General features: G+C 47.9%; 50 protein-coding genes (2 of these 50 cut by a window edge). 20 read left to right on the forward strand and 30 right to left on the reverse strand.

Annotated elements, in window-relative coordinates; genetic code table 11:
- Nucleotides 1-166 carry the 3' portion of a hypothetical protein gene (locus AM1_RS23470; RefSeq protein ID WP_012165405.1) on the forward strand. It extends 500 nt beyond the left edge of the window, so the window shows 166 of its 666 coding nt (coding positions 501-666); its start codon lies off the left edge, out of view; its stop codon occupies nucleotides 164-166.
- A gap of 51 nt (nucleotides 167-217) precedes the next feature.
- Here AM1_RS23470 and AM1_RS23475 read toward each other — a convergent pair whose 3' ends face one another.
- The 8 genes from AM1_RS23475 to AM1_RS23510 form a co-directional block, all read right to left on the reverse strand.
- Nucleotides 218-1,207: a metallophosphoesterase gene (locus AM1_RS23475; RefSeq protein WP_238549050.1), complete on the reverse strand. Its 990-nt coding sequence runs from the start codon at nucleotides 1,205-1,207 to the stop codon at nucleotides 218-220.
- Nucleotides 1,208-1,243: 36 nt separating this feature from the next.
- Nucleotides 1,244-2,311 carry an S-methyl-5-thioribose-1-phosphate isomerase gene (gene mtnA / locus AM1_RS23480; protein WP_012165408.1) on the reverse strand — a complete coding sequence of 356 codons (1,068 nt, stop codon included), beginning with the start codon at nucleotides 2,309-2,311 and terminating at the stop codon, nucleotides 1,244-1,246.
- A 34-nt stretch (nucleotides 2,312-2,345) separates the two neighbouring features.
- Nucleotides 2,346-4,253 carry a 1-deoxy-D-xylulose-5-phosphate synthase gene (dxs, locus tag AM1_RS23485; RefSeq protein WP_012165409.1) on the reverse strand — a complete coding sequence of 636 codons (1,908 nt, stop codon included), beginning with the start codon at nucleotides 4,251-4,253 and terminating at the stop codon, nucleotides 2,346-2,348.
- Nucleotides 4,254-4,415: 162 nt separating this feature from the next.
- Nucleotides 4,416-4,973, reverse strand: a complete 558-nt coding sequence (gene mreD / locus AM1_RS23490) for a rod shape-determining protein MreD (protein WP_012165410.1) — start codon at nucleotides 4,971-4,973, stop codon at nucleotides 4,416-4,418.
- A complete protein-coding gene (gene mreC / locus AM1_RS23495) occupies nucleotides 4,927-5,703 on the reverse strand; it encodes a rod shape-determining protein MreC (protein WP_012165411.1) in 777 nt (258 codons plus the stop codon). The genes mreD and mreC overlap by 47 nt, the downstream gene beginning before the upstream one ends.
- 210 nt (nucleotides 5,704-5,913) lie before the next feature.
- Complete coding sequence (locus AM1_RS23500; protein WP_012165412.1) at nucleotides 5,914-6,951, reverse strand: rod shape-determining protein; 1,038 nt, start codon at nucleotides 6,949-6,951, stop codon at nucleotides 5,914-5,916.
- Between the two features lie 138 nt (nucleotides 6,952-7,089).
- On the reverse strand, nucleotides 7,090-8,016 hold the full coding sequence (locus AM1_RS23505; protein ID WP_012165413.1) for a carbohydrate ABC transporter permease: 927 nt from the start codon (nucleotides 8,014-8,016) through the stop codon (nucleotides 7,090-7,092).
- A gap of 81 nt (nucleotides 8,017-8,097) precedes the next feature.
- The gene (locus AM1_RS23510) at nucleotides 8,098-8,490 is read right to left on the reverse strand and encodes a hypothetical protein (RefSeq protein WP_012165414.1); all 393 of its coding nucleotides are present in this window, start codon (nucleotides 8,488-8,490) and stop codon (nucleotides 8,098-8,100) included.
- Nucleotides 8,491-8,782: 292 nt separating this feature from the next.
- Between AM1_RS23510 and AM1_RS23515 the strand changes: the two genes are divergently transcribed.
- From AM1_RS23515 to AM1_RS23525, 3 genes are read left to right on the forward strand one after another with little or no spacing between them, the layout of a single operon-like run.
- Nucleotides 8,783-9,733 (forward strand): FHA domain-containing protein, encoded by a 951-nt coding sequence (locus AM1_RS23515; protein ID WP_012165415.1) that lies wholly within the window; start codon nucleotides 8,783-8,785, stop codon nucleotides 9,731-9,733.
- Between the two features lie 40 nt (nucleotides 9,734-9,773).
- On the forward strand, nucleotides 9,774-10,931 hold the full coding sequence (carA, locus tag AM1_RS23520; RefSeq protein ID WP_012165416.1) for a glutamine-hydrolyzing carbamoyl-phosphate synthase small subunit: 1,158 nt from the start codon (nucleotides 9,774-9,776) through the stop codon (nucleotides 10,929-10,931).
- A 15-nt stretch (nucleotides 10,932-10,946) separates the two neighbouring features.
- The gene (locus AM1_RS23525) at nucleotides 10,947-11,801 is read left to right on the forward strand and encodes an alpha/beta fold hydrolase (protein ID WP_012165417.1); all 855 of its coding nucleotides are present in this window, start codon (nucleotides 10,947-10,949) and stop codon (nucleotides 11,799-11,801) included.
- On the opposite strand, the gene AM1_RS23530 is transcribed toward AM1_RS23525, so the two are convergent.
- The 5 genes from AM1_RS23530 to AM1_RS23550 form a co-directional block, all read right to left on the reverse strand.
- Nucleotides 11,782-12,087, reverse strand: coding sequence for a DUF1816 domain-containing protein (locus AM1_RS23530; RefSeq protein WP_012165418.1), 306 nt, complete (start codon nucleotides 12,085-12,087; stop codon nucleotides 11,782-11,784). The two genes, AM1_RS23525 and AM1_RS23530, sit on opposite strands and share 20 nt — an antisense overlap.
- A gap of 101 nt (nucleotides 12,088-12,188) precedes the next feature.
- On the reverse strand, nucleotides 12,189-13,118 hold the full coding sequence (gene rlmB / locus AM1_RS23535) for a 23S rRNA (guanosine(2251)-2'-O)-methyltransferase RlmB (RefSeq protein WP_012165419.1): 930 nt from the start codon (nucleotides 13,116-13,118) through the stop codon (nucleotides 12,189-12,191).
- Nucleotides 13,119-13,183: 65 nt separating this feature from the next.
- Nucleotides 13,184-13,615, reverse strand: coding sequence for a Mini-ribonuclease 3 (locus tag AM1_RS23540; protein ID WP_012165420.1), 432 nt, complete (start codon nucleotides 13,613-13,615; stop codon nucleotides 13,184-13,186).
- Nucleotides 13,616-13,722: 107 nt separating this feature from the next.
- Nucleotides 13,723-14,088, reverse strand: a complete 366-nt coding sequence (locus tag AM1_RS23545) for an STAS domain-containing protein (RefSeq protein ID WP_071819965.1) — start codon at nucleotides 14,086-14,088, stop codon at nucleotides 13,723-13,725.
- 249 nt (nucleotides 14,089-14,337) lie between these two features.
- The gene (locus tag AM1_RS23550) at nucleotides 14,338-15,075 is read right to left on the reverse strand and encodes a hypothetical protein (RefSeq protein ID WP_012165422.1); all 738 of its coding nucleotides are present in this window, start codon (nucleotides 15,073-15,075) and stop codon (nucleotides 14,338-14,340) included.
- Nucleotides 15,076-15,312: 237 nt separating this feature from the next.
- Here AM1_RS23550 and AM1_RS23555 point away from each other — a divergent pair, with 237 nt between their 5' ends.
- The 3 genes from AM1_RS23555 to AM1_RS23565 all read left to right on the forward strand — a co-directional run bounded on the left by AM1_RS23555 (nucleotide 15,313) and on the right by AM1_RS23565 (nucleotide 17,388).
- The gene (locus AM1_RS23555; RefSeq protein ID WP_012165423.1) at nucleotides 15,313-16,440 is read left to right on the forward strand and encodes a Gfo/Idh/MocA family protein; all 1,128 of its coding nucleotides are present in this window, start codon (nucleotides 15,313-15,315) and stop codon (nucleotides 16,438-16,440) included.
- A 131-nt stretch (nucleotides 16,441-16,571) separates the two neighbouring features.
- The gene (locus AM1_RS23560) at nucleotides 16,572-16,835 is read left to right on the forward strand and encodes a ParB N-terminal domain-containing protein (protein WP_012165424.1); all 264 of its coding nucleotides are present in this window, start codon (nucleotides 16,572-16,574) and stop codon (nucleotides 16,833-16,835) included.
- A gap of 76 nt (nucleotides 16,836-16,911) precedes the next feature.
- Nucleotides 16,912-17,388, forward strand: coding sequence for a Dps family protein (locus AM1_RS23565; protein ID WP_012165425.1), 477 nt, complete (start codon nucleotides 16,912-16,914; stop codon nucleotides 17,386-17,388).
- 424 nt (nucleotides 17,389-17,812) lie between these two features.
- Here AM1_RS23565 and AM1_RS23570 read toward each other — a convergent pair whose 3' ends face one another.
- Both AM1_RS23570 and AM1_RS23575 read right to left on the reverse strand, forming a co-directional pair.
- Nucleotides 17,813-18,391: a DUF2808 domain-containing protein gene (locus AM1_RS23570; RefSeq protein ID WP_012165426.1), complete on the reverse strand. Its 579-nt coding sequence runs from the start codon at nucleotides 18,389-18,391 to the stop codon at nucleotides 17,813-17,815.
- 94 nt (nucleotides 18,392-18,485) lie between these two features.
- On the reverse strand, nucleotides 18,486-18,857 hold the full coding sequence (locus AM1_RS23575) for a hypothetical protein (RefSeq protein ID WP_238549051.1): 372 nt from the start codon (nucleotides 18,855-18,857) through the stop codon (nucleotides 18,486-18,488).
- Between the two features lie 181 nt (nucleotides 18,858-19,038).
- On the opposite strand from AM1_RS23575, the gene AM1_RS23580 reads away from it, so the two are divergent.
- Nucleotides 19,039-19,584 (forward strand): phosphoribosyltransferase, encoded by a 546-nt coding sequence (locus AM1_RS23580; RefSeq protein WP_012165428.1) that lies wholly within the window; start codon nucleotides 19,039-19,041, stop codon nucleotides 19,582-19,584.
- Nucleotides 19,585-19,688: 104 nt separating this feature from the next.
- The gene (locus AM1_RS23585) at nucleotides 19,689-20,366 is read left to right on the forward strand and encodes a hypothetical protein (RefSeq protein WP_041660290.1); all 678 of its coding nucleotides are present in this window, start codon (nucleotides 19,689-19,691) and stop codon (nucleotides 20,364-20,366) included.
- A gap of 91 nt (nucleotides 20,367-20,457) precedes the next feature.
- Here the strand turns inward: AM1_RS23585 and AM1_RS23590 are convergent, their stop codons facing one another.
- A complete protein-coding gene (locus AM1_RS23590) occupies nucleotides 20,458-22,143 on the reverse strand; it encodes an ATP-binding protein (RefSeq protein ID WP_012165430.1) in 1,686 nt (561 codons plus the stop codon).
- A 366-nt stretch (nucleotides 22,144-22,509) separates the two neighbouring features.
- Here AM1_RS23590 and AM1_RS23595 point away from each other — a divergent pair, with 366 nt between their 5' ends.
- Nucleotides 22,510-24,177, forward strand: coding sequence for a serine/threonine-protein kinase (locus AM1_RS23595; protein WP_012165431.1), 1,668 nt, complete (start codon nucleotides 22,510-22,512; stop codon nucleotides 24,175-24,177).
- 34 nt (nucleotides 24,178-24,211) lie between these two features.
- On the opposite strand, the gene AM1_RS23600 is transcribed toward AM1_RS23595, so the two are convergent.
- Nucleotides 24,212-24,682: a hypothetical protein gene (locus AM1_RS23600; RefSeq protein ID WP_012165432.1), complete on the reverse strand. Its 471-nt coding sequence runs from the start codon at nucleotides 24,680-24,682 to the stop codon at nucleotides 24,212-24,214.
- 286 nt (nucleotides 24,683-24,968) lie between these two features.
- On the opposite strand from AM1_RS23600, the gene AM1_RS23605 reads away from it, so the two are divergent.
- Nucleotides 24,969-26,447 (forward strand): cellulose synthase family protein, encoded by a 1,479-nt coding sequence (locus tag AM1_RS23605; protein ID WP_012165433.1) that lies wholly within the window; start codon nucleotides 24,969-24,971, stop codon nucleotides 26,445-26,447.
- An 80-nt stretch (nucleotides 26,448-26,527) separates the two neighbouring features.
- On the opposite strand, the gene AM1_RS23610 is transcribed toward AM1_RS23605, so the two are convergent.
- The 3 genes from AM1_RS23610 to AM1_RS23620 form a co-directional block, all read right to left on the reverse strand.
- Nucleotides 26,528-28,438, reverse strand: coding sequence for a two-component system response regulator (locus AM1_RS23610; RefSeq protein WP_012165434.1), 1,911 nt, complete (start codon nucleotides 28,436-28,438; stop codon nucleotides 26,528-26,530).
- Nucleotides 28,439-28,765: 327 nt separating this feature from the next.
- Nucleotides 28,766-29,137 (reverse strand): hypothetical protein, encoded by a 372-nt coding sequence (locus AM1_RS23615; protein ID WP_012165435.1) that lies wholly within the window; start codon nucleotides 29,135-29,137, stop codon nucleotides 28,766-28,768.
- Nucleotides 29,138-29,210: 73 nt separating this feature from the next.
- A complete protein-coding gene (locus tag AM1_RS23620; RefSeq protein WP_063710533.1) occupies nucleotides 29,211-33,395 on the reverse strand; it encodes a beta strand repeat-containing protein in 4,185 nt (1,394 codons plus the stop codon).
- A 1,080-nt stretch (nucleotides 33,396-34,475) separates the two neighbouring features.
- Here AM1_RS23620 and AM1_RS23630 point away from each other — a divergent pair.
- Complete coding sequence (locus tag AM1_RS23630; RefSeq protein ID WP_238549052.1) at nucleotides 34,476-36,866, forward strand: DUF7619 domain-containing protein; 2,391 nt, start codon at nucleotides 34,476-34,478, stop codon at nucleotides 36,864-36,866.
- Between the two features lie 48 nt (nucleotides 36,867-36,914).
- On the opposite strand, the gene AM1_RS23635 is transcribed toward AM1_RS23630, so the two are convergent.
- Nucleotides 36,915-38,126, reverse strand: coding sequence for a saccharopine dehydrogenase family protein (locus tag AM1_RS23635; RefSeq protein ID WP_012165441.1), 1,212 nt, complete (start codon nucleotides 38,124-38,126; stop codon nucleotides 36,915-36,917).
- Between the two features lie 144 nt (nucleotides 38,127-38,270).
- On the opposite strand from AM1_RS23635, the gene AM1_RS23640 reads away from it, so the two are divergent.
- The gene (locus AM1_RS23640) at nucleotides 38,271-38,561 is read left to right on the forward strand and encodes a DUF2288 domain-containing protein (RefSeq protein WP_012165442.1); all 291 of its coding nucleotides are present in this window, start codon (nucleotides 38,271-38,273) and stop codon (nucleotides 38,559-38,561) included.
- A 109-nt stretch (nucleotides 38,562-38,670) separates the two neighbouring features.
- On the opposite strand, the gene AM1_RS42290 is transcribed toward AM1_RS23640, so the two are convergent.
- Nucleotides 38,671-38,958: a hypothetical protein gene (locus AM1_RS42290; RefSeq protein WP_187152901.1), complete on the reverse strand. Its 288-nt coding sequence runs from the start codon at nucleotides 38,956-38,958 to the stop codon at nucleotides 38,671-38,673.
- A gap of 244 nt (nucleotides 38,959-39,202) precedes the next feature.
- On the opposite strand from AM1_RS42290, the gene AM1_RS23645 reads away from it, so the two are divergent.
- The 3 genes from AM1_RS23645 (at nucleotide 39,203) to dut (ending at nucleotide 40,427) form a co-directional block, all read left to right on the forward strand.
- Nucleotides 39,203-39,499, forward strand: coding sequence for a type II toxin-antitoxin system RelE/ParE family toxin (locus AM1_RS23645; RefSeq protein WP_012165444.1), 297 nt, complete (start codon nucleotides 39,203-39,205; stop codon nucleotides 39,497-39,499).
- Entirely contained in the window at nucleotides 39,500-39,796 is a 297-nt protein-coding gene (locus tag AM1_RS23650) for an addiction module antidote protein (RefSeq protein WP_012165445.1), read from the forward strand.
- Between the two features lie 199 nt (nucleotides 39,797-39,995).
- The gene (dut, locus tag AM1_RS23655; RefSeq protein WP_012165446.1) at nucleotides 39,996-40,427 is read left to right on the forward strand and encodes a dUTP diphosphatase; all 432 of its coding nucleotides are present in this window, start codon (nucleotides 39,996-39,998) and stop codon (nucleotides 40,425-40,427) included.
- Nucleotides 40,428-40,514: 87 nt separating this feature from the next.
- Here the strand turns inward: dut and AM1_RS23660 are convergent, their stop codons facing one another.
- The 6 genes from AM1_RS23660 to AM1_RS23685 all read right to left on the reverse strand — a co-directional run bounded on the left by AM1_RS23660 (nucleotide 40,515) and on the right by AM1_RS23685 (nucleotide 49,602).
- Complete coding sequence (locus AM1_RS23660; RefSeq protein WP_012165447.1) at nucleotides 40,515-40,787, reverse strand: hypothetical protein; 273 nt, start codon at nucleotides 40,785-40,787, stop codon at nucleotides 40,515-40,517.
- A gap of 306 nt (nucleotides 40,788-41,093) precedes the next feature.
- Nucleotides 41,094-43,571: an ATP-dependent DNA helicase RecG gene (recG, locus tag AM1_RS23665; protein WP_041660301.1), complete on the reverse strand. Its 2,478-nt coding sequence runs from the start codon at nucleotides 43,569-43,571 to the stop codon at nucleotides 41,094-41,096.
- Between the two features lie 34 nt (nucleotides 43,572-43,605).
- Complete coding sequence (locus tag AM1_RS23670) at nucleotides 43,606-44,136, reverse strand: GNAT family N-acetyltransferase (protein ID WP_012165449.1); 531 nt, start codon at nucleotides 44,134-44,136, stop codon at nucleotides 43,606-43,608.
- 41 nt (nucleotides 44,137-44,177) lie between these two features.
- Nucleotides 44,178-46,874: an EAL domain-containing protein gene (locus AM1_RS23675; RefSeq protein ID WP_012165450.1), complete on the reverse strand. Its 2,697-nt coding sequence runs from the start codon at nucleotides 46,872-46,874 to the stop codon at nucleotides 44,178-44,180.
- A 154-nt stretch (nucleotides 46,875-47,028) separates the two neighbouring features.
- Nucleotides 47,029-48,987 carry a mechanosensitive ion channel domain-containing protein gene (locus AM1_RS23680; RefSeq protein ID WP_012165451.1) on the reverse strand — a complete coding sequence of 653 codons (1,959 nt, stop codon included), beginning with the start codon at nucleotides 48,985-48,987 and terminating at the stop codon, nucleotides 47,029-47,031.
- Between the two features lie 120 nt (nucleotides 48,988-49,107).
- On the reverse strand, nucleotides 49,108-49,602 hold the full coding sequence (locus tag AM1_RS23685; RefSeq protein ID WP_012165452.1) for a pentapeptide repeat-containing protein: 495 nt from the start codon (nucleotides 49,600-49,602) through the stop codon (nucleotides 49,108-49,110).
- 81 nt (nucleotides 49,603-49,683) lie between these two features.
- On the opposite strand from AM1_RS23685, the gene AM1_RS39945 reads away from it, so the two are divergent.
- From AM1_RS39945 to AM1_RS23705, 3 genes are all read left to right on the forward strand, one after another.
- Nucleotides 49,684-50,782 (forward strand): IS630-like element ISAcma32 family transposase gene (locus AM1_RS39945; protein ID WP_076611697.1). Its coding sequence is split into 2 segments (ribosomal slippage): nucleotides 49,684-50,187 and nucleotides 50,189-50,782, totalling 1,098 coding nucleotides; the frame shifts between segments, so codons are not numbered across the junction.
- 72 nt (nucleotides 50,783-50,854) lie between these two features.
- Nucleotides 50,855-51,670 carry an alpha/beta hydrolase gene (locus AM1_RS23700; RefSeq protein ID WP_041660306.1) on the forward strand — a complete coding sequence of 272 codons (816 nt, stop codon included), beginning with the start codon at nucleotides 50,855-50,857 and terminating at the stop codon, nucleotides 51,668-51,670.
- Nucleotides 51,671-51,906: 236 nt separating this feature from the next.
- Complete coding sequence (locus tag AM1_RS23705) at nucleotides 51,907-53,091, forward strand: MFS transporter (RefSeq protein WP_012165454.1); 1,185 nt, start codon at nucleotides 51,907-51,909, stop codon at nucleotides 53,089-53,091.
- On the opposite strand, the gene AM1_RS23710 is transcribed toward AM1_RS23705, so the two are convergent.
- Both AM1_RS23710 and AM1_RS23715 read right to left on the reverse strand, forming a co-directional pair.
- A complete protein-coding gene (locus AM1_RS23710; RefSeq protein WP_041660308.1) occupies nucleotides 53,077-54,639 on the reverse strand; it encodes a hypothetical protein in 1,563 nt (520 codons plus the stop codon). The two genes, AM1_RS23705 and AM1_RS23710, sit on opposite strands and share 15 nt — an antisense overlap.
- 326 nt (nucleotides 54,640-54,965) lie before the next feature.
- Nucleotides 54,966-56,696, reverse strand: coding sequence for an AIPR family protein (locus tag AM1_RS23715; RefSeq protein ID WP_012165456.1), 1,731 nt, complete (start codon nucleotides 56,694-56,696; stop codon nucleotides 54,966-54,968).
- Between the two features lie 339 nt (nucleotides 56,697-57,035).
- Between AM1_RS23715 and AM1_RS23720 the strand changes: the two genes are divergently transcribed.
- Nucleotides 57,036-57,671, forward strand: partial view of a PfkB family carbohydrate kinase gene (locus AM1_RS23720; protein WP_012165457.1) — the 5' portion only. 258 nt of this gene lie beyond the right edge of the window; the window shows 636 of its 894 coding nt (coding positions 1-636); it begins with the start codon at nucleotides 57,036-57,038; its stop codon lies beyond the right edge, outside the window.

Here is a 57,671-nt window from a genome sequence, read left to right on the forward strand (position 1 = left end):
CCTTGTCTTTCCGGCCATATTAATCGCAGATGCCAATCGACGGGGTTTATCGATTCAGTCTCCCTTATTTTGGGGAGCTGTGTTAGTCCCATTCCTGGGGCCATTAGTCTATCTATGTCTCCGACCATCTCTTTATGCCAATGCTTTACAGACTACGGAAGGTTAAATCTTGAGACCTGAATAAACCAGCATCGGGGATAGACCAATCTTTCTATCCCTAGGATTGCTGTTCAGCAGGGGCAGATAGCTGAAAAACTGTGATTTCAGGACGACTCCCAAACCGAACACGAGGGCTAACCATACCTATCCCACGGTTGGTGTATTGGATTAAATCTTCAATTTGATATTGACCAATGGGATATCGTTTGCCATGGGGGGGCAACACGGGAGCCCCCACAAATGGAATGGCGACCTGACCGCCATGGGCATGCCCAGACAGTTCTAAATCAAACCGATGGGTGGTGACGGCGGTATCCGCAAAATCAGGTTCATGGGCCAATAAGATCGCGGCTCCTGTTTTGGGCAACTGGGCCATCACCTGATCCAAATCGGCGGCCCCTGCCCACACATCATCAACCCCTGCAATATGCAGTTGAGCCTGGTTTCGATGCACCGTATAGACCTGATTACGGAGAGGTTCCACGTTACTATTCTGCAAAATTTGCTGGACTGCCTCTGGATCAGACCAATAGTCATGATTTCCCAAAACAGCGACGGTCGGAGCTTCAAAGGTTTTAAATGCCGCTTCAATGCGAGATGCATATCGCCGAGGAGACGCGGTAACAATATCTCCTGTAATAACGACCAGATCGGGCTGCTGTCGATTAGTTTGGTCAATGACCTTTTCCAGAAAGGGCTGTGGCATTTGATCGACCACATGCACATCACTGAGCTGCACAATCCGATAACCATCAAACTCTGGCTGCAAATGGGGCAAGACTAGGGGGACCGTCTTTACCTCTAACCAATAGGGTTCAATCTTATAGGCATACACCGGTAATCCTAGAGCCAGGAAAAATAGGATCAATAAGGTCCAAATCCCAAAACTTCGCCTTCTGAAAAGTCGTCTTTTAGGCATCTGCCCCAAATCCTGTCCCATCAATTCCTTGCCATCCTTCCCTTCAGAGTAGCCAGATACTCTCTTTAGATGCGACTTTGCGATCGCATCCCAAAACCAGCACCAATTCCTGTGATAACAAATAGGCATCCCCATTGACCACATCTCTGGGATGACGGAGCAAAGTTAAGCAGAGCGGTGATGGCTGAGCTTCTCTCGGATATCTCCTGGGGCAAACACACCATGCTCCGTAATAATGCCGGTAATCAATTCAGCGGGAGTCACATCAAAGGCAGGGTTATAGAACTCAACCCCTTTTGGACAAATATCCGTTGTCCCAATTTGATAAATTTCCGATGGATGTCGCTCTTCAATCGGAATCCCCCCGCCATCCGCTAGATCAAAATCAATCGTAGAGAGGGGCGCTGCGACGTAAAAAGGCAAATTGTGGGCTTTAGCACAAAGGGCAACGCTATAAGTACCAATTTTGTTGGCCGCATCACCATTCGCGGCAATGCGATCAGCGCCAACCACCACCACATCGATCAGGTTCTGCTGCATACAATGGGCCGCCATGCCATCAGAGATCAGCGTCACAGGAATCTCTTCTTGTACGCATTCCCAAGTGGTTAACTTGGCCCCCTGCAAACGAGGCCGAGTCTCATCTGCATAGACCCTGGCCAATCGACCTGCGGTCCAAGCGGAGCGAACCACCCCCAATGCAGTACCATAGCCTGCCGTCGCTAAGGCTCCAGCATTACAATGGGTCAGAAGACAAAGCTTTTCCGGATCTTTAGGTAAAACACTGAGGCCATGATCGCCAATCGCCTTGCAAGTGCGGACATCATCCGCCCCAATCTCTTGAGCCGTCGTTAACAGCTGGTCTTGAATCTGGGAAATGGGGCCTAAGGTTTGGCGAGCCACTTTCAGCATCCGATCTACTGCCCAAAACAAGTTCACTGCCGTCGGTCGGGTGGCTTTGAGGGTATCACCGACACCAGCCAGTTCACTCAAGAATCCATCCCGATTGTCAGTGGTAACTTCGCAACTTCCTAAGTACATGCCATAGGCAGCAGCCACTCCGATAGCTGGAGCACCCCGAACAATCATGGTTTTGATCGCCGTCGCCATATCTTCTGAGCGGCGGATCTCTACAACGCTAAATTGTTGCGGCAAGCGAGTCTGATCAATCAGTTCAACGTGGTCGCCACGCCAAACAACAGGGTAAACGGGATTGGCAACCGATGCAGTCATCAGAGTTCAATTTTTGGGAATCAGTGGACAAGTATTAGGAAACGTAGCTAGGTGCTGGTTTCTGCTTCAGCAACCCTAACACTCTTTCTGCCACTTGAGCAGGGGTAAGTCCCAGCTCCGCTTTGGATTGATCCGGTGTGGCATGCTCTACCAATTGATCCGGAACGCCAATGCGGGTCACAGGGGCCATCACTTGATGGTCCATCAGGGCTTCTAAGACAGCCGAGCCGAAGCCACCGGGTAAACAGCCTTCCTCAAGGGTGACCACTTGGCCAATCTTCTGAGCCAAAGGAATAATTAACTCTGTATCCAAGGGCTTGGCAAATCGAGCATTCACCACGGTGGCCCGTACACCATGCTCCGTCAGCATATCTGCCACTTGAGACGCCAAGTTCACCATCGTGCCATAGGCCAGCAGCAAGACATCGTCGCCATGGCGCAGGGTTTCCGCTTTACCAATGGGTAACGGTTCCCACCCTTCTTCCATTAGGCCTACCCCCAGGCCACTGCCTCGGGGATAGCGCATGGCAATCGGGCCATCGGTATAGTTGATGCCCGTCACTAACATTTGCTGCAGTTCGGCTTCATCCTTAGGCGCCATCATCACCATATTTGGGAGGCAGCGTAGGTAGGCGATATCGTACATACCTTGGTGGGTGGGTCCATCGGCACCGACGATACCGGCCCGATCTAAGCAGAAAAAGACGGGCAGGTTTTGGATGCAGACATCATGAATAATTTGGTCGTAGCCTCGCTGCAAAAAGGTGGAATAGATAGCGACAACAGGTCGCATCCCTTCACAGGCCATCCCAGCAGCTAGGGTAACGGCATGCTGTTCAGCAATACCGACATCAATATATTGTTTTGGTAGTTTGGCTTGTAATTTGTCTAACCCTGTTCCCGTAGCCATGGCTGCGGTGATGCCCACGACCCGAATGTCGTTTTCCGCCATTTTGATTAGGGTTTCGGCAAACACTTTGGAATAGCTGGGTGGCTTGGGTTTGTTGGATGGCTTCGCTTTACCCGTTTCTAGGTTGAACGGACTTTGGGCATGGTAGCTGACTTGGTCTTGCTCTGCGATCGCATATCCCTTACCCTTCGTGGTGGCCACATGCACCAGCACAGGGCCTTCATGCAAATGGGCTTCCTTAAAGGTTGCCAGCAACTCCTCCAGGCTATGGCCATCTACAGGCCCTATATAGGTAAAGCCCAGCTCTTCAAATACCGCACCAACCTTAGACACCGCCAGGCGCTTCATGCCGCCTTTGAGGCGCTTCAAATCGGGAGCGACCTGCTCTCCAAAAGGGAGCTGCTTGAGCTGTTCTTCAAAGTTATCGGACAAGAACTGAATCGGAGGACTGAGGCGCATCTTATTCAGATAACGAGACATGGCGCCCACATTCGGAGAAATGGACATGTCGTTATCATTTAAAATCACGAGCATCCGAGTATGAGGGAGGTGACCCGCATGGTTAATGGCTTCCAGAGCCATCCCACCCGTCATCGCTCCGTCGCCAATGACTGCGACTGTTTTAAAGTTTTCTCCCTTGGCATCTCGAGCCAAGGCCATCCCTAGGACGGATGAAATACTGGTAGACGCATGTCCTGCACCAAAGTGATCAAACTTGCTTTCCCGACGATTTAAATATCCGGCAACCCCATCTTTTTGGCGTAGGGTATGGAACCGCTCGTATCGTCCCGTAATCAGTTTGTGGGGATAGGCTTGGTGTCCGACATCCCACACCACTTTATCTTGATCTAAATCTAAGGTTTGATAGAGCGCTAGGGTCAGTTCAACAACCCCTAACCCCGGTCCTAAATGGCCACCGCTCGTCGCCACAGTGTCTAAATGCTTCTCACGGATCTGATTGGCAATTTGCTTCAGTTCCGAAATAGATAACCCGTGCAACTGGTTAGGGTGGACAATTTCACTCAGATGCATACCGGAGTCGTCTCCCGTCAATTTGCTTGTTTCGCTATCCTCTACTGTAGTCGATTTCAGGCCGTCGCGTTGATTACATTTTGAGAATTGATCCCCATCCGCTCAATTTACTCGCCAAGGATTAAAGCCTATCTATGGCAATTTTATGTGAGTGTCGGTTAATTATTCGATCCCCAATAACCGATGATATCGAGTCCACCACCGGTTCAACGGGAAATAAACTACCGGAGCCCATAAGCTACTCAGAATCCCAGAACTTAGGGCCGTCTGCCGCAGATGCAGCCACACATCCTCTAGACGATGTGTTCCCCCTAAGCCAAACTGAATCGCAGCCACAGCCTCCACCATCAGGGCCATCCCAAATACGATTAGGGCGATGGAGATAAAGTCTTCCTGGATAAAGCGTTTTTTGTTGATGCGTCCCGTCAGCAACCCCACCAGGGCTAAACCCACCGTATGGGTCGGCTGAGCCGCTGTCAGGCCATCTTGAATCAGCCCCAGACAAATACCCGCCACAATGCCCTGGAGCGAGGAGCGCTTAATACTCCAGGTCACCACCCACACCAGCAGCCAATTCGGCCCCACCCCTGATAGCACCATGACCGGCAACCTGAACAGCAACATCAAGGCACAGATCATCACGGATCCAACCACGATGGCAGCATTCCAAAGATTAAGGGGAAGCGGGGACTGTTTTCTGAAGGAGAGAGGTTTGATCATTCAGGTATACGCTAACCCATTCCAACTTGCTAATCGGGACTGCCAATTCAACAATGGCCTGAGGATTGTAATTTTGCTCTAATTTCAAAGTCTTAATTTTACCGACTGGCAGCCCTGGAGGGAATAGGCGACTGAGGGAAGAGGTGACCACCGCATCCCCCACCTTCACGTCCGGATCCTTATCAAAAAAGGTGATTAGGGCTTCGGTGCCCGACTGGCCTTGAAAGATGCCCATGTGGCGGCTACGGGTAACAATCACCCCAATGCGGCTTGTTGGATCGGTAACTAATAAGACTCGACTGGTATTTTGAGAAACAGCGGTCACTCGCCCTACTAATCCCCCCGGCGCGAATACCACGGAACCCACTTTAATGCCGTGATTCTCGCCTTTGCTCAGGGTTAACTGTTGCCACCAATTATCCCCACTGCGCCCCAGTATTGAAACTGCGATCGCTTGCTTGCTTTTCACACTTTTGTGATCAACCAGCTCCTGGAGGGTCTGATTGCGGGATTCCAGATCAGCCAGTTGCTGACGGAGCTGTTTTGTTTGGGCATCCACCAGCTCTTTTTGCCTAACGGCATCCGGCTGCACCGGTCGATGAGCAAACCGAAAGATTTCCAGCAAGCCCACCCCTTGAGAACGGCTAAATACCCACGCTCCTCCTAGGCATAAAATAGCTAGGATTAACCCTAAACGATACCGTTCCCACCAGCGAAACAGAAAAAGCATTGACGATCAAACTAAAGAACGGATCCCCCGACCGGCCTGAGAACTGAATCAGCCCCCCAACCCAGCACTCAATAACTGGCTTGATTGTATAGAGGCATTAGAGATGAATCAAATCACCTTAACTCATCTGTTATGGGTCTAAATGGGGCAGTGAGGACGTTTCTCCGTTCGAGAGTATCATCCTGAAGGTCTTTAAATCAGCCCAATGACTTAAAGAACAGTCGTTGGGTTAGAAAATACACGAGAAAACTGCTGAAAGTTCTCCAAAACCAGCCCCGTGCCCATCACAACACAACAGAGCGGATCAGACGCAATGTGAACCACAATCCCCGTCTCATGGCTGATCAGCTTATCTAACCCCTTTAGCAAGGCACCTCCCCCCGCCAACATAATGCCGCGATCCACAATATCTGCGGCTAATTCAGGGGGCATCCGCTCTAGGGTCCGCTTCACAGCTTCCACAATCGAAGAGAGGGGCTCCGTCATACTCTCCCGAATCTCAGGTCCCTTGACTAAAACTGTTCGAGGGAGTCCAGATAAGAGGTGAAGTCCTCTAACCTCCATATTGGCATCATCATTATCGTTGGTGGGATAGGCTGAGCCGATGCGGATTTTGATATCTTCAGCAGTCCGTTCACCAATCACCAGGTTATGGACTTTCTTCATGTACTGAGCAATCGACTCGGTCAGTTCATCTCCCGCAACCCGAACCGATTCACTGATCACACTGCCTTGCAAACTCATCACCGCAACTTCAGTGGTGCCCCCCCCGATATCGATGATCATATTTCCAGTCGGTTCATCCACGGGGAGTCCTGCCCCAATGGCGGCAGCCACCGGCTCATCAAGGAGGTGAACTTCTCGAGCACCGGCTTGACTAGCAGCCTCCATAACAGCTCGTCTCTCAACGCCCGTTACCCCACTAGGGATACCCACAACCACACGAGGAGAGACTAGGCTTTTACCCCCGTGAACCCGGCGGATAAAATGCTGGAGCATCAGTTCAGCTTTCTCAAAGTCGGCAATCACACCATCTCGCAGGGGACGAATTGCCGTGACATTACCAGGGGTACGGCCTAACATCATTTTGGCATCAGCCCCTACGGCTAGGGTTTGCTTTGTGACTTGATCGACTGCAACCACTGACGGTTCTTGCAGCACAATCCCCTTACCTGATACATATGCCAGGGTGTTTGCTGTACCAAGGTCAATGCCAATATCCCGAGAGAAGCGACTGAAAAGGCCCACTATTTCCTACCTTTGAAGAATTTATAACTAGGTTATTTTATCTGCACTCAAATTGTGAACGTGCTGGATTCTATTACGTTTTTATCAAATCGTCTAGTTTTGTTGGATATTTATTAGATTTCTCCTTCAGATCACGGATTACCCTCGGAGCTGCCCCAGCTTCAAATTCAAAATGGATAATCCAAAGATCAGCAGGAATAACACGAGCCCCATCGCACAGGCATAGCTATAGCCATTGCCCACTTCAGAAAAAGCCTGTTCATATAAATTAGCCACAATCGTAATCGTACTCCCCAGAACCCCGCCGCCAGGGGTCATGACATAGACTTCTTCAAACACCTTGGCAGCTGAGATGGCTGAAATGACGGACACTAGCATGAGATAAGGCTTCATCAAGGGAATGGTGATATCCCAATGCTTTTGCCAGCCATCTGCCCCATCAATTGCGGCGGCCTCATAGAGATCGGGGGGAATTGCTTGTAACCCCGCTAAATAAATCACCATGTAATATCCCAACCCTTTCCAAACCGTAACCGCCATTACGCAGTAAAGAGCGATATCTGGATTTTGCAGCCAAACGATGGGTTCACCGGTCCAGCCCAACTGACCGAGAATCGTTTCCATTAGTGGGTTCTGGGTAATCAAACTAATGCCTTGATTTAATAAACCACGCTCATCGTATAGCCACTTCCAGGCAATACCCGCCACCACCATAGAAATCACAACCGGGGTGTAATAAGCGGCGCGGAACCAATGAATGCCTTTCAGCTTCTGGTTAACAAGGATCGCTAATCCCAAGGGAAGGATGACCAAGATGGGAACGACACCAATCAGGTAAATCAACGAATTCTTCAAGCTTTGCCAAAAGACATCGTCCGTCCAAAGCCGCTCAAAGTTACCCAGACCAATCCATTCTGGGGTTTGGCCCAGGGTCTCAAACTGCGTAAAACTCAAATAAAACGCTTGTAGCGCTGGCCAAAACACACTCAAGCTGAGAACACAGAGGGCAGGGGCTAAAAAGAGATACGGGGCCGCAGTGGACCAAGACAATTTGCGGAGGGACATGGGGTCTCTTACTGGCAGAGGACTGAATTGAAGAGAAGAGCAAAAACCCTGAGAACGGAACGATATTGAGTCTATATCGATCTACTCGGAAACAGCGTTATATAGCTGAAAAATTTCATGAAAGGTTTGCTTGAGCTTCGCTTGAAATCCTGCAGGAGGAGGGGTGTTACCGAGGAAGGTCCAATCGCCAATGGTTGAGAACCGCCATCGTTGGCTGCCAAACGGACCAAAACAGGAGGCTTCAATGCCAATCAAGCGGTTGTCATGCATTCGCAGTTGAACCAGGGTATGTCCTGCAGGCAAATTAAATCCCATATCGATGGAATAGGGATCCACCCATTCCAAGGTATCGGGGTCATTGGTCCAAGGCTTCAGATTGGCTTTGACATCAGGGAACTGCCGCTTAAATAAGTTAACAATGGCAGCTATTTTAGTGGCCGATTCAGGGTTTGTGACTTGCTCAGCCGCATTCATCTGGACCGCTCCTTGAAATGATCTGAATCCTACTGGGCAGGGTTAAGCCGATTGAGATTGGCTTAACGTCTTTACAATACTTTAACGGGACTCTCAATATTAGCAAGGGTTCAGCCGAACAAAGGAGCTGATCTCAGGGCTTTAAATGACCCTGGCATCCTCACTCCGAGACTCAGGGACGGTTTTTCTGAAGTGGCAGCAACAACCTTGAATTGAACCCACCAGACTGCTGTGCTACCTGCCTTTATGGAAAAATGCTATTGTGTCGCTGTCCCCCGTTGATGCAAGGGTCATGAACCGGCTCTGCCCCTATTGTTTTTATCAAAATGAGCCTGGACAGCAGAGTACCTGTGCTCAATGTCAGCGAGACTTAACTGACATCCCTTGCTGTCAAAATTGTGGCGCGACCCAACTTGAATTTGCGCGATATTGCTATCATTGCGGCCTGAGGCTTTTGCCTGCAAGTCTCATTGCCAAGAATAGTTTTACCTATCTTAAGAACCCCTATCCGGGGCTAAAAGCAGTGAATCTAGGCCCTGAAAGCGAGTTCGTTGAACAATTGGATCCTCATGCAACCCAGTTTCAGCAAGAGTCTCTTCGCCTCCTGCATGTTCAATCCGGAACCCTATTGGCCTTGCCAGCTCAGATCAATCCTATTTTGATTGGGAAGGCTGGGGCAGGGCGTTATCCTCATATTGACGTACTTGATTTTCCAAATTCTGAGGTGGTCTCGCGGCAACAGGCATGTTTACATATGGTGCGGGACCAATGTGCGATCGCAGATTTAGACAGCACTAACGGCACCTATGTTAATGAGGTGCCGTTGCCCACCGGTCACCAACACCCCCTACAGTTTGGCGATCGGATCAACTTTGGCCCCTCTGATAAATTCACTTTGCTGTTTATTCGGGAGTTACCCATCAACTTGAAACATCTTCAAACGGTTTCAGGTGGAGATGGAGAATTTGAGCATGAAATTTTAGAAACCTATGGGCAACGGGCTCAGCAAAGCCTAGAGCAAATGAAAGCGGCCTACGCAGAACAGGATCAAGAACGGTTGGTCTCCACAGCTGAAGACTTAACCCTTGCTAGCCATAACGTTGGCGCTCAAGTGGTTCATTTACTCGCTTCTCAATTTCAAACGGCCCCTCAAGGCAATGCTGCCCATTTTCATCGTCAACTCTTGAAGGTGATTGAAGAGGCACTCCAGAAAGTGAGATTCTTTACTAAGGTTTACTATTAGCCTGCCTTTTAAACACTCGATATTCGCCCCATCCATCCCTATGCTCAATGTTGATTCCCAACCCGCCCTCCTGGTTCTAGCTGATGGCAGTTCCTATCGCGGGTGGTCCTTTGGCGCACCTGGCACTGCAGTGGGAGAAGTCGTCTTTAATACTGGCATGACCGGCTATCAAGAAGTGCTCACAGATCCCAGCTATTGTGGACAGCTTGTCACCTTTACCTATCCTGAACTCGGCAACACGGGCGTCAATATTGAAGATGAAGAATCAGACCGTCCTCAAGTCAAAGGGGCTATTGCCCGCAATCTTTGTCACCAACCCAGCAATTGGCGGTCCAACCACACCCTATCCAGCTACCTGCAACAACACCACATCCCTGGAATTTACGGCATTGATACACGAGCCCTAACTCGCAAAATCCGTTCCGCTGGTGCTATGAATGGTGCCATATCCACCGAAATATTAGATTCGAACGCTTTGCTAGAAACAGTGTTGCAAGCCCCCTCCATGGAAGGGTTGAATTTGGCAGAGCGGGTCACTACCCATACCCCTTACGAATGGGTCGACCCAACCCCTGCAGCTTGGGAATTTAGCGAGTCCACTCCCCCTGCAGACTCAACTCAATCCCCTCTGACCGTCGTCGCCATCGACTTTGGGATCAAGCGAAATATCCTGCGACGCTTAGCAAGCTATGGATGTCGAATCATTGTAGTTCCAGCTCATACCTCTGCCGCTGATATTCTCAGCCATCAGCCAGACGGTATTTTCCTATCCAACGGCCCTGGGGATCCAGCCGCTGTCACGGTAGGTATTGAAACAGCCAAAACCCTGATGGCCGAACAAAAGCCCATGTTTGGCATCTGCTTGGGACACCAGTTATTGGGATTATCGCTGGGGGTCGATACATTCAAGCTCAAATTTGGCCATCGAGGGCTGAATCAACCGGCAGGACTACAGCAGCAGGTCGAAATCACCAGTCAGAACCATGGCTTTGCCTTGAGTGCTGAATCCATGACCCATGCCGAAGTAGAAGTCACCCATCTAAATCTCAACGATCAGACCATCGCTGGCCTAAAACACCAATCCTTACCGGTCTTCTCAGTGCAATATCACCCTGAAGCCAGCCCTGGCCCCCATGATGCGGATTATTTGTTTGAACGGTTTGTGCAGTCCATGCTTGAGCATCGTTCAGGAAGCTAAGCCCCATTACGTACCGTGACCAAAGACCATTTATCTCCCCCTAGCTTAGCTGTTGAGATCTCTGGGGCAGGCTTCCCCATTCTCTGCTTGCACGGCCATCCAGGCTCAGGTCAGTGCATGGGTATTTTTACCCATTTTTTATCGAAAAATTATAAAACTTTATCTCCTGATCTACGGGGGTATGGCCAGAGTCAAACCCATGCGGCCTTTACCATGGAAGATCATCTCCAAGATCTGGTCCTCCTACTCGACCAAAATCATATTCAAACATGTTTGATTCTAGGATGGTCTTTAGGCGGCATTCTGGCGATGGAGTTAGCGGTCCGTTATCCTGAACGCGTCAGCGGGCTCATTCTAGTGGCGACAGCAGCCTATCCTCGCAGTAATCACCCTCCCATTACCTGGCAAGACAATCTCTTTACAGGTCTGGCAGGGATCATCAACTGGCTACGGCCGGGCTGGCGTTGGAATATCAATCTGCTGGGAAAGCGCTCCTTATTTCGCTACTTAATGGTGCAGCAAACCCCGCAGGCTTACGAATACTTAGCTCGCTACGCAGTTCCAGCTTTTATTCGCACTTCTAAATATGCCCAAGCGGCGCTCAATCAAGCTTTACGGCAGGGGTATAACCAAGAGGAGCAACTCAAAAAAATTCAGTGTCCTTGCCTCGTGTTGGCAGGGGCTCAAGATCGCCACATTACGCCAGCCTCTAGTCAAACCACTGCTGAACTGATCCCGAGCAGTGAGTGGATTTGTTATGAACAAACCGCCCATCTGCTGCCCTGGGAAATCCCTGAACAGATAGAGCGAGATCTGCAGATATGGCTAAAGAAGAACCCTAGGGCTACTCTCAATTCAGTTGGGGATTGATTTTAACGGGGATAACGGGCTCAACATCGGGTTCATCACAAACCGTCAATTGGGTCGGTTTGCAGCGTTTGACATCTGTCACAATCGTTTGAGCCTGCTCAGCCTCTAAGTCCTCAATATAGCCAGGCAAAGCCTCTTCTGCGTCTTTTTGACTGATGAAAGGGCCAAAAAAATAGATGCAAACCGGCGAAGATGTCTTGATTTCAACCCACCAGGCTAATCCTAAGCGATTATAGAATTCGGCAAAGCGGCTCGACAAATCTGTAGTGTTATCTTTTGTCGTCATGGTGAAAACATTTACCTCTGCAATGCTAGATCCTAATTTCAAACCATCTCGGCTAATAGTTTAGGGTAGAGCCTCTTTATATTCTGTAACATCTGTATACGTCAAGGATGCAAATGGAGGGTTTCTACCCAACGTTGACGATAGACCTCATAAAGGGCCATACCCGTTGCCACAGACGCATTCAAGCTGGCTGTTTTCCCCTGTAATGGGATCGACACCATTTGGTCACAATGATGCTGAGTGGAAACACTCAACCCTGGACCTTCAGCGCCAATCACCAATACAGTGGGCTCTGTAAAGGTCACGGTATGGATAGATTGTGGTGCTGAAGTACTCAACCCATAAATCCAAAATCCAGCTTTTTTAAGCTGCTCAAGTCCCTGGTTAAGGTTAACCACCCGAGCAATCGCCAAAGTTTCTAAGGCCCCAGTCGCTACTTTTGCAACCACTGAGGTGATCCCCGCAGCTCGCCTTTGGGGAATAATCACCCCCTGCGCCCCTAAAGCCTCAGCCGTTCGAATCATAGCTCCTAGATTATGGGGATCAGTAATACTATCAGCAGCAATAATGACGGGTTTAGGGGTAGCAGCGTTAGCTTGCTCTATCAACGTCGAGATATCTAAATATTCATAGGCCGCCACTTGAGCAGCGATCCCTTGGTGGGTTGCTTGCTGGGTCAGTTGATTCAGTCGCCGATGATCCACCTCATCAATAATGGTGCCTTGAGATTTGGCTTGGTTGAGAAGACTATGAAAGCGGGGATCGTAACGGAGACGGGACACAACCCATACCCGATTTAAAGATCGTTGATGCTCCAGGGCTGACAGAACTGAATGGCGTCCATAAATTAAATCTCCCTGCTCCTCTTCAGACTGGGCAGGCTCTTTATCTTTAGAGCGTATTCTAGGTTTCTGAGGTGGCCGTGAGGACGTCGATTGACGATGGGGCTTTTTGGCTGATGAATAAGAGCGCTGAGGTTTGCGCGGCTTACTTTTACCGTGATTATTATGGGATGGCCGCGCTTTGGTCATAGGGATGAAACTCTCGTGCTACGGGACAAATACTACGTCCAGGGCAAAATTAAACCGAAGCTATTTTAAGCAGGATCAGGCGATGAGCGATCAAACTTAATTTGGGCTAGCAGCTCTTCCAATCGAGTGGTATCCGTCAAATAGAGATAACCAATCAAGGCTTCAAAACCCGTTGCATATTGATAAGTCTCTAGATTAATTCTTTTAGGGCCTCCTGCCGCAGCATTTCTACCTTGCTTGAGGATTGCTTGCTCATCATCTGACAGCAGAGGATAAAGGTCTCGAACCATTTCAGCCTGTGTCTCAGCCCGAACATAAGACACGACCTTCTGGTGATAGTCTCGCAACCGAGATGGAGGCAGAAGGCAGTAACGTCTTATATATAGCTCAAAGACAGCATCTCCGATATAGGCCAGTGCTGCTGGCGAAACTGACCGCACTTCTGCAAGAGACAGGGACGCTGGTTGGAGGAATGGAAAGGGGAGACAATATAGCATCGCTGTTGCTCAGGTACTAAGCAACAAGGAGGGACATCAGGAATCTATTTTAGATATGATTTTTAACTGGATTAACTATTACGATAGGTTGAAAACGATAGCTCGAGTTATTTATCAACATTTGCGATCGCAGTATCAACGTTGGGCTGCAATGACAGAAAACTTTCCAATCGAACCAGCTTCACGGTTTGGGTCACTCTTGGATTTGAGACAATTTGGAATGATCCCCCAGCAGTTTGCGCTTTTTTAGCCAACTGCACGAGTACTCCCAAGCCCGAGCTGTCAATAAAGTCAATTTTGGAAAGGTCCAAAATAACGTGAAAGGGGCTGTCATCTAGACACTTGGTCATAACCTTACGAAAAACAGGCTCTGAAAACGCATCTAGTAAGCCTGTGAGGCGAAAAAGTTGGTATTTCTCCCTGATATCTCGTGTGCCTCGTAAGCTTACGGTCAGGGTTAGCTGTTCAGGAATAGTTCCCTCCTAGTACCAAAACGCTAAACAGATGATGAGGGTCCAGTATAGGGTCTTTGAGCAGTTCTTGTCCACTGAACCAAAGGAGAGGAAAAAGTACTCTAGGATGGCTCATTATTCTCTCAAGATCTTAAAAATCGAGATCGGGATCAAGTCTCTGCTGAGCTTCAAATCTGGTGAGTTTATGGGGCAGAAATCAAGAAGATAAAATATCAATAGATATGGCTCACCTTAGCTTGATTTTTAGCACTAATGGGTCGTTCGATTGGAGACTAATCCTACCAACTTCTGGTAATGCTCAGGAACTTCTTGGTTAGGAATAAATTGATCAATTGGGGCTACCTCAGTCTTTTGAGGTATTTTGTCCCATACAGATTTTCCTGAAGGAGCGTTAAAACCCTTCCCTGGCGATGAAGGATGAGAATGGCCAGACGTTAGGGACTTGTTACCAGACACCTCAGCGACAAAACTCCATAGCTTATGACTCATGGGCGTCCTGTCCTCATCTAAGCTTGAGCCCATGTCTGGTTCAGACCTCTGTAAGTTTCGCTCCATCAGAAAATCGGCTTCTGGCTGATTCAATACCTTGTTAACTTCTGTCGCTGCAATCGTTGATTTCAGATGTGGAGTCTGTCTCTTACTCAACACGGGTGGCTGGAGTTTAGTCTGCGAATCAACTGACGTGTCTGCTTGATTAAACTTAATTTGCGGGAATTTGTGACAAATCAGGGCTTCGAATTCTCGGTTGAAGTGATAAAGCGGCTGTCCTTTTCGCTTCCAATCAGCCAGCAGTCCGCCCACAGAGATTGTTTTATATCGCCCACGATACAAGGACTCAATCAAAGCTAGCCGTACCCACTCAGGGGAATAGTCTCCGAGCCAACGGTCCAGTAAAGAGTCTTGGGCTTGACTCTCAGCTTCGTAGCAATAGTACGTCAATAACCCCGTGGTGGTTGTCAGGATGGATTCTGCTGTTGAATCTGTCATTGATGCAATAGGTGAGAAGGACAGAGATAAACAAAATCAAACGGTTCCACAATGTCATCCAATGGATTGAACCGTTTAGTTCGCATATACAGTCTAATCAATTTAAGACGATTGCTGAGTCAGAATCAGGGATAAATCCTAAAGAATCTGGCGAAATCGATTTTATGCATCCAGCTATTCCCTGGCGGTCGGTATGATACGGATTGTGCCAATTTGTTCATTGCACCTATTAAATCTATGTCAGCTGAACACGCTTCTCAATCTGCAATCGGTGTCGCCATCGTCGGTACTGGGTTTGGTCAAAAGGTTCATATCCCCGCTTTTCGAGATTTTCCTGGGACCCAGCTCTTGGCGGTATACAACCGAGATGCCGATAAAGCATCTGCGATCGCATCCGCAAACAACATTCCCTTCGCCTCAAATAACCTAGCTGAAATCCTGGAAAAACCTAATATACAAGGGGTTAGCATCTCAACCCCTCCCTTCCAACACTACGAGATGGCAGAAATGGTGCTCAACTCCGGCAAACATTTATTCCTGGAAAAACCGACCACCCTTAACGCAGGGGACGCTCGCAAACTTTATCACCTGATGCAAAAGCAAAACTTGCAGGCAACCCTCAACTTTGAGTTTCGATTTGTACCCGCCTGGATGCAGCTCAAAACCTTGCTCACCCAAAACTACGTAGGTCAAACACGACTGATCAAGATCGACTGGCTCGTCCCAGGGCGGGCTGATCCGAATCGGCCCTGGAGTTGGCATGCTAGCAAAGAATTAGGGGGTGGCTCTCTCGGTGCATTGGCCTCCCATACTTTCGATTATGTTGCCTGGCTTTTTGGTCCAGTAAAGCGGCTCTGTGCTCGACTGATCACGACAATTCCTGCCCGTCCCGATCCGGACAGTGGCAAAGCAAAGCCCGTGGATGCTGATGATACCTGCGTCTTGATGTTGGAGCTACAAAATGGATGTACTTGCCAGATTAATATTAGTGCGACGACCTATTCCGGTCGCGGACATTGGGTAGAAATCTATGGCGATCGGGGCACCTTAGTTCTCGGTAGCCAAAATCCCAAGGATTATATCCACGGCTTCCAGTTACAAGGGAGTCAGTCTGGTGCCGAGTTACAAGACCTTCCCATCTCCGATTGGCTGCAATTTAAACAAACCTATCCTGACGGTCGGATTGCTCCAACCATGAGAGTCGTCGAGCATTGGGTAGAAATGATTCAAAAAGGTCAAGCCACCGCCCCCTCTCTCAAGGAAGGGATCTATTCACAACTGCTCATGGACTTGGCTCACCAGTCTCACCAGCAAGCAGCCTGGGTGGATGTTCCTGGCATAGATAGCTTCTTAGCAGAGTCCTAGGTCATTTTTCGGCTGTTTATATATAAATGAGCAGGCACCATCCATGGAGAGGTGTTGGGATGTAAGATAAATTACCCATTGCAAAGCGAAGTCATAACGACTATGATTTAACTATTGAATGGCACTCGCTTATGGCTCGTATCCTAGACCTCCCCCTTCAATCAATTCGTCGCCCCCTTTATCGGCAAAATGATCAGCAGCGAGTCGAAGCCTTAATGGCCTCCATTGCAGAAATTGGTCTGCAAAATCCGATTGAAGTTCTAGAAGTTGAAGGTCAATATTACGGGTTCTTAGGATGCCATCGTTTTGAAGCCTGTACTCGGTTGGGACATCAGACCATTCGCTGTTGTGTTCGCCGTGCCCCACGTTCAGTACTTCAGCGACATTTAGCCTAACGTCTGAGTAGAAGCACCCCCTGTATTCCAGTATCTTTAGATGTCCATCCCGTAGTGTTTTTTTGAGGTAATCACCATGCAAGCACCTCCTATCAATATCGGTATTTCAGAAAACGATCGTCAACAAATTGCTGAGGGTTTATCCCGCCTCCTCGCCGATACTTACACCCTCTATCTCAAGACGCATAATTTCCATTGGAACGTTACGGGTCCTATGTTCCAAACCCTTCACTTAATGTTTGAAGCACAATATAACGAGCTATCACTCGCTGTAGACGCTGTTGCTGAACGCATTAGAACCTTGGGATTCCCAGCTCCAGGGACCTACAAAGAATATAGCCAACTGACTTCTATTGAAGAAGCAGAGGGAGTTCCCACTGCTGAAGAGATGATTAAAGAACTCGTCGCAGGCCAAGAGGCAGTCGTTCGTACTGCTCGATCTGTATTTCCACTAGCAGATGCGGCAAATGATGAGCCCACCGCTGATCTGCTCACTCAGCGAATGCAGATTCATGAAAAGACAGCTTGGATGCTACGGAGTTTACTGAACTAGGGGGATTCCAGGTTTACTGAACTAGGGGGATTCCAGTACATCCTTTGCTTACCCATAACAGAACAGGCTCCAGTGCAACACTTCTGTACTGGAGCCTATTTGAATCACCCGAAACTAGGCTGCCATCCGGCATAAATCCAAACTGATATCCCTCCATAGAGAGAAAAGAATGGGTCAGATTTATCACGGATGATACTCCCTGGAATAGGCTACCTAACCGATTTGTTCAGTTTTTAATTTAATTTTTAGGAATTAAATTAAAAACTTTTATTAAACTTGTTGCGTAAGCTACAGCCATCTCTCAACTTTTTGCTTAATATAGGTTCATATACAGAGCTTTTATAGACAAACAAGCCCCCGCCATTTAGCGGGGGTTATATGCTTTAAAGTGATCGATTTCGAACAGTGGTGACCATTCGCCCACTCAATGCCCCCAATAGGAGGGCCATCGAAAGTGATCGTAAAAGTGAAGTCGACCATAGCCTAAAAATTGGCCATAAGCTTGCTCCCCTTGAGGAAAAGCAGTGACCCCAAAGAGATAAACCCCACTCGATCGGGGATTGCGATAGGGGCGCAAACCAATAGTGACGGTCTCTCCCGGAGAGATGGGTGGGTCGAAAAATATCGAGATTGCGCCCTTCTCATCGGTAGAAGCTGCGGCTATGGGCAGGAGTTGTTTCTTTTGCTTATTCCGATAGGCTTGAGTGCGCTTGAGATTAAAAGATATCGAGTCTACCCCTTCTTGCTGATTAAACATCACGCGCTGAAGCGGTTCACCAGCGTCCTCTGGGACATGCAACGTAAAGTAATACGTGGCCCCAAAGACGCGGGCACTGTTGTAGGTGGTCCGAGCATTTTCTAGACGAGGAACATTGGCAAAATATGTTGTTCCATCGGCGAGTTCAATGGCTTGTACTGAAGTCTGCAAAAGACTCCCTAACAACACAGTCGTAGCTAAATTGGCCCCCCAGGCAACGACCTGATTAGAAATGAGCGGTGGCATGTGTTTGGCCCTCCAAAATACCAACTACCCAGTTAGGTGCAGAAGAAAGGTATCCAAATTAACTCCGAGCAATGTCGGGATAAACCCATAATTGTCAGTTGTTGTCTTGGTTACCCATTTGCGTTAATTCCAAACGAATGTTGGCTAACTGGTTTGTCAGGGTTTTGAGTTCTTGTTGGAGAGACGGATCAATGGAGGGGGAAGTTGCCGAAGAAGAGGTGGAACTACCAGAAGACATGGGATTAGTGTTTACTCCATATTGAGTCGCCATGCTATCAATCATTTTGCGAGCTTCTGACTCCGTGATTTCCCCTTTGTCTGCCCAAATCTGAGACAGTTGATCAAAGCCAAGATTGAGTTGAGAAATATTTTCCTCGCGCTTTTGGGAGTCTTGAAGGGATTCCACCACTGAAGTTGTGGCTCCCAGGGTTACATGAAATCCTTTTTTCAGAAATTCGGTCACCATATCAGGATTCATAGCAGGTTGTGTTCCCTCAAAAACAGCTCAGACACCATTAGCCTAATGAAAATTGTCCCTGTCTGACAACTCCAAGGGTGGGATAGAGCAGATTGAGTCTTGTTCATGCGGTCGATATTTTCATGAACGAAGGTAGCATGAACAAATTGAGTCGAAAGAACGAATCAGAATGGCAGATCTCTACGTATCTTGGTCAGAGTATCATCAGCATATTGAAAAACTGGCAGTCCATATCTACCGTTCAGGCTGGTCCTTCAATCAAATTATCTGTTTGGCGCGGGGCGGTTTAAGAGTTGGAGATCTACTTTCTCGCATTTATCAACAGCCGTTAGCCATATTAGCCACCTCGTCCTATGGAGGAGCCACCGGGCAAGATCGTCATCAGCTAACCGTCAGCCAAGCCCTCACAATGACGACAGAGAACCTGGGAAATCGAATTTTGCTCGTTGATGATTTAGTAGATTCTGGTATCACCCTTGAACAAACGTTAATTTGGCTTCAACAGCGGTATGGTGATGGAATTACAGACATAAGGACCGCTGTGTTGTGGTACAAAGCTTGTTCTAGAATCAAGCCCCACTTTTATGTAGATTATTTACCAGAGAATCCGTGGATCCATCAGCCCTTTGAAAGCTATGAGAAGACTGATATAGAAGCATTAAGCCAGGAGTATCCTGCGATAGATTTACCAGCACCAAGGGCATCCTGTAATTAGGACAGTGCTAAGTTGCATTTTGATTAAGTTCATCGCAATTTACTGATCAGATGTATAAGTGTCGCTGATTCTAATCCTTGCTGAAATGATTGGATTTGAGATAAATGAGTGATAATCCTGATCGAATTTTTTATGAAGAATTTTCGAAGAGAGTGTGTTTGAGAATCACCTTTCTTTTATCCATCTCCGCTCTATTTCTGTCTGCCTGTGGTGGGGTTCCTGATTTGCAGGAGGTGGTTGAGGGCGTAGATGTTGACCAGAACCCTCTAAAGGGAATTGATCAAATCTCTAAATTAGAGAAGGATCTTAAAGACATCGAATCAGAACTTAAGAACCTCAAACCGGTTGATCCCCTTAGCTATACCGACTTGATCACCGGTTTACCCGACCAGCCATCTGGTTGGGAGGCCGCAGAAGCCAAGGGCGAATCCACAAACTTTGGCGAGTTTGCCATCAGCCAAGCCAGCCGATCTTATCAACAGGGTAATAAAACCATTAAGGTACAGCTCTTTGACTGGGCCCATCATCGTCAACTCTACGCCCCATTTGTGATCAGCGCCCGATTCAGCAAAGAATCGACCGAGGGCTATAGTAAAGGCTTAAAAATTGGTGATGCTTTTGGACGAGAAGAATATACCAATGCATCCAAGAAAGGGAAACTTAGCCTCCTCGTCGATAAGCGATTTATGGTGGAAGTCGATGGGCGCAACATTGAACCCCAGGAACTGCAAGACTGGTGGAAGCAGGTCAAAATCAAGAATTTACGCGCCAAAGCAAAGTAGGGCCGCCCGGATGGACCAGGCTTCCCTCAGCTTCCCTCGGTTCCCAGACGCCTAATGCTCCTGAATATTTTGGGAATTCCCTTAGATAGCTCTAATCAATCGAAACCCCGCGCACTGTAGCAGCTTGTCGCCGCCCAGCTAGAGGGGCACTGGCGGCAGCTCGTTCCCGTAGACGATGGGATTGGAAATGGGCTTGCCATAGGGAAGGGGCATCTAGGGTTTCTCCACCATGGGCGGTTAAGCGTTGGCGCACTTGGCATAAGACAGGGGTGTTGACACACATACCTGAGATAATCACCTGGCCTTTAGTCAAAGCAGGCAATTCTTTCAACAAATCGCGACCCGCCGCTTCCACACCATATTTAAGGCTGTCTTGATCGACTGGATTGACGATGCGCATAATGAACTGGCTCATGCATTGGGACAAGACATCTGAATCCAGTTTGCCAGGACGTTGAGTAATCAACCCCACCCCTAAACCGAATTTGCGGCCTTCACTGAGGATGGTGCGAATAACGGCTTTGCAGCGGGAGGGCTCATGGGCCGGTGCAAAACGATGAGCTTCCTCCAGCAGAATAAACACCGGATAGGGAAGATAGTTTTCGTCTTCGGCTGTAATTTTTTCTTTCAGGGTATTCATGCGGGCTTGGTTAGCCTGGCGAAGGATGGCCGCACAAATCACCTGCTGTTCTTCTTGGCTAATTTCGTTCATTTGCAGAACGGTCACCTGCCCCGGCTCAAATAAATCTTGCGGGGTCAGGTGCTCAAAGGCATGGAAATAGGGAGAATTCGCAAGCTTTTCTAGCTTCCATTCCAGAGCTTGGGCGGAAGAACCGGGCTGCTCATTACCGTTTTTATCTTGAATAACGTCGGCTTCATTGACCTCATAAATCAAGTCATTGATATCCCAACGGGCATTTTTTCGTTTCCGAGCCTGGAGATTGTTAAAGGCTTTGTTGAGGATGGCTTGCTGGCGCTCACTCATCTCTGGCAGCAGCATTTTGATATCGGCATAGTTAAGAGAGGAGATCCGAATGGTGATCTGCTCCGGGGTGAGAATTTGGACCTGGGGGGCATAGCCATCTTCGCTGCTAAAGGCAGGATGACCGCGCATCGCCTCTAAGGTGCCATATTCACCGTGGGGGTCAAAAATTAGCACAGCTGCCCGATTATAGGGGCGGAGCAGTTCTTCGATCAGGACGCCAGCGGTATAGGATTTACCGGAGCCTGTCCCCGCCAAAATTGCCATATGGGTACTAACAAGAGCTTTGACATCGAGGCTAATGGGAACGGCTTCCAAATCTCGCAGCAGTAATGACCCAATGGTGGCTGAGCCCACGTCCCCCACTTGGCGTTTATTCAGAATTCGCCGCAGGGTCGGATCATCGGCACGATACACTTTAGCCCCTGGCTCGGGGGGCTGGCGAGGGTTCATAAACCCAAGATTGGGGTGGAAGTAGCCGATCACATCCACAGCGACTTCATAGATTTCGGGGCTGGAGTATTTAAAGCCGATCAGAGAAGCAATGGCGCTAGGGTCGATTTCGGTATCAGCAAAGATGCGATCCGGCAGATGATCCACGAGGATGCAGGCTGAAATCTTACCTAATATTTCGACCGGGACATTGTCGGTATGGGTGAGGCGATAGGACACAAACTCGCCAATTTTGATGTGTTGGGTATCGGCGGTGATAAACACATACTGGTTTCCACTTTCTCCCGGTCCTTTGACCGTGCCAATCACATTGGTGGCCTGTTTGTGTTGCTCTCGAACCATAAACCCTGTCCACAAACCGCTTTCTGTTGGCTACATGGTATACGAGGGATGCTAAATTGACACCTTTATTCCTTATCCTGGGCCCCAAAGCGTACAGAACTGGGAACTTTGAGGTCCGTTGGAAACGTCTATAGTGATTACGGAGACTGTGATAGAGCCAACAAAGATACAGTGATTAAGATGACACCTCATGGCGATGGGGTTTGTTAGCCTTTGTAAAGAATCGAGAAGCGTCACAACCGCCAAAATTCCTAAGGGTGGTTTTGCTAAGATGCCAATAACTCAATTTGGCCCTCGATCTCACCCTAAAAATCGCCCTTTTGCGTTCCTGCTCTGTTTCAATCTGCCGATGTGGAGTGCATCTGAATGCCAACGCAGCAGTATCATCCCCCAGCAACAACCATTGCCAACCGCTATCGCATCGTGCGGGAACTTGGCCAGGGTGGATTTGGCTGTACCTATTTGGTCGAGGATATTCATCGATTCAATGAGCGCTGTGTCCTCAAAGAATTTGCCCCGGCCAGCGAAAGTAGTGAAATTCTGCTGACGAAGGCAAAAGAGCTATTTGTGCGGGAAGCAGAAGTTCTCTATAAGCTGGATCATCCCCAAATTCCTCACTTTCGAGAATGGTTTATGGGGCCGCAGGATCGGTCCCTCTGTCTAGTTCAAGACTATGTCGAAGGGGCCACTTACCAGGCTTTGTTGCGAGAACGAGTCAAGCAAGGGCAAACTTACACCGAGTCAGAAATCTATCGGTTTCTAACTCAACTTTTGCCGGTACTTGACTACATCCACCGTCAGGGGTTAATTCATCGGGATATTTCGCCTGATAATCTGATTCAACGACAAGGGGATGGGTTGCCCATTCTGATTGACTTTGGGGGCGTGAAACAAATTACGGCCAGTTTTGGCAAGTTTGTAGACCCCAATAACCCGGAGCAAAAATTTGGGGGAACCACCATTTTAGGGAAGCCCGGATATGCACCCGAAGAACAGATTCGACTAGGGAAAGTCTATGAGCATAGCGATCTCTATGCTTTAGGGGTAACGGCTCTAGTGATGCTGATGGGGCAAGACCCCCAGGCGTTCTATGACGCCAATACTCGGACTTTCCAATGGCGACATATCGGCGTGGATGAGGAATTGGCACGGATTTTGGAGACCATGGTGGCAGCCCAAGCCAATGCCCGCTATCCTTCTGCTCAACGAGCCCTGAGAGATTTAGAACAGCTGGGGCATTTGGCCACGCCTTCTCCCGGACGAAAACTACCTACACCTCCACCGCTCCATCAGACAGAGCCTGATTTTCCACCACCGCCGCCAACGGATATCGCTGAGTTTAAGGCTGAAGTGACCCAACACACGGTGGTGGCTGAACCCGTGGCCAAAGATCCAGGGGTGGTCACTAAGGTTGGCAACACAGTCCAAAACTGGACGATTACCCTACTGAAACAAGTGATGATTCTGGGAGCGATCGCAACTCTGTTAGGCGGCGTGATCTGGGCGATTCGTGAGCGCATCGAGACAAATGATGTTGCCCCTGTCAGCCAAGAGGAGCCTGCCCAACCCCAAGAGTCACCCTCTCTATCTCGGGAAGAGTTGTCTCGCAAAGCCCAATTATTCGAGCGGATTGATGCCCTAGGCGTTTCTTCTCGCTACTTCAACCAGGTCACCAACGAAGCCTTTTTCTTGGAATATCCCAACTACCAGGGGCGAGCCTTGACCCGGAGTGAAGCGGATGCTCCTTTGCGAGAACAATGGGATGAGGTGGGATTTCAGGTTTTAGAAGTTATGGGTAAGCTTAATCCTGAAGTTCGCGATCGCATCGGCCAATACCAACTGCGAGATCGCCAGCGTTTAGACCAGCAATTGCGTCGCAAAAAGGTCAATAGACGCCGCTTTTATCGACGAGTAGAAGACGAATTAGTAGATGATTTACCGATGTATCGCAATGTCGATCTTCAAGGCAAACGCGCTCAGCAATTGTGGTTTGCCATTGCCCAAGATCGATTTTTAGAGCTAGAAGATGATTAGTTAAAAGTTCAGTGGAGCTTTGCATGTAAGCGGGTTAATCAAAAAGCTGCTGGCGCAGGCAATCGAATTCTGCATAGGAAAAATCACGGTGCTTCCGATAGGTCTTCTCCTCATAAAGCTTGGCCGTTTTCTCCAGTTGGCAATAAATCAGCTTCACAAAATGGGCAGCTTTGATATTGAACTCGACCAGGATGGTTTTGGTGCGCTGACTGGATTCAGGAGGGCCTTCCGGGAAGCTGGCGAGTTGGACAGCATACCGATGACGTTGTTCGTTCAGCTGCTTACACCGGAGGATGTGGCCTCCAGGTTCGTCCCAAAGCAAAAGCTCAATGGCAGGAACCCGATGATGTAGGCTGCTCGCAAGATAGCTCAGATCTACGATCGGGTCAGAGAAAACATGCGTGATACAGAAATGATGGATATCTCCCCCCACATAGAAGAGCAAATCGCTCCAGCCATGGGGGCGAAGAACATACAACAAATCGATATCATCCCCCTGATACAAATTGGTATCTCTCCCTATGAATGCTGAATAAGAGTTTTGATATTGCACCTATTAAAGGCAACTCACACCTATTAAATCAGACTTCAGCTTGAGGCTGTCCGGCCCCAGCAAACGCACCATTTCAGCAGGGATCGCCCGAGAGCAGAAACTAATTATCTTCTCAGATTGAATTAAGCTGGCTCTAGTCTGGGCGAGATAAAATACAGTCCTCCACCTCCTTAAACAGGTCAAGGGGACAAGAATTTATTACAAATTCTGAGTATATTCAATCAACGAAAAGCATTATATGGGCATTAGTTTCATTGATGGCATTTCAGGTTTTATTCCTGAGCTATACCTTGGTATTTTGACGCTGATCGCCATATACAGCTTCCACAAAATTTCGATTATTTGGCGTTATTATCTGCATCGTCGTCGAGAAATTTCACCCCTACACAAATTCTCCGACGCTGACCTGCCCCAGGTGACCATTCAGCTCCCATTATTTAATGAAATGTATGTGGTCGATCGGCTCCTAGAGGCCGTTGCTGCCCTGGAATATCCCGTTGATAAACTGCAAATTCAGGTCTTAGATGACTCGACGGATGAAACGCGAGAGATTTGTCGAGCAAAGGTGCGAGAACTGAAGCAGCGCCACCTCAATATTGACTACATCCATCGCTGCGATCGCAAAGGGTATAAGGCTGGAGCCCTAGCCTATGGACTCCAGTCCGCCACCGGGGACTTGGTGATGATCTTTGATGCTGATTTTGTCCCGTCCCCCGATACCTTAATCAACATGGTTCACTATTTTGCCAACCCAAAGGTGGGCATGGTGCAAGCCCGCTGGGGACATATTAATCGCCACTATTCCATCCTCACAGAAATCCAAGCCCTAATGTTGGATGGGCATTTTGTCACGGAACAAACATCTCGCAATCGGTCCGGGTGTTTTTTCAATTTCAACGGCACGGCAGGGATTTGGCGGATTCAAACCATCGAAGATGCGGGAGGCTGGCAGCATACCACCGTAACGGAGGATTTGGATCTGTCTTATCGAGCCCAGCTCAAAGGATGGGAGTGCATTTACCTCCCTAATATTGTGGTGCCTGCCGAATTGCCCATGGAGATGAATTCCTTCAAGTCTCAGCAATTTCGATGGGCCAAAGGAGCCAGTCAAGTGGCGAAAAAGCTGCTGCTACCGATTTTGACCTCGAATGCTCCTGGACATGTAAAGTTAGAAGCCTTTTTTCACCTCACCAATAACTTCAACTACCTGCTGTTATTGGTTCTACTGCTGTTATCGTTGCCTTACCAGCTCTTTCTCGCCGAAACGGGCTGGCGTTATGGTCTAGCTATCCACCTGCCGTTATTTCTGATTACTACCCTCAGTCTATTGGCCTTTTACTCCGTGGCTCAAGAGGAACAACGGGGTCAAAATTCGCCCTGGAAACTCACTTCAAACCTATTTTTACTGATGAGTGTGGGGATTGGCCTCAGTATCAATCAATCCCTAGCCGTTTATGATGGCCTATTTCGGGTGGGTCGCGATTTTGTCCGCACGCCTAAGCATGGCGTTACGAGCAACGAAGAGGATTGGAAAACCAGAAAATACCGCGCCGCCAGAAATTTAGTGCCCTACCTGGAGCTGTCTATGGTGGTGTATCTACTGCTGACCATTAGCGTAGCGGTCGTCAACGCCCATTACCTATCTCTCCCATTTCTACTGCTGTTCTTGATCGGCTATATCTATGTGCTTTCCCTTAGCATGTTTCAACGCCGCTAAGTCTGCCTAGTTTGGCCCAGCTCGACCGAGGAAAATCGGAGCCGCCGGGGATAAGAGAACGATAAAAAGTGGCCTAGCCCCTAAAACAACTTGTGATTTCTGTTGGCTAGCATTTCACCGGCTGTTTCGGCATTCACAGGCTTGCAAAACAGATATCCCTGCCCATATTCACACCCTAAGTTTTCCAGCTGATGTTGCTGCTCTGTCGTTTCAATCCCTTCCGCGACCACATCCATTCCCATGGTTTGGGCCAAGGTGACAATGGCCTGAACAATGGCCACGTTATCGTCTGCGGCATCCAATCGACAGACAAAGGATCGATCCACCTTCAAGGTATTGACGGGGAACCGATGCAAGTAACTTAAGGAAGAATAGCCTGTACCAAAATCATCAATACTTAAGTGAATCTGGCGGTCTCTTAGCTGATCGAGAATCTTGGCCGCGGAGTCAGAATTCTCCATAATGGCGCTTTCGGTAATTTCCAACTTTAGGCACTGGGTCGGAAGTTGGGTCTCTGCCAAAATTTGGTCAATGGTTTCGATCAGGTTGGGTTGAGAGAATTGCTTAACGGATAAATTGACGCTCATGGTCAAGGGAATATCCGTGACATTGTTGGATTGCCATTCATTCAGCTGACGACAGGCTTCCCGTAACACCCATTCCCCTAGGGGAATAATGAGGCCTGTATCCTCAGCTAGGGGAATAAATTTCCCTGGGGAAACAAAGCCTAGCTCTGGGCTGATCCAGCGGACTAGGGCTTCAAACCCCGTAATCATGCCTGTATCCAGAGCCACAATCGGTTGATAGTTGAGAATAAATTCTTGCCGTTCGATGGCCCGACGTAAATCTGTTTCTAGTTGTAGAGAACTTTGGACATCTTCATGCATGCTGGCATTGAAGACGATATGCCGCGCCTTGCCCATGGCTTTGGCTCGATACATGGCGGTATCGGCATCCCGCAACATTTCAGTGGGTTGCTGATAGTCTGGGCTGCTCATGACAATGCCGATACTGGCAGAGACAAAGAATTCGTTGTCGCCAATATGAAACGGCTCTAGTAAACTGCGTTGAATGGCATCTGCAATATTGATGGCTTGCTGCTCGTTGGAGACATTTTTGAGCAGAATCGTAAATTCATCGCCTCCTAAGCGGGCTAGGAGTTGATCGCCCACACAGCGCTGGAACCGTTTTGCGATCGCAACTAAAAATTGGTCCCCGACTAAATGTCCCAAGGAATCGTTAATAGACTTGAAGCGATCACAATCCAGAAACAGCAGCGCAAAGGATTGATCGGTCTGTTTTTGGGTGTCCTGAATCGTTTCTTCGAGACAGGTGAGGAACAACGTCCGGTTGGGCAGATCCGTCAACGGATCGTGCATGGCCATATGTTTTAATTGCTGCTGTACTTTCTCCCGCTCAGCAATTTCCTGATTCAGCCGCTCCGTCCGCTGAACTACTCTTTGCTCTAAGTCAGCATTAAGGGCTTGGATTTGGGCTTCAGCAGCGATGCGATCGCGCACCTCGGCCTGCAGTCGTTCATTTTGTTTACGCTGTTCTTTTTGCAGCCGACCAATGGTCAGTTGATTTTCCACCCGAGCCAAAATCTCAGCCAATTGAAAGGGCTTGGTGATATAGTCCACCCCACCCACCGTGAACGCTTTGACCTTATCCAAGGCATCGTCTAAGGCGCTAATAAAAATGACTGGGATATCTTGCGTTAAGGCTTCTGATTTCAAGCGTTCACAAACGGTATAGCCATCCATTTCTGGCATCTTGATATCCAGCAAGATCAAGTCGGGCATAATGTTCCTTGCCCCAATCAGTGCCATGGAACCATTGGCGGCCCCTCGCACTTGATAGCCTTGTTTAGTCAACGCCGTGGATAAGATTTGTAAGTTGTGGGGCGTATCATCAACAATCAAAATCAAGCCTTTCGACTCGTCATCTGTAGGCAAATCCACCGTTTGGGATGCAGGTGTATTCAGTGTCATGGCTAAATTCGGCTAAAAAAGGAGTGGAACGAGATGCTCAGCTTGCACTTTAGTGTACCCAGTTCGGATACTTCAGGAACTTTCGACACGACAGAAGAAAGCAATTTAATCATTAGCGACGATCCCCCTTTTATGGATTTCGCTCACTTAAGAATGATCTAAGATCCACGCACCTACTATTTTGGACATAATTACTAGTTTTTGTCTTTAATTCATAAATCTTCAGCATAATTCTTTAAATAAGAAGTCTACTGGATAAAGACTTCATTGTTGTTCGTTTTGTTGGCAATAGTCCTCCTAAAGTTCGTGGATCTCGAACCTCACCTTTTATTCATCAACTAGGTCAATCCAGACCTTGCAACCTTTGCTGGCTGGGCAATTTGATAACAATAGATTGACTATGAAATCACTATCATAAGGGGCTGTAATCTTAGGATTAGTATTGGTCTTAGTGTCTTGATGGACTGTTTTTTTTGTCATTGCATCATATAGAAATAAATCAATGTCAAAGCAGTCTTCACTACAACCCGCTGCCATCGTTTCATTCTCAGACAAATATTGTTCGAGAGTGAAAGATTCTCCTTGCTGGAGCCACATGGAATATTCATGGACTTCAGCGGCATAACTCATCCTTGCTGGCACAAAAATGACCAGCAAAAATAGGGAACAAACAATTAGGTATTTCAAAATATCTTTCATGATTCCAATCAACAGGCGTTGCAAATGACATGGCAGGCAAAATCGATTAGGGATTTTGCCCAAGACATAGTGTCTAGTCAACCGTGGCGGTGAATCGGATATAACCATACGAGTTGGCTGGATTTCCTGAACCTACCGCATTCGGAATTGAACTACTAATTTGCACTCCAACGGCACCATTATTATTGGCCCCATCACAACTGATAGTCGGCAAGGTCAGGGTTGGATCGACATTGGGTTCAAAGTAGTACCCCTGATCACCATCGGGTCCATTGGTGAGCGAGACTTCACTGGTGCCTAGACCTAACATCATGCCCCGACCGGAACCCGCGATACCGCCTGCATCTTGATTCGGTTGGTTGTTATAGGTATTGCGTTGGTAAGTCGTGAATTCAGGAACGCGATCGCACAACGTTACCCCAAAGGCTTCCGATAGTCCTGTGTTCAAGAAGTAAATCGAATACTCCAAGTCATCGCCAGGTTTCACTGGGGTGGTTAGATTTAAGGCCCCTCGTAATGAATCGCTAACGGGGGTGGGCCAATGCGGATCATTATCATCCGTACCCGTACCATCCTCAAATCCAGTGACATTCACCCCATTCACGGCTGTAATTCGCTTCACTAGAATGATCTCAGGTGGTAGTTTATCTGAATTGACCACTAATGTAGCCGTGGGTCGAGCCGTATTTTCGATAATCGTGGGGGTTCCACCCGTCATCGGATCGATGGAAGGCTGAATTTGGGCCGTTAATTCACCTCTTTCAATCCGGTTGACGTAATTACCCATTAAATTGGATGTCACATCCACCTGGACTTGGCAATTGGCACCCGGTGCTAGGGTTGCTCCCGTCATCTGCACCGTGGTCCCCCCCGGCGTTACATTGACAGTTCCACTGGAACAGGTCGTGCTGGCATTGGGGGTATTCGCCACAAATAGATCCGTCGGCAGTGTGTCGTTGATCGAAACATTCGACAGCGGCTCCCCAGACTCATTGTTGGTTTGATTATTGGTAATGGTTAAGGTCAATTGGCTGATTTCTCCCCCTTCCATAGAAGTAGGATTAAAAGATTTGCCTGGGGTAATTGCGGCCAGCGCGTTTAATGTTGCCTGTGCGGCTTGGTCATTGGTGACATTTTCTTGGCTAAAGACATCCCCGATATTCAATTGGTTAATGGTATTACCGGTATCTAATAACGTGACCCGTACGGACACCGTACAACTCTGGTTAGCCGCTAAAGCAGCGTTGGATAATGTAAACGTATTCTGTCCTGGCACCGCCGTTACAGTAGCGGCAGTAGTCCCATCGCTTTGAAGACAAGTTGTAGACGCACTGGGAACTGAGAACACCACCATTTCTGCAGGCATTGTGTCCGTTACGCCTAGTTGGGTGACTGGAATGCCGCCATTGGGATTGGAGACGGTCACCGTTAGGGTACTCGGATCACCGACCACAACACTATTCGGACTAAAGGATTTATTGAGATTGACATTAGCAGTTGTACGGGTCAAAGTTCCGGTCACATCGATGGGATTCACAAATCCTTCGTTGGTGGTAATTGAACCCGCAGGTAGGGTGTTGTCGAAGGTGCTGCTACCCCCTGCATTCATAATCACTTCAAAGCGAATTTCACAAAGGCCAGGTACTCCACCGACCTGAGCTGGTACTGTCCCTCCTGCAAAATTAACTGTTCTACTGCCTGCGGTAGTTGTGATGGTTCCACCACAGGTGGTACTAGTTACCACAGGAGAGGCGACTTCGACATTCGTTTGTGTCCAGGTATCCGTAAAAGTAGTGACTGTGAGGGGATTTTCCCAGGTATTGGTAAGCTGAATAACTGCAGTGGATTTACCCCCGGCAACGACCTCCTCTGATTGGAAAGATTTGGTCCCTTCCAAGGGTGATGTGACAGTTAGAGTTGCAGACCCTTCGGTCGCCGTTATGCCTTGATCGTTGGTAAATCCAGATGTCGTATTGGGATAGGTCTGGGGTGGAGGAAAGGCTGCATTCGTCGTTACGATCTCAGTTACATCAAATTGGATCGTACAGGTATCAGCATTTGGATCACTGTCATCCACTGGTGCAATACTGCCATCTCTCATGGTGAAGGAAGTACTCCCAGGTGTATTCCCAGAAAAGGTTGGCCCTGGGTTCGGAGGGACGTCGAAACTACAGCCAGAATGGCTAAAGTTAGCTGGGTTGGCCACCTGTAAGTTAGGTGGAAGATTATCGTCAATATCTACCCCTGTTAAAGGCAGTGTTGTTCCTGCACCTCCCGGAGAATCTGTACGGCGGTTGTTGCGAATGACAATTCTGAGGGTTGAAGGGACGCCTCGACGAACAGAGCTAGCATCAAACGACTTAACAATTTCAACATCATCGACTACGGTCAAACGACCTTCAGTACCCGTGACTCCATTTGAATCAAACCCTTCTGCATTCGTGATGGAATCATTGGCAATCACATTATCAAGGTTGGTGCCTGAAGTCCCCGTTGGCAGAAATACATCCACTTGCACCGTACAAGTTCTGTTGGTATTGATAGTCCCGCCGCTAAAAGTAACCGTACCGGATCCTGGGGTAGCTGTTATGGTCGGAGTTCCGCAATTGCTGTTGGTCGAGATATTGGCTGGATCAGCCACAATCAATGCCCCCGGCAAATTATCCACAAAACCAACCCCAGTCGCACCCACTGCAGACGATCGATTCTGAATGTTGATGGTCATCCGTGTGGTGCCCCCTGGGGCAATACCGTCGTTGTTGGAATATCCTTTGCTGACCACTAGGGCAGGTCGAACATTGATATTGTCGGTGGCCGGGTCGGTATTCGTTCGCCCTTGATCATTGCCTAATGCGCTTGCAGGTATTGTATTGGTAACCGAAGAGCCATTGCTGTCGGCAATATTGCCGACAACGCCAGGATCGACTTTAACTGTGACAGAGATGGTACAGGATCCTAAGCTGTTCGTTGCTGCATCTGAACCAGGCACTTGAGCCGTTGCTCCGCCACCCACATTAGTGCTGTTGAGGGTAAAGCTGGATGTCAAGGGCGTGACCGAGAGGGTTTCTGAACTGCCAGAGGAAGTACAGGTTGTCGTCGCATTGGGTGTGTCTGCTACCACCAAAGGAGCCGGTAAATTATCCGTTAGGGTTGCATTGGTCAGGGCTCCACCACCATTGGTAATAGTGATGGTTAAGTTGGTAGTTTCTCCTTCATCTCTGGTGCCATTACTAAAATTTTTGCCAATCGAAATTTCAGTTTGCACGTTCAAATTCGTACTGGGAGAGTTACTGTTGCTAATCAGGTTAACCGTGCTGAGGGTGTTAGCGAGGATATTGTTGGTATAGGTTCCACCATTCGCTTGCGTAACGGGGAAAGTAACGGTACAAAAACTCTCATTCGGAATGGTGCCGCCAACGAGTTCAATGCCAGTATCACCTGCCTTAATATTGACGGTGCCGCCTGTACAGGTTGTGCTGGGAGCAGGCGCACCAGCTCGGGTATCAACGACGAGCTGATTGGCACCATCGCTGGGTAAATCATCCGTTAGGGTGGGGGTTGAAGTTGTCCCAGTTAGGTCGTATTCGTTGGGGTTGTTGATCCGAATCGTGACAATTGAGCGTCCATCTCCGGGGATTGTATTGGGCGTAAAAGATTTATTGAGGGTTGTAGGAGTTGCACCATCTATCTGTAATGTGGCTGCTGTTGGATCAGGACTATTCCCCACAGCTGTCACTAATGCTTCTGCTGGGATAGTATCTGAATGATTTCCAGCACTAAAACCTCTTACAGGAATCTCAATGGTGCATTGCCCTGGTGATCCAGCAGGTATCGTTCCCCCTGTGATGGCGACGGAACCTGGGCTTCCGGTAGGGGTACCCGTTGTGATGTTGACGGTACTGCCGCAATCATTAAAGGTTGCCGCTGAATCGAACACCAAATTTCCGGGTGCGGATGGCAAAGTATGGTTGAGGCTAGTTATGGATACTGGATTCCCCGTACTATTGCGGAAGGTTAACCGATATGTAACCGGGTCTCCAGGGGGACTTTCTACAGGATCAAACGCATTCAAAAGAGCTAAGTCTGCGTTGGGCATTGCAACAACGGGGTCATGAAAGAAACCCATATGAGCAACTAAGGCACAGAAGAATGCACTAAAGGCCAGAATCAATCCTCTTTTGGTCGAGCGACCCAGGCCATTTAGCCAAGCTTGCCAAGACACAAGATTGAACTTTGGGAAACGAATGCGTTTCAACATAGAAAAATAATTTTTGGTTCAGGGGTGTATTGCCACAGTTCCATCCAGGGTAAAACACCTTTGATGGAGTCCCTATTACAGGAGAAAAAGCATGAATTATTCGTCCAATCTCCTGCTGTTTTGTTAGATAGTCGCCACTTACACCCGCGAATCTCAACTAATAAAGGGCAATTCTCGATTTCGCTCCAATAGTATTCCCAGAGATAGGCCAACTCTTCAATAAATTCTAGATTTCCTTTAAAAGAGTTTCCTGAGAGAGCAATAAGTTTCTCAAGAGCAGTTTTATGCTTATGAGCGCACAAAAAGTACATTTTCTTTCAGCCAGAATAAAATATCCTTCCGTAGAGTTTCATGCCTTAAATCAATTTAAAAGGCTAAATCTTTTCGTTTTGGCCCTCAAACAATCTCTTTACATGAAGAAGTTTTCTATTCTTTTTATTGAATATATCTTTATCAATTAAAGACCTGAACCTGACATCCGTATCTAAATGTTGATTTAGATATAATCCTTGAAAATCTTTGAACTTATATTTTGTTTTAACAGGAACCAGCCAAAAGCTTTACCAATATGGCATTGAGGCTTTTACAAATCCAGTGAATTATTTGTGGAAGAAGATTTATCTAGGAATAAGTTTTCATAAACAAAAGGCATAAAAGCAATCTTTTTCAGGTGCAAAACAGCCTGTGTCCTAGATCTAAATATAAAAACTCTCTTTCCCTTAGCCATCGAACAGATAGCTAGAAATTATACGCAGTCTTATTGGCAGGTTAGCGACTGAGATACAGGCTTTATTTTTATGGCAACAAATTCAAATTTCTTATTTTTATTGCCAATAATTTCATGCGTCAACAAATGATCGATTTAGATAATTTTTTACCCATCCTGTTAGAGACCCTTTTATATCAGCAATAAATTTAGCTTCGCTGGCAGATTGCTATCACCCAAACAGAAATATAAAGCATCAAGTCAGCTGCTTTTGGGTTAAAACTTTATCCTATGTCCAGAAAAAAATGTTCCCTTGTTCCTCCATCCAAAAAGTATTAGCAAGCAAATCTCCATTAACAAAGAAAGGTAAGAATTTGCGACCTTGGTTAACCAGGCTCCTTGTAACTGCAGCCACCACCTCATTAGCCTTTTTCCCAACTGCAGCACAGGCCCAACGTACGTTTACGACTCGCAATGCTTTTCAGCTGAGAGGACGAACCACTATATTTGGTAATCCTGTAACTACCTGCTCTACAACAGTAGGGCCCAATTCAGGAAACTGTACTACTGCCCAACAAACCACTTCAACACCTGGGAACAACGGACTACTAACAAACAATGCCTACTGGATGGACTATGTTGATATTGATAGTGATATTGATACCTTCAACTCTTCCTCCGCTACCTATAACTTCCCAACTGGCAACCCTGGTTTTCAAATTGTTTGGGCAGGACTTTATTGGGCAGGGGATACATCTCAAGGTGGTACTTTCAATGGCAATCCAGTGGGAGTAGAAGCGCCTACACCATCGAACAGGGGGCAAATGTTGCTAAAAATACCTGGTTCTTCAATTTACCAAACCATTAACGCAACTACTCTGGATGTAATTAGCAGTACTCGCTATAGCGCTTTTGCTGATGTCACTAGTCTTGTTCAGTCAGGTGGCAGCGGAACTTATACGGGAGCGAATATCCAAACTGGAAAGGGCGAAGATCGCTATGGGGGTTGGGCCCTGATTGTCGTATATGCAGATGACACCGAGATTTTGCGCAGTATGACTATCTTCGATGGTTTTCAGGGAGTAGGAAGTAGTTCACCTTTGACAACAACTATTAGTGGTTTTCTCACCCCTAATGCTGGTCCCTTTGAATCCTCGATTGGTGCATTTATAAGCGAAGGTGATGTTGGTTTTTTTGGAGATCAGTTTCTAATTGATGGAGATGGCAATAATTCTGATGGGGATGCCACAGATCAACCATTTGTAAATGTTAGTGACTCTGAAAATCCTGCATCTAACTTCTTTAATAGTTCTAGTTCACTCTTTGAGACTCGGATTGGCACCAGTACCAATGTAAATACTCCGGATGGCAAAATGCTGGGACCTATAGGAAGAAATCCTGCCTTTCCAAATTTATTGGCGATGGATATAGACATCGTAGAGGCCGAAGACAACTCTGGCACTGCTATTATGCAAAACAATGCCACTGAGGCAGGCTTACAGTTTACAAGTCAAGGTGATGTCTACTATCCCACGGCGTTTTTCTTCAGTGTGGAGGTCTTTCAACCCGTCTTAACCCAAAACTTTACTAAGACGGTCACGGATGTTAACGGGGGTGATCTCAACCCTGGTGACATTTTGGAATACACCATTACCTACCAGAATACGGGAAATGACAATGCCACAGATGTCGTATTAACGGATGCCATCCCCGCAAATACTACCTATGAAGCAGGGTCACTGAGAATTCTGACCGATCCTGATCCAGGCATAACTACCCCACTAACGCAAACAGACACCTTAAATGACGACCGGGCTGAATTTGATAGCACCAACAATAGAGTCGTTTTTAGGTCAGGTATTGGTGCCGATAATACCAATGGCGGAAATGTTCCCTTCGATGACCCCAATGTTGCTGGAGCTGTCGATGACACGGTTTCCGTGAGCTTCAGAGTTCGTGTTGACTCTGGTATTACAACCTTTCCCACTACTATTTCTAACCAAGCTGTCATTGACTACGTTGGCGAGTTCTCAGGTACACCTTTTACTGGTAATAGTGATGACCCAACCACACCCTCAGAACCAGATGATCCAACCGATATTGATGTAGTTGAACCTACCGATCCGAATTTGATATTGATCAAGCGGATTACCCGTATCAACGGAGTGACAACCAACGGTGCAGTTGATTTAGACGTCTATATAGATGACGTGAATAGTCCCTATGACGACAATGTCGATGAGGTTCCTCCCTTTGCGGCACAACCCGATCCAAACCAAGACGATACAACTAACTGGCCCGATGCCGATTCCCTGAATGGGCCGGACGACTATCTCAAGGGAGTTATTGATGCAGGGGAGGTCCAACCTGGAGACGAGATTGAATATACAATATATTTCCTATCAACTGGAGGGGTTCCCGCGAGAACAGTGCAATTGTGCGATCGCGTTCCCGCATTTCAAACGTTTGTGCTCGACGCTTATAACGCAGAAGCCCCAGCACCTAGTGGAGGTGTGGGAGCGAGTAGAGGCATTCTAGTCGATTACAATAATTCCGTTTTAGCCTACACCAATGATGGAGATGGTGACACTGCGCAGTTTTACCCACCTGGTTCGACTTTACCTGCAGCTTGTAATGGTTCACCTGCCCAATCAGAAGATAACGGAGCCATTGTGGTGGACCTAGGCGATTTACCCCAAGCGACAGGTCCTGGAAATCCTGCCACATCATATGGTGCAGTCCGTTTTCGCGCAACGGTGAAATAATGGCTGGTCCGACTGGAGTCTACTGAATATTTCAGTATCAGATTAGTTTTAGCGAATCGCTAGTTCAATCTTAGTCCCAGCACTGCGTAGACGATCTGCAAGGATATCTCCTAATCCAGTTGATGGAGTTAATATGCCACCACGGTGTTTACCGGGTAACTGATCGGCCTGAGTCGCTAAACACAATGCCGACTCACATAAAAACTTTACCGTTGAGCGGTTCCCCGGATCGCCTTGATTGTAAATCAGGCCCCGTACCTGTTGACCATTGCTAGCCTGTCCGATCAGTTCACACCGGAACCAGCCTTCATCCATCACCTGGGTCGAAGGGCCGCTGCCGGGTTGAGGCAGTCGGGACTGTAGCAGCGTTCTGGCCCACCCTTGGCTTAAGGCCAAACCAAATACTCCTGTTGCCAATGTAGTGCCAAAGGCAGCTAACGGTCCACCGAACTTTAGATATTCCTGATAGGCAAAATGGGGACCGTAGGATTCTTGCCATTGATCGAAGAGGGCACTACTACGTCTGACCACACGAGTATTGACAGGTCCCATAAAGAAAGGGGCAATCCAGGTCTGCAAGTCTGAGTCATACTGCGGTCCTTTGGGGTCTTGGCTCAAGGGGACGATATCGGGAGGGGACTCTTCTTGGGGATTGAGCAAATAGGGGTCCGCCATTTGGGAGGACTCCCCTGACTGCATTAAGTTGATGGCCGACGCCAAGGTGCCGCCATTAAAGCCGCCTGCCGCTTTGAAGCAGGCTTTGACTTGTCGACAGGAGACGCCCAATTCTTGCTGCATAAACCGCACCACTAAGTAGGTGCCGAGGTCCGAGGGCACCGAATCAAACCCACAGAAGGGAATAATGCGGGTGCCATCCGCTGAAGCTTTGGCATGGTAGCGCTGGATCAATGATTTGACCCAAGGGGTTTCGCCGGTGATATCGACATAGTGAGTTTGCTTACGGACACAGGCATCCACCAAGAAATCCCCATATAAGGCAAATGGACCCGCCGTATTGAGAATGACGTGGGCCTGTCCCGCAATGGTATCTAGTCCTTCTTGGTCCTGACTATCGGCCACCAAAACATCCACCGCAGCCGCACAGTCCGCTTTAACCTGCTCAAGTTTTTGGCGATTCCGACCTGCGATCGCCCATCGGATTTGCTCGCCCACATTTTGGGCAAAATATTCAACCGTCTGCCGCCCAGTAAACCCGCTCGCTCCGTAGAGGACGACGTCATAGGGTCGAGAATTACTCATACAGGGTCCAAGTCAACGGCTCTTTAATCGTATACCGATTAACCTTTTGCTAGGTTGAAGGAAAATCATCTTAAGGCTAGGGTCAGGATTTTCCAAACCTAGCTTGACCTGAGATGATGGATCCGTCTGAATCCCTAGCTAACTATGCAAGATATCAAAGATAAACTCGCTGAAGACATCGCGGATATTGAATGGAAAGACCTGATTCCCCATTCTCAACGGGATGCCATTATTGTGGTGACGCCTCATTTAGATCTGCTGGATGTGGGAGTTGCGATCGCAAGCGACAATACTCAATCCGTCCAGCATTGGATTAGCGAAAGTTTGATTTATAAGCCCTCAGCTCAACAGTTGAGCAACTGGAACGCCCAACCCGATACAAAATTCAGCACCTTGATTGTGCAACCCTTTGTTCTCGTTGCTCAGAGCGATTAGAGTATATGTGCAAACAATCCCAGCCACCGCAACGGTGACTCATACAAAACTTGATGCGATTTCTGTCCAGCTTGATAGAGATCATCATTGTGATTCTCTGTCTCCCCTTCTACCTATTGGTCTGGTCATTCATCGTCGCTAACGAGGCGAAAGCTGCATCTCGAATTAGGCAACGGCAGTGCCCTAACTGCAATGGTCTCTTCAACGCAATAAACCGACGTTCGCTAATTCCATGCGGTGTCCGATTTCGACTATCAAAGGGCTCATGTGTGGATAGGGAGCGACTACCTTCTTGGTCAATCACATGTCCAAATTGTAAGACGACTATCTGTTTCGACCAACAGATCAGAATCACATCATGCAATATCGGTAACCACATTTCCCATGGTTTGAACAACCAGTGAACTCTGCAGCAAGTAGCCCTCGATAGCCCAATAATCAACAAATGATATTAGGTAACTACGGTTGGCTCATAACTCCATCTCAACGCTAAAATGCCTTGTCTCAGAGCGGTTTCTATTTTCCGTTAGTCGTTCGTAATTGCCTGGTGAACTTGGTCATTAGAATTGAGTTCGACATAAGCGTTGTCCTACCTGATAACTAAAGTTGACACTCTATAACTTGTTAACTATAGTTGACAGATGATTGAGGTTCGTCAAACGGACATTTTTGCCAAGTGGTTCAATAATCTGCGAGATCGCAAAGCTAAAGCTCGTGTACAAGCACGTATTGACCGTATCGAGATTGGTAACTTTGGCGATGTTGCCCCTGTGGGAGAAGGCGTTAGCGAACTCCGCATTCACTATGGTCCGGGGTACAGGGTTTACTTTGTACAGCGCGATTCAGTTGTTGTCATCTTGCTCTCTGGTGGTGATAAAAGCTCCCAAAATGCTGACATTAAAAGGGCTAAGGAAATTGCTAAACAGTTGGAGGATTGAATGATGCCCATAAGCACAACCTATTGGGATTCTGCTGCACATCTCAAAACAGACGAAGATATTCAGCTCTACCTAGAAGCCTGCATTGAAGAAGCAGAAGATGATCCTGCTTTAATTATTCATGCCCTAGGAGTTGTCGCCAGGGCGAAAAACATGAGTCAACTCTCCCGAGAAACAGGTTTGAGTAGAGAGGGCCTATATAAAGCGCTGTCAGTTGATGGCAACCCCACGTTTGCGACTATCGCTAAAGTCACTAAAGCACTCGGATTCAAGCTAACCATTCAGCCAACGGCTTAGTCGTCGATAATTTCAGCTTTAACTAGCGCTTGCACGGGACATTCGGTCAGCATGACCATTTCTGTATCTCTTGATTGGTATCATGCCCATGAGCGAGGCCATTTTATCCAGTTCCAGAGTGTTGTTTTACTCCTCTGTAAGCATTGCAAAATTTGGATGAATAACAAAGGCTGTAAGCTAATGTGCCACCACACCACCAATGAAAATCAAAATTATCAAGTTAACAGAATCAGCCCAAGTCCCTCGCTATAGCCATGCTGATGATGCAGGACTAGATCTATTTGCCATCGAAGCCCAGAAAATCTTGCCGGGTGCATCTGCCCTGATTCCCACTGGAATTGCCATCGAGTTACCACAGGGAACTGAAGCCCAGGTGCGTCCGCGCAGTGGATTAGCCCTCAAGCATTCCATTACGGTATTGAATTCGCCGGGAACCATTGATGCGGGGTATCGCGGTGAAATTGGGGTGATCTTAATTAACCACGGTCAAGAAACCTTTCAGGTGGTTGAAGGGATGAAAATTGCTCAAATGGTGATTGCACCAATTATGCGAGCCGAGATTGAAGAAGTAACTGAATTAAGCGCCACCCAAAGAGGGGAAGGGGGATTTGGCTCAACTGGATATGCTTAAAGCGGGTCAACGGGACACACAAATGCTTGGCCAAGCTTTGATGGGGAAGGGGATATCCAACCTTAAGGTAGTGAGGTAAAGCAGTGATTATCGATGGGGTTTAACAATTGTTTTGTTGGGTCCCTTCACAACAGTACCTTTGGGGCCACTGGAGACAGTACGCTTAGGGCCATCGTAAAAAGTTCGCTTCGGACCACTATAAAACGTCCGTTTGGGGCCACTATAGAAGGTGCGCTTGGGACTCCGAACTAAGGTTCTTTTAGGACCTTTCCGGATAATGGGTTTCGCATTAGCTGGGATCGCAATTCCAGCGGAACCCAGTACTAGAATAGCTGCTAAAACAAGGGATTTTTTAGTCATAAGTCAATTGTGTAACGCTACTGCTTAGACTGGCGCTATTCCAAAAAGGTTCAAAGATTAGTGAAATTTTTTTGCTCTTTCATCTCTCCAGCAATCTGACACCCAAATCTTTACAGGATAAGCCCTAGAGAGAATTCTACAGTTTCAAGAGAGAGCAGGTCTAAAGGGAAAAGGGCAGATGCTCTATCAGTCATTTTAAAAATAAATTGCCCCGGGAACGACAATTACGGAGTCTAAAGTCGCGGATCCCCGGAGCACACACATGATAATAACTTATGATACCCATAAAATTGCATTGTTGCAAATCTATGTAAAAATTGCTCCACCCATGAGTTTTTGATAGCGAAGATTTAATTCGGATTGCATCAGGGGCCAAGCCCCTAAAGTGCTGTCTTTTTCCAAAACTTTTTCAGCCGCTTGACGGGCTAATTCTAAGGTCTCTTGATCGTCCACTAAGCTGGCTAGGGCGAGATCAGGCAGCCCCGATTGGCGGGTGCCTAGAACTTCCCCTGGCCCCCGAAAGCGGAGATCCATTTCGGCAATAAAAAAGCCATCTTGGGACTGCTCCAATACTGCTAACCGCTGGCGAGCCGTTTCCGTTTTGGAACTATTCATCAGTAGGCAATAGGATTGATGGGCTCCTCGACCGACTCGACCTCGGAGCTGATGGAGCTGGGATAGGCCAAACCGATCGGCATGTTCAATTAACATCACCGTGGCATTGGGAATATCGACGCCCACTTCCACTACAGTGGTTGAAACCAAAATATGCAGCGTATGCTCCCGGAACTGGGAAATCACCTCCTCTTTTTCCGCCGAAGTGAGCCGTCCATGCAGCAGCCCCACCTGGAAGTTGGGGAAAATGGTGGTTTGAAGACGATCATGCTCTTGCACCGCTGAGCGCAGATCGAGTTTTTCAGATTCCTCTACTAGGGGTAAGACAATATAAATTTGCCGTCCCTGGGCGATTTCCCGTCGCATGAGGTCGTAGGCATGGGCACGATCGCGGGTCGTTAGCATCGTCGTCTGAATCGCCTGTCGTCCCGGTGGCAGCTCGTCAATCTGACTGACATCCAGGTCGCCATGGAGGGTTAGGGCCAGGGTGCGGGGAATAGGGGTGGCAGTCATGGTGAGCACATGGGGATGCTGACCTTTTTGCTGCAGCAGGGCTCGCTGCTGGACGCCAAAGCGATGTTGTTCGTCAATGACAGCTAAACCCAAGCGATCAAACTCCACGTTGTCTTGAATCAGGGCATGGGTGCCGACGAGTAAGGGTAGTTCCCCTGTTTTGAGCTGTTCAGCAATTTGTCGGCGTTTGGCTGCTTTGGTGGAGCCCGTCAGCAAATCAACGGGTAGATGCAGCTGGTTAAACCATTCCACGAGCTTATGATAATGCTGCTCAGCCAGAACTTCCGTGGGGGCCATCAGGGCGGTTTGATACCCAGATTGAATGGCTGATAGAAGGGCAATCACCGCCACTACGGTTTTACCTGACCCCACATCCCCTTGAACCAGGCGGTTCATCGGCTGAGTAGATTGCAAATCCGCCAAAATATCTTGAACAACTCGCTTTTGCGCCCCGGTTAGGGTAAAGGGCAATACCTCATAGAACCGTTCCAGTAATTCCCCATGCACGCTTAAGGGCACACTTTCTTGGGTCTGGCGCTGCTGTTGGCGGCGGACTAGCATCCCAAGCTGCAGATAGAAGAATTCATCGAAGATTAAGCGGTGGCGGGCTCGATCTAGGGCATCACTATCGGGGGGGAAATGCACATCTGCGATCGCACTCGGCAAATCCGTCAAATTATTCTGCTGCCGCAGGCCCTCTGGTAACGGATCGCGGAGGCTTTTTGCAGCAGGCAAGGCTGCCACCACCGCTCGCCGTACCAGATCCGGGGTGACCCCTTCCGTCAGAGCATAGATGGGCACCACTCGACCAATGACCATGGACTCAATTTTGTCCCCAGAATGGTTAAGCACCTCCAGGTCAGGGTTATCTAGGGTGATGCCATACTTGCTGCTTTTAACCAAACCAGAAGCTGCCACCACCGCTCCAGGAGGGTAAAGACGCTTTTGTTGTTCTTGCCAACCTCGACTGCGAAACCGATTGCCGGCATAGAAGCGGCTGAGTTTTAACTGGCCCGTGGCGTCTTTGACCACTAGCTCAAAGATGGTGAGCTTGGGATTGCGGGGACTACTAAAGCAATTCACCCGCCGTACCGTCGCCACCAAGGTAACCGTTGCCCCTTCCTCTAGGTCCCGAATCGACACCTGGCGGGCATAGTCAATATGGTCACGGGGATAGTAGAACAGTAAATCCCGCACGCTAAACAGCCCTAGCTTCTCTAATTTCTGAGCGCTTTTAGGGCCAATTCCAGACAAAGACAGAATGGGCAGATCGAGGGATAGTTTCTGGGGGGTGGCCTTGAGTTTTTGGGTGGCTGGCTTCCGGGGCTTGGGGGGCGGATCTGTGGCCTGACGGTAGTCTTTCTGGGTGGAATAAAGAAGACGTCGAGTTTCAGCCACTAGGTGCTGGCGCTGATTCAGGGTCAGGTCTGCGTAACCGCCAAACTTCTGAGCCGTAGACTGCCACCGTTCTTGTACCGCAGACTCGGAATGGGGCGGGACCGTGCTGGCCAAACTCTGTTGGAGAAATTGACTAAAGCGAAATTGCTTGCCTTCTAGGTCACAAAATCCGCGATCCGCTTCTACAGAGAGAGCCTGTTGCAACCTCACCCAATCGGGAAGGTTGGTGGTGGACACAACTGGAACAGAATCACCCATAGACGTTGCAGCGATATTGCCCCCATTGTAATGATCAATGGAGATCTTGAGATCGGTTCATGGCAGATGGCAACAGCTCATATTGCCAGATGGGCATGCCGTTGAGGGAGAGAGTCATCGTTTTCTGGCTACCCAACCGTTGGGCGACCCGTTGCGATCGCACATTCTCGGGATGAATCAAGCTAATCAGGGTGGGGCGCTGTAACTGATTAAAGGCCACATCGACGGCTGCTTTGGCACTTTCTAGGGCATAGCCATATCCCCAGTGGGATCTGGCCAGCATCCAGCCCACTTCTAACCCCGGCCATCCTTCGGGATAGTAGAGGCCGACTCGGCCAATCAGCGTTTGTGTGGCTTTTTCCTCTACCGCCCATAAGCCATAGCCTCTAATAGCCCAATGCCCCAACACCATGGCCATATTTTTCCAGGCTTGGGCTCGAGATAAGGTTTCGCCAGCCCCAACATAAGCAACAACCTCAGGATCTGCCAGCATGGCTGCATAGGCATCTAAATCAGCAGCGCCAAACTGTCGCAGATGAAGGCGTTCTGTTTCTAATATCTGCATCTTGGGGGTAAGGGTTCTAAAAAGCGATGGCAGTGTCAGCCTCAATTCACCAGCAATGCCGGTTGGGGCAAAGTCTGCTTAATATCCTGTTCTGACATTTGATATTGCAAGCTTTTAGCCTGAAGTTTGCTAGTGGCTTCCAGAACCGGGAGGGGAGGGCTAATCAAGAACCCCTGTACGGTTTCACATTTTAAAGACTTCAGCAATTCTAACTGTTCAGGGGTGTCTACCCCTTCTGCCACCACGCTTAAATGCAGCCCCCGTCCTAGAGAAAGCACCGCATTAATCACCTCTAGCTCTTTAGCATCCGACGTCAATCGTTTGATAAAGGATTGATCAATTTTTAGGGTATCTAAGGGGAGCTGGGTGAGATAGTTCAGAGACGAAAAGCCCGTACCAAAATCATCCATGGCAATCTTAATTCCCATCCCCTGAAGCTGTTTCAAGACTTGTTGGGCCAGAGGAATATTCTTAATGGCAATGGTTTCGGTAATTTCTAATTCCAAATATTTAGGGTCAAGCTGGGTTTGCCTTAACACCTGGGAAATAGTTTCCACCAAGGTGGGGTCATAAAATTGCCGAGCCGATAAGTTAACGGAGATGGTCAAGGGCAGACCAGAGATCCGTTGCCACTCCACGATTTGTTGGCAGGCCACTTCCAACACCCATTTGCCAATTTGGACGATGAGATCCGACTCTTCAGCCAGGGGGATAAAGGTGGCGGGAGACACCAGCCCCTGCTCAGGATGTTGCCAACGAATCAGCGCTTCTAACCCGGTAATTTCCCCAGACTGCAAATTGATTTGGGGTTGATAGAACAACATGAATTCCTGACGTTCTAACGCATGACGGAGGTTATTTTGGAGGGCAAACAACTCCGTGGCTTCCGAATTCATATCGGCATCATACACTTGAAAAATGCCCCGCCCTTGTTCCTTACATTGATAGAGGGCAACGTCAGCATTTTGCAAGAGCACTTCTGCTTCTTGACCATCATCCGGAAAGCAGGCAATACCGATACTGGCATTGATGTAGATTTCATGATGATCAATTTTCACCACTTCCTTGAAGGCATCTAAGATCCGCTGGGCAGTCCTTGTTGCATCGGCAATGGTTCTGATCTTTGCTAGTAAGAGGGTAAATTCATCACCGCCCCAACGAGCCACCGTGTCTCCACCCCGTAAACAATGTTGCAATCGATTGGCAACTTCTTTTAGCAGTTCATCTCCGACGGAATGACCCAAGGTATCGTTAATGGTTTTGAATTTATCCAGGTCCATAAACATGACCGCCAGATTATCTTGATTGCGGCGGGCATCCGTTAGGGCATGATCCAACCGTTCGGCAAAGAGCACTCGGTTGGGCAATCCCGTTAAGGCATCGTGAAAGGCTTGCCGATGAATAATTTCATCCTTATCCTGTCGCTCTAGGGCTGCACTGACGCTAGCTGCCATGGTTCGTAGAATGGCCTCTTCTTGGTCAGACCATTGGTAATGGTCATTACAGTCATGGAGTTCTACAAATCCCCAAAAGTTGTTTTTGACAATGATGGGAACTGCGAGAACCGATTGAACCTTCTCTTGGGAAAACACGGTTTGTTCAGCCGTCGAGAAGCTCTGAGTGACACCACTAATGGCAGCACCGCCCGCTAACGTGGTGTACCATCGCTGCAGATGGGGATTGCTATAGAGCTGATTTTGCCGATGTTCTAAATGACGAATTGAAGCAATCTGAGGGCCAGTCCATTCGTAGCGAATGCTAGTGGCTAACCGATGGGTCTCTGCATGGACATGGTTCTCGCTAATACAGATGCGATCCACTCCGGCGGTGGTGCCAAATTGGGCAAGAGCTGCATCAATGGCTTCTTCATAACTGCCATTGGCGAGCAGGTGGGTGGTGGCTTCGGCAACGCTTTGCAACAACCGATCTCGCTTGAATAATTCCGCCTCAACTTTTTTCCGTTCGGTGATGTCGGATAAGCAACAGCGGATCAGACCATTCTCAGAGATAAAGTGAATGGACTGTTCATAAACCTGCTCGTCAACCGTCACTTCCCGGCTAAGGATTTTTTGTTTAGAGGATTGGGTGAGGGCAATGAGTCCTTGAACCGTGGGATGGTCTACCCCTAGAACTTGCAGGCTGGGAAAAGCGTTGTAGGCAGCGGGGTTGATATAGGTCAAATCTCCTTTGAGATTGACTTCAAACATGGGGCTGGGCAAAATTTCGGGAAAAGAGGCTAAGCGAACCAAAGAGGTTGCCCCGAAACTCGGAGGCTCATCCCCTTCATGGACAAAGGTTTCCCGAGGATTAATATCTCGGGTGACGGCTTCTTCAAAATCGAAGTTTTTGCAAAAATCGCCAAATTCGAGATCGGTCAATGCCCCTAAAACGAGGTATTTGGCCTTCATTTGGCGGCCAAACACAATCCGATCGCCATGATTGAGCTTAGTGGAGGCACATTTCTCGCCATTCACAGAGGTGCCGTTCGTGCTGGGCTCTCCCTGCAAGTTGCCATCAATCAGCATAAATCCGTAGCTATTGGGATCCGCATTGGTTACTCGCAAAAACAAGGCATGCTGACGAGAAATCCCTTGGGAGCGGACGACGATGGAATTGGTTAGATCACGGCCAAGGAAATAGGAAGATTCTTCCAAAGGCACTAAGCGAAAACCATCTAAATCCTCAAGGATTAAGAGATGCCGGATTTTGCGTTGCGGGTCATTGAGGTCTGTTGGCACGGATCATGGTGTCGCGACGTTACAATGGTCGTCCAATTTCAGGTTGATCGACATCAGTAAAACTATCGATTTTCTGGGGTGATCCGCATTTCCGCCCCAGATATCTAGATATTTCTACTGGCTATTGGCAAGAGCAAAGGACATTATTGCCACGTTATTCCTGCTGCTCATCGGCATAAAAGCGATAAAACAGGTAGGCATCATCAAAGGGATGCTCATCCAAAACGTGATGAATAATCCGTTTTCGCATCAGAAGCCGACCAATGCGTAGGGCTTCTTTGCGGGTGGCTCGTTGAGTCCGCATCAGCCAAATCACAGCTTCCGAGCCCACAAAACATTGGGGATAAATATTCAGCCGATGACGACGATCTTGAATATCCAGTCCCTGTTCTCCTTTCATCTGGGCCACGAGTTCTGGCAGGTTGATTTGGGGAGCGGATGGCCGGGAGATGGGCTGAGGGCTAGGTGGGGGGGAAGCCAGGATCGGTTGGGATGGCGGTTGCGATCTCACGGAGTCTGGATAGTACAAATGAGGGGCATTCTCTGTCCGCTGCTGCACGAGCAAATCGATCAGCTGCTCTAGATGGGGCGATCGCACATGCAAATCCCGCTGGGGAAACGGAATTTCGATCTGGTACTGGCGGAGCATAGCTTCGATACGGAAATACAAATCGCTTTTTAGACGATACTGCTGCCGAGGTTCACGAAACCATACCAAGACTTCAAAGTTCAGGGCACTCTCTCCAAACCCCAGAAACTGAACTTGGGGTTGAGGATGGGCCAGAACTTCTGGATGATGGCTGACGGATTCAATCAGGGCCGTTTGGACGCGATCCACATCACAACCATAGGCCACGTCCACGGGCAGGTGTAGGCGGGAGACGGGGCTGCTATGGCTCCAGTTCACCACTTCTTTTTCTAAAAAATGGGAGTTGGGGACGATGATCGTCACTTCATCGTGGGTGCGCAGTTCGGTGCTTCGGGTCCCAATTTTCTCGACGGAACCCACTAGCTCTCCCACCTTGATGAAATCTCCGGCTTCGATGGGGCGATCCAGAAGCAGGATGATACCGCTAATAAAGTTGCTGACGATATTTTGGAGACCAAAGCCAATGCCCAAACCTAGGGCACTGCCGACAATAAGCAGGGCACCGATATCCACCCCCAACACTTGGAGGATGACTACCACTCCCAACCCGGTGAGGACATATTGGGTGAGAATTGCGATCGCATCTTGCAATCCCCGATTCACACCCAAGAGCGGCAAGATTCTCGACTTGAGTAGCAGTGTCAACCCCCGTACAATCACCCACAACCCCAGAATCAATCCCACCACAATCAACAGGTCAACAATGCCGTATCCCTGTTCCTGCTCTTTCAGGATCAAGATGGGTTCGTCAAAGCTCCGTAACACCAAGTACAGCAGGGTACGGAATTGGGGGAATAGTTCGCAAATATAGTAACCCACCCCAACCCAAACCAAGAGCTGAAGGCTCGTCAACCCCAATAGCGCCAGAGGGCGCTTCGTATCCTGCATCGTTCGCAGCTGCTGCCGCCGCCAGCGCAGCCGGATCCATTGAATACCGCAGTGCAGGAGAATCGCTAGCAACACCCCCAGCCCACTCTTGAGGATGGCTTGGCGTCGATAGCTCGGGGTGCGTTCCTTCAGACCCGTGGCAATCGCCCGATTAATCGTGCGCTGCCACCCCACGGCTTGTTCCATGGCATCCTGGCCCAACATGACATCGCGATCCGTCACCGTTAAGAGGTGACGGTCGGCTAAACGCAAGGTCGGTAAAGCGCCTGGCGTCACCTTCACTGTGGGAACACCAGGGGAATCCTGGGCTGCTGCAAAATCTCGTATCGCTTGGGCTAAGCTATCGTTGGCCTGCTTAGCCCGATCTTTTGCCGAGAACTCCCTGAGCTTGCTGACTTGAAACAGGACTTTGCCATCTAGCACAATTGGAGCGGTATCGAAGCTGCGACCAATGGTAATCTCCGCTCGGGATGGCAGGGAAAATCCAGTCAGGAAGAGGGTCAGACTGAACAACAGAATTAGAAAGCCTTGAACGGGCCGAAATGGTCGTCGATACAGCATCTCAGAGATAGGCAAACTTGCACCTCACCCATTATTCAAGGGTGACATGATAAGAGTCTGAAATCATGCTGATCTTTTTGGAATGGTGTGCTGACGTCGAACTGTTACACCAGCGTAGGCTATCGGGATAGCCCCTCAACAATGGTCATTGCGAATTTTTCCACTGGGAAAAATGGTTTGGCAATAGCGGCTATAGCTGACATCAGCCCCACTCATATCCGCCCCTCGTAAGTTGGCCCCTTGCAGATTGGATTCACTTAGATCCACGCCGCTCAGATCAGCATTCTGGAGATCTGCATCGGTCAGATTGGCTTCACTCAAATCCACGCCGCTCAAATCGGCATCCTTGAGATTGGCCTTTGTGAGATTAGCGGCACTTAAGTCCACCCCACTCAAATCGGCCTTGTGCAGATCGGTTTGGGCTAGGTTGGCATCGCTCAGATCCGCACCACTCAAATCAGCTTGGCTCAGATTAACCTCACTCAAGTTACAGCCACAGAACTCAGCCCCACTAAAATCGGCTTGGCTGAGATCCAGCTGATGCAGATCCAGGGCCGTGAAATCGGCTCCGGCAAATCGCCGTTCTCCGGCTGCGTAGCGACGGCTTAATTCGTCTCGACTGAGTTTCATAGGTTTACTGGCGTTGCTGACGTTTCAACCATAGCTTACTCCCTTCCCGCTGTAAAATGGGGAAAAGAGCAAATAGTCACATTGAATCGAACACAAGCCTTTCTGGACAAGCCTTTTGATGCGGATGAGTGGCAGAAATTCTACTACCGCAATCAACAACACTACATTCGACAGCGCTTGACCGCGATCAAATTGCTGAATGAAGGACACAGTCGTACCCAAGTGAGCGAACAAGTGGGGTGTAGCTATGATACGTTAACGCGTTGGATGGACAAATATCTCGATGGTGGACTCCAGGGCTTGGTCCAACCCATTCGACATCAAAAACCTAGTCGGTTGAGCCCAGAGGAACAACAACAACTCAAAGAGATGGTTCTGACGCAACGTCCGACAGACTATGGTATTGACCGCAATATGTGGACAGGTGCAATTTTAGCCGTTGTGATTGAGCAGCGTTTCGAGGTGCAGCTGAAAGATTCGCGTATCTACGAATTGCTATCAGAGTTGGGGTTATCTTACCAACGCGCCCATCGTGACTATGCGAATGCTGACCTGAACGCCCAGAAAGAGTGGGTGGCGGCTGTTAAAAAAACTGCAATCACGACAATCGGATGAGCGCATCTTGTTCTTTGACGAATTTGCGGTGTCTGAGCGTCCTAGGTTGTTCTATGGCTGGGCAGAACGCAACACTCGTCCACAGGTCAAGAGTAATGAGCGGGCTCGCAACAAGCTCAATGGGTTACTGTGCGTCGATGCCCACAGTGGCGAAGAGTATTTCGCTCTGAGCCCACAGGCTAAAACAGAAGATATCTCTGAGTACTTTGCAGACCTATGTCTGGATAGCGTTGAGCTGGGCTACACTCAACTGTGCCTTATTCTCGATAACAATCCGACCCATAAGGGCAAGATGCGCTCCCAACTCGCTATCCATCTAGAGCAGATGGGGCTCACCCAATCGATTCAAGTTGAGTTTTTATATTTGCCGTCCTACTCTCCCAAGTTGAACTTGGTTGAATATGTGATTCACTTACTACGCTTACGATGTCTGCACCATCTCCCTCTTGGAACGACCCTGACACAGATCAAACAACAGCTCCATGAGTTCTTTGCTGCTAACCAGTTTCTATCGGCTGAACAAGTTCAAAACAGCCTGAATTTTATATTTTCACTTGTTCCATAATCTTATGGCGGGAAGGGAGTAATTTCCTAAACTAGTAGCAACGAAGGGGCAGACGTCGGAAGGGCAAGGATCATGAAGCTAAACTATCGACAAATTTTGCTAGGGTCCTTTAGTTGGCCCAGATTGATTCTGGCTCCTTTGCTGATCTACGTTTGCGTTGGGCTGTACGTCTTTTTCAGGGCAGACAGCATGATTTTTCTGCCCCAGCCCGCCAGTTATCGAGATACAGACGAGGTCCTAAAGCTCCCCGTCAATGACCAAGAGCAGATCTCGGCCCTCTACTTTCCCAATCCCCAGGCGACCTTTACGTTGCTGTATATCCACGGCAATGCCGAAGATTTGGGAGATATTCGCCCTCGACTAGAACAGCTCCAACAGTCTGGCCTCAGCGTGTTTGCCTACGATTACCGAGGCTATGGCACCAGTGATGGACAGCCCAGTGAAAGCAATGCTTACCAGGATGCGAAACAAGCCTATACCTATCTAACCCAGGAGTTGGGGGTAAAGCCCCAGCGGTTGTTAGTCCAGGGGCGCTCCCTGGGGGGCGGATCTGCCGTCTATTTGGCGACCCAATATCCTGTGGCAGGGGTGATTTTAGAAAGCACATTTACATCAATCTTTCGAGTGGTGGTGCCCATCCCGATTTTTCCCTTCGATAAGTTCACCAGTCTGGATAGACTAAAGCAAGTCAAAGCTCCTGTATTGGTGATGCATGGAGAAAACGATCAGGTGATTCCCATTGACCATGGTAGGCAGCTGTTTGAAGCAGCGTCTGGACCCAAGCGATCCTTGTGGGTGGCAGGAGCAGGTCACAATAATTTTCCTCAAGTCGCTGGTGAGCGGTATTTCCAGGTGTTGAAAGAGTTTCAACAGCTCGTTCTGGACTAAGTAGCAGTGCAGCACATCGAAACCTTCGGTTTATTTATCCCTTTGACGTCAATGCTCGGGGGTGGATCCGTTGGTTTCAGGGTAAAAATGGGGCAGACTGACGGGGTATCGATGGGGCTCCAAATCAGAACTAAGCCTGAGAAAGCATCTATTTGGTGGTACGGTGGGGAATCTTTAATCAGATCAGGCTATTGGTTTCAAGCCGGTTTACCCCATAGAGAGAGGAAATACCAATTGTGCATCAGCAAAGAATTCTGTGGGTACAAGTCTTTGCCCTAGCTCTAGTGCAAGGGGCAATTGTATTGATGTGGGTGATCTACAACCTTTATCTGGGAAAACTGCTGGGTGAGTTTGGATTTACCTCTGTATTTATCACGGGTGTCTTACTGCTGGAAAACGGTCTGGCGATGCTGATGGAACCCCTAATGGGAAACTATTCTGACCGCGCCCAACGCTGGCTAGGCAGTCGATTTCCATTTATTGCCGCAGGGGTGATTTTGGCATCGGGATTACTGATGGCGACGGCGATGCTGGTCACCTTTGGTCAGCCAGAGGGAATCTTTCGCTGGCTTTTACCGATATTACTCGTGACCTGGGCCATTTCCATGACGGTGTTTCGCAGTCCAGCTCTGTCCTTGCTGAGCCGCTATGCCTTTGGTAGTGGTTTACCGCAAGCGGCAAGTGTATTGACCGTAATGGGGGCGATTGCTGGGGCAATGGGGCCTTTGGCCAATAAATATATTCTGGAGTTAGGGCCAGGGATTGCCTTTGGCCTAGCGTCACTCATTTTGCTAGGGGCTGCGGCCATTCTCAGGTCTGTCAATACAGAGGTGAAGATGCCCCATCAACCTTCTGGCGTTGGGGCTCGTCCATCCATCAGAAATTTAGCCCTGGTGTTTACAGTGGGATGGGGCACCTCGTTGGGGTTTCGATTATTGATGACGACGTTTCCCAAAATCCTCAAAACCATTCCAGGCCAAAATGTAGGCCTAACAATGGGCATAATCTTTATTGCCTTGGGGATAACGGCCATTCCAGCGGGAACGGTGGCTCGTAAACTGGGGAATCGTCAAGCCATTCTCTTAGGATTACTGGGATTAGCCCTAACGTTAGTCGTGATGAATGGGGTAGGCCAGACTTGGGCAGCGGTGGGCGTAGCGATAGCCGTTGGTACCTGTTTGAGTTTGGTGAATAATGGCACGTTGCCCTTTGCCCTATCGATGGTGCCTGCCCAGAAAGCGGGATTGGGAACCGGGATGTTTTTTAGTGGTGGAGCCTTGTCTGCCAGTTTATTCGGGGCTTTTTTCCAACAGCCAGATGCGCTGTCCCCCTTAGTGATGACGACTGTCGCGATTGTTAGTTTTGGGGTAGCGATGATTGCGATCGCATCTAGCAAGCCCCCCTCTCTACCATCGACATAAATTGGGACCCGAATTTTCCAGTTCAATCACCCGAAAATCCAGCAAATACATCTCCCAATTGCGACGAGGCGTTTGCCATTCAGGATCCTGAACAATGTTGGGGCTGTCGTAGGTTTGCCCCTGATATTCAAACACAACAGGTACAGTCTGACCCGCTTGGGTCCAGTCGTAAATCATTTTCTTGAACTCAACCACGGGGAGGGCACTGCCCTCTAGCTCTGCATTTTTTGGATCCATGTCTACCACTTCTGGTGGCAAGTTCAAGATCCAGACCACATCTTCTTGATAGCCCCAGCGTTTGAGGGGATTGGTGGCTAGCAGTAAATGGTTGGAGCGGGGGCCTTCGGTGCGGAGATTGCTGAACATGGAGAAGGTTCCTGCGGTGCGAAGTCCTAGATAGGGCATCAGGCCGAAGCAGCAAAGCCCAATCAAAAACACCGCCATAAATTTGGGCATGGAGGCATTGAGCACGGGGAGTCCTTGCCAAGCAGGTCTATCTTTAGGGGTAAAGACCTGGGTGAGTATCGGCCAAAGGAAAATGACTGAAGCAAGGTTAAAGATGGCCCCAGCGATAACTTTGATGTCGAAATCCAAATAGGCAAGGTAATACAGGGCAGAGAATAGACCTGCCATCACATTGAGGCCAAAATACAGGTGTGCTCGGTGAATCTGCCGTCCCCTCAAGGAGATCTCGGATTGCTCTTGCCAAAGTTGAAGGTAGCGATCGGGAATAAAGGTAAAGAGTAGGCTTCCGGCTAGGGCACTAAAATCGACAAAGCCGATCATGGCGATAAAGGCATGCATTAGCCAGGAGAGCAGCAGAATCGGAGCCTGCAATCTGGGCACAAATAGCAAGAGACTCCCCAACAATTCCCAAGCGAGAACGAAGTAGATATTCGTATGCAAGATTAGGTCGGGTAGTAGGACGTAATCTTGATAGGCAAAGCCAAAATAGTAAAGCAGAATGCCGCCACAGGTGAGTAAAGCGAGCAGCAGGATTTTTGGGAGTTTTGAGGATTGGAGTCTGTGGCGAATCAGTCCCTGCCAAAGTCCAAACAAGGCCAGGGCAATCACGATAGCCATAACTGGAATACCCAGGAGATTGGATTGGATCATATCCAAAATCCGATACAGCATCATGCTGGAGCAGGACACTTGGGGATTGAGAAAGTCGGTGTTGAGTTTGTGGAATCCAGCCCAGAAGTAAACGCCAAGCAAGGAGGCTCTAAGGAGGGGACGCATCATGGCGTAGTAGCTTTCTGCGCTGGCCTGTTTGAACCAGGCGTAGACCATGCCTGCCATCAAAGCGAGGTTGAGGTAAATCAGGAAGTTGACGTGGTTGGCGACGTCAGGGAAGCGAAAAATTAGGAAATAGGCAGTAGAGAGGACCAGGAAGGCAAAAAACTTGATCCGGGTTATGCGGGTGAAGACGAAGACGGTGAGTAATGCCAAAAAAGCGAGGGCAAAGCCGGGAGCTTTCCACTTTTCCTGCATTTCTAGCAGGAAAGCGGTCATGTAGAGGAGGGTGAAGATGGAGAACGAACTCATCGGTTGGCTTGTTGATTACTGTGTTCCCCCGTGGTGATGTTGTCAGCTATCGCGGCTGAGCATTCGCTATCTTTCCAAAATAAACTTGATTGTCGAAAGAGCAGTTTTTATGCCTTAGTATATTGGCTGAGGAGCATCCTAAGCATGGCAAAGCAATTGATAGCTACTTTGACACAAGTACTGAATAACAAGCTATTTAAGAAAACTGAACTGTAGGTGTTCAACCTGTTAATCCAGCCTCAGGAAATATTAGATTATTGAGAATCTCATAAAGAGGCTCAATGTAGCCAATAAAAGCTAAGTCCTTAGCTAAGTCCTTATGGCTCCTAATTTTTCTTCAATCTTTTTATCATTAAAGCCTTCAACTCATTAGTATGCAGAGTTCTTTTTAATCTATCTTTTGTGGCCCATCCACCTTCTTCAATAACGCTTTTACATATTTCATAGTATTCAAGATGCTCATCACGTGGCTTATTTAAAGCTTCAATTATTTTGGTGAAATATTTATTAATTCGCCTGGAATTTACTTCAGGCACTTTCTGATTGCCATTAATAGCATATTTTAACAACATAAGTGTATGCCATCTATATTTTCCATAGTTTCCTGGGAGCTTCTTGCTATTAAAAAGTCTAACAAATTTATATAAAGCTAATGTTGAACAGTAGTATGTTATTTCATTTTGATTATCTTCAAAAAGCCTATCCCCCGACTGTTCAAATATCTGTGTTGGGTAGCTAGATGCAGTATGTGGAATTTCTAAGAACATTGAAGCAAATGCACGCGCAACTGTTCTTATGTCAAATATCTTTGTGTCATTAATAGTTTTCCCTGCATATTGATTTTCTCTTCTCTCAAAATATATAACTGAATCAGACTCGCTTTCATCATTCCAACTATTAAAATAGCTTTCGACTGATTTTGATTTTGCCTTTAAAGATAGAAATTTTTCATTAGAGACATAACTCTGATTATTTGTCGCTTCAACAATTTTATTAACTATTTCTGGGTTATCTACTTCGATTACTTTTGCTGTAATCATTGTATTTTCACCTAAGTAGTTTTTGTTCCTATATAAAACATGGCTACTTTGACACCCATTAACAATTTGATAGTTTGATAAACTAATTGAATCACTTTGTACTCTCACATCAGGTGATACTATAGTTATTCCATTATTTAATAGTGCAAAATATTCTTTGAATTTTTCATTTGATAAAGTTTCTTTTATCTTCATATTTACATCATTACATTCCCCAAGATATGCTCGAACATTTTCATCAAATATTCCGCTTCGCATTTTCCCGTCTTCTCCTTCAAGTAAAGACTCCACATAATTCTTGGCTGGGATAATAGCGATATAGGATTCTTCTACTTCTTTCATTTCATTATATGAGACATATCCTTTAACTTTTACTATTGCTTCAACAGGCTGATGAATTGAAATCCATATTTTAATTAATTCATCACGATCTACTTTGCTACAAACTACTTGCTCAAAAACTCCAATGCCTCTAATTTTTCTGCGAGAAGTTTTGAGAGATGCTTCCAGCTCTGTCTCATTATTCCAAACACCTGTAGTCACATAATATGTGTATGCATTTGGCTTGCCATTTTTTACTTTATCAACATTTTCAATTATAGATGCAAAAATCTTTGTAGCCTCAGCCAGAATTTCATCTTGGGGGAACTCTGGTTCTTCAGATGAGAAATCAAAGACTCCTTCACTAAAACTAATGATATCTCTTTTTTCAAATGAATCAGAGGTTTTAGACTGAATAAAAACAATATCAATTTCGATGCTCTTTTTATGAGTTTGAAATAGAGACTCAATTTCTTCAGTAGTAGTTATCAACTCTCCGTCGGCAATAATCGCAATACCATCAATCCCAGCATCTTCCTCGGTAGTAGTTACATCAGAAACATCAAACTTCCCTGAGAAAAATCGACTTACAATACAATAATTAACGAACATTTCAAATTGTTTTGAAATATCTGGCTCTTCAATCCCTTTTGTCTCTAAGAACTTCTTTAAATGTGTTTTGATAATTCGATGCATTTCCCCCTCCAATTTATATGCAATTGTTTTTTGATAGCTAGAATTTAGATTTTAATATTTTTGTATTTACTGAGCTGTACTCACAAGATGTTTATTGTATGCCAAACACATTTGCAAGCTTAGTATATTACCACTTATTTTGATTTTATTTTAAAAATAGCAAGCGAAATATAATTCTAATTTACCTATAGCCTGAAATAAAATCACTCTTTTTTAGCTCCATGTCAATACTAAACATAATGAATACCAAGGTAATATATCTAGCTATGTATTGAAGAACAAAGAAAAAACAATTCATGTCAGATTATATAACTCTGCATATAGAATGCATATTTTGAGATGCTTTCCTCATTTGCTTGCAGACCGCTAGGTTTATTTATTGGCTTATCCACGCTGGATATAATTTATCTCGCCTCTGGTCCTCCCCAAGCCAACCAAAAACTAGTTGCCCTAGATAGCCTAATTTCAGCAGGCGGTCCTGCCACTAACGCCGCTGCCACCTTCGCCCATCTCGGCAATTCCGCCCATCTCCTCTCTGCCATGGGCCAACATCCCATTACCCAACTGATGCGATCTGACCTCGCCAGCGTCAGCCCATCCATCCTCCATACCGACCTCACCCCCACACAAACTCAATCCCCTCCCGTCTCCTCCATCGTGGTCACCCAAACCACCGGAGAACGCGCCGTCATCTCCCTCAATGCCCAACGCCAAATCGCCCAGCCTGACCAAATTCCCCAGGATCTACGGAAAAAGCTCACCACCACCGATATTATTCTGATGGACGGTCATCAAATCCCCGTCAGCCTCGCCATTGCTCAACAAGCCACCAATATTCCCACCGTCCTAGATGGGGGCAGTTGGAAACCTAGCCTAGAAAACCTGCTGCCCTATATCAATTACGCCATTTGCTCCACTGACTTCCATCCCCCCGGCTGTGAGGACACCCAAGCCACAGTGGAGTACTTAAAACAG

The sequence above is a fragment of the Acaryochloris marina MBIC11017 genome (assembly GCF_000018105.1).
GTDB classification, from domain to species: Bacteria; Cyanobacteriota; Cyanobacteriia; order Thermosynechococcales; family Thermosynechococcaceae; genus Acaryochloris; species Acaryochloris marina.

Bases quoted from the DNA above. Each gene is read 5' to 3' on its own strand.
- AM1_RS23560 (WP_012165424.1), top strand. From the start codon at position 16,572: ATGGCTCGTATCCTAGACCTCCCCCTTCAATCAATTCGTCGCCCCCTT.
- AM1_RS23620 (WP_063710533.1), bottom strand. From the start codon at position 33,395: ATGTTGAAACGCATTCGTTTCCCAAAGTTCAATCTTGTGTCTTGGCAA.
- AM1_RS23585 (WP_041660290.1), top strand. From the start codon at position 19,689: ATGAGTGATAATCCTGATCGAATTTTTTATGAAGAATTTTCGAAGAGA.
- AM1_RS23510 (WP_012165414.1), bottom strand. From the start codon at position 8,490: ATGAATGCGGCTGAGCAAGTCACAAACCCTGAATCGGCCACTAAAATA.
- AM1_RS23595 (WP_012165431.1), top strand. From the start codon at position 22,510: ATGCCAACGCAGCAGTATCATCCCCCAGCAACAACCATTGCCAACCGC.
- AM1_RS23615 (WP_012165435.1), bottom strand. From the start codon at position 29,137: ATGAAAGATATTTTGAAATACCTAATTGTTTGTTCCCTATTTTTGCTG.
- AM1_RS23590 (WP_012165430.1), bottom strand. From the start codon at position 22,143: ATGGTTCGAGAGCAACACAAACAGGCCACCAATGTGATTGGCACGGTC.
- dut (WP_012165446.1), top strand. From the start codon at position 39,996: ATGAAAATCAAAATTATCAAGTTAACAGAATCAGCCCAAGTCCCTCGC.
- dxs (WP_012165409.1), bottom strand. From the start codon at position 4,253: ATGCATCTGAGTGAAATTGTCCACCCTAACCAGTTGCACGGGTTATCT.
- mtnA (WP_012165408.1), bottom strand. From the start codon at position 2,311: ATGACTGCATCGGTTGCCAATCCCGTTTACCCTGTTGTTTGGCGTGGC.
- rlmB (WP_012165419.1), bottom strand. From the start codon at position 13,118: ATGACCAAAGCGCGGCCATCCCATAATAATCACGGTAAAAGTAAGCCG.
- recG (WP_041660301.1), bottom strand. From the start codon at position 43,571: ATGGGTGATTCTGTTCCAGTTGTGTCCACCACCAACCTTCCCGATTGG.
- AM1_RS23715 (WP_012165456.1), bottom strand. From the start codon at position 56,696: ATGCATCGAATTATCAAAACACATTTAAAGAAGTTCTTAGAGACAAAA.
- mreD (WP_012165410.1), bottom strand. From the start codon at position 4,973: ATGATCAAACCTCTCTCCTTCAGAAAACAGTCCCCGCTTCCCCTTAAT.
- AM1_RS23635 (WP_012165441.1), bottom strand. From the start codon at position 38,126: ATGAGTAATTCTCGACCCTATGACGTCGTCCTCTACGGAGCGAGCGGG.
- AM1_RS23570 (WP_012165426.1), bottom strand. From the start codon at position 18,391: ATGCCACCGCTCATTTCTAATCAGGTCGTTGCCTGGGGGGCCAATTTA.
- AM1_RS23505 (WP_012165413.1), bottom strand. From the start codon at position 8,016: ATGTCCCTCCGCAAATTGTCTTGGTCCACTGCGGCCCCGTATCTCTTT.
- AM1_RS23515 (WP_012165415.1), top strand. From the start codon at position 8,783: ATGAACCGGCTCTGCCCCTATTGTTTTTATCAAAATGAGCCTGGACAG.
- AM1_RS23540 (WP_012165420.1), bottom strand. From the start codon at position 13,615: ATGCTATATTGTCTCCCCTTTCCATTCCTCCAACCAGCGTCCCTGTCT.
- AM1_RS23605 (WP_012165433.1), top strand. From the start codon at position 24,969: ATGGGCATTAGTTTCATTGATGGCATTTCAGGTTTTATTCCTGAGCTA.
- AM1_RS23685 (WP_012165452.1), bottom strand. From the start codon at position 49,602: ATGAAACTCAGTCGAGACGAATTAAGCCGTCGCTACGCAGCCGGAGAA.
- AM1_RS23640 (WP_012165442.1), top strand. From the start codon at position 38,271: ATGCAAGATATCAAAGATAAACTCGCTGAAGACATCGCGGATATTGAA.
- AM1_RS23610 (WP_012165434.1), bottom strand. From the start codon at position 28,438: ATGACACTGAATACACCTGCATCCCAAACGGTGGATTTGCCTACAGAT.
- AM1_RS23550 (WP_012165422.1), bottom strand. From the start codon at position 15,075: ATGACAGATTCAACAGCAGAATCCATCCTGACAACCACCACGGGGTTA.
- AM1_RS23670 (WP_012165449.1), bottom strand. From the start codon at position 44,136: ATGCAGATATTAGAAACAGAACGCCTTCATCTGCGACAGTTTGGCGCT.
- AM1_RS23575 (WP_238549051.1), bottom strand. From the start codon at position 18,857: ATGGTGACCGAATTTCTGAAAAAAGGATTTCATGTAACCCTGGGAGCC.
- AM1_RS23650 (WP_012165445.1), top strand. From the start codon at position 39,500: ATGATGCCCATAAGCACAACCTATTGGGATTCTGCTGCACATCTCAAA.
- AM1_RS23530 (WP_012165418.1), bottom strand. From the start codon at position 12,087: ATGACGACAAAAGATAACACTACAGATTTGTCGAGCCGCTTTGCCGAA.
- AM1_RS23645 (WP_012165444.1), top strand. From the start codon at position 39,203: ATGATTGAGGTTCGTCAAACGGACATTTTTGCCAAGTGGTTCAATAAT.
- AM1_RS23700 (WP_041660306.1), top strand. From the start codon at position 50,855: ATGAAGCTAAACTATCGACAAATTTTGCTAGGGTCCTTTAGTTGGCCC.
- mreC (WP_012165411.1), bottom strand. From the start codon at position 5,703: ATGCTTTTTCTGTTTCGCTGGTGGGAACGGTATCGTTTAGGGTTAATC.
- AM1_RS23555 (WP_012165423.1), top strand. From the start codon at position 15,313: ATGTCAGCTGAACACGCTTCTCAATCTGCAATCGGTGTCGCCATCGTC.
- AM1_RS23580 (WP_012165428.1), top strand. From the start codon at position 19,039: ATGGCAGATCTCTACGTATCTTGGTCAGAGTATCATCAGCATATTGAA.
- AM1_RS23710 (WP_041660308.1), bottom strand. From the start codon at position 54,639: ATGAGTTCGTTCTCCATCTTCACCCTCCTCTACATGACCGCTTTCCTG.
- AM1_RS23565 (WP_012165425.1), top strand. From the start codon at position 16,912: ATGCAAGCACCTCCTATCAATATCGGTATTTCAGAAAACGATCGTCAA.
- AM1_RS23475 (WP_238549050.1), bottom strand. From the start codon at position 1,207: ATGCCTATTTGTTATCACAGGAATTGGTGCTGGTTTTGGGATGCGATC.
- AM1_RS23660 (WP_012165447.1), bottom strand. From the start codon at position 40,787: ATGACTAAAAAATCCCTTGTTTTAGCAGCTATTCTAGTACTGGGTTCC.
- carA (WP_012165416.1), top strand. From the start codon at position 9,774: ATGCTCAATGTTGATTCCCAACCCGCCCTCCTGGTTCTAGCTGATGGC.